The organism is Helicobacter salomonis, from assembly GCF_017979425.1.
GTDB lineage: Bacteria > Campylobacterota > Campylobacteria > Campylobacterales > Helicobacteraceae > Helicobacter > Helicobacter salomonis.
Window position 1 is genome coordinate 1 of record NZ_JAERIS010000006.1, and the last position, 57,671, is coordinate 57,671.

The 57,671-nt window shown below is 46.4% G+C and carries 51 protein-coding genes, 1 tRNA gene and 1 other RNA gene (1 of these 53 running past the window's edge); 23 read left to right on the forward strand and 30 right to left on the reverse strand.

Annotation, left to right across the window (positions count from 1 at the left end; translation table 11 throughout):
• Positions 1–243 precede the first annotated feature (243 nt).
• Genes KCO92_RS07565 through KCO92_RS07395 form a run of 3 tightly spaced genes read left to right on the forward strand, consistent with a single transcriptional unit; the run spans position 244 to position 1,299 of the window.
• The gene (locus KCO92_RS07565; RefSeq protein WP_281728032.1) at positions 244–963 is read left to right on the forward strand and encodes a protein phosphatase 2C domain-containing protein; all 720 of its coding nucleotides are present in this window, start codon (positions 244–246) and stop codon (positions 961–963) included.
• Positions 933–1,166 carry a PP2C family serine/threonine-protein phosphatase gene (locus KCO92_RS07570; RefSeq protein ID WP_324726185.1) on the forward strand — a complete coding sequence of 78 codons (234 nt, stop codon included), beginning with the start codon at positions 933–935 and terminating at the stop codon, positions 1,164–1,166. The genes KCO92_RS07565 and KCO92_RS07570 overlap by 31 nt, the downstream gene beginning before the upstream one ends.
• On the forward strand, positions 1,096–1,299 hold the full coding sequence (locus tag KCO92_RS07395; RefSeq protein WP_233710465.1) for a hypothetical protein: 204 nt from the start codon (positions 1,096–1,098) through the stop codon (positions 1,297–1,299). Before KCO92_RS07570 ends, KCO92_RS07395 begins: the two co-directional genes overlap by 71 nt.
• On the opposite strand, the gene mfd is transcribed toward KCO92_RS07395, so the two are convergent.
• From mfd to edd, 15 genes are read right to left on the reverse strand one after another with little or no spacing between them, the layout of a single operon-like run.
• The gene (mfd, locus tag KCO92_RS02265; protein ID WP_104695535.1) at positions 1,296–4,262 is read right to left on the reverse strand and encodes a transcription-repair coupling factor; all 2,967 of its coding nucleotides are present in this window, start codon (positions 4,260–4,262) and stop codon (positions 1,296–1,298) included. The genes KCO92_RS07395 and mfd overlap by 4 nt on opposite strands.
• Positions 4,263–4,664, reverse strand: a complete 402-nt coding sequence (locus KCO92_RS02270) for a bactofilin family protein (RefSeq protein ID WP_104695536.1) — start codon at positions 4,662–4,664, stop codon at positions 4,263–4,265. It abuts the gene before it with no gap.
• Positions 4,577–5,518, reverse strand: a complete 942-nt coding sequence (locus KCO92_RS02275) for a M23 family metallopeptidase (RefSeq protein WP_104695537.1) — start codon at positions 5,516–5,518, stop codon at positions 4,577–4,579. The genes KCO92_RS02270 and KCO92_RS02275 overlap by 88 nt, the downstream gene beginning before the upstream one ends.
• Positions 5,505–6,431, reverse strand: coding sequence for a M23 family metallopeptidase (locus KCO92_RS02280; protein WP_104695538.1), 927 nt, complete (start codon positions 6,429–6,431; stop codon positions 5,505–5,507). The genes KCO92_RS02275 and KCO92_RS02280 overlap by 14 nt, the downstream gene beginning before the upstream one ends.
• Positions 6,421–7,605: a folylpolyglutamate synthase/dihydrofolate synthase family protein gene (locus tag KCO92_RS02285; protein ID WP_104695539.1), complete on the reverse strand. Its 1,185-nt coding sequence runs from the start codon at positions 7,603–7,605 to the stop codon at positions 6,421–6,423. Before KCO92_RS02285 ends, KCO92_RS02280 begins: the two co-directional genes overlap by 11 nt.
• Positions 7,602–8,105: an LPS assembly lipoprotein LptE gene (gene lptE / locus KCO92_RS02290; protein ID WP_104695540.1), complete on the reverse strand. Its 504-nt coding sequence runs from the start codon at positions 8,103–8,105 to the stop codon at positions 7,602–7,604. Before lptE ends, KCO92_RS02285 begins: the two co-directional genes overlap by 4 nt.
• Complete coding sequence (gene leuS / locus KCO92_RS02295) at positions 8,102–10,516, reverse strand: leucine--tRNA ligase (protein WP_104695541.1); 2,415 nt, start codon at positions 10,514–10,516, stop codon at positions 8,102–8,104. Before leuS ends, lptE begins: the two co-directional genes overlap by 4 nt.
• On the reverse strand, positions 10,516–10,857 hold the full coding sequence (locus tag KCO92_RS02300) for a DUF6394 family protein (protein WP_104695542.1): 342 nt from the start codon (positions 10,855–10,857) through the stop codon (positions 10,516–10,518). Before KCO92_RS02300 ends, leuS begins: the two co-directional genes overlap by 1 nt.
• Before the next feature lie 13 nt (positions 10,858–10,870).
• Complete coding sequence (gene secF / locus KCO92_RS02305) at positions 10,871–11,842, reverse strand: protein translocase subunit SecF (RefSeq protein WP_104695543.1); 972 nt, start codon at positions 11,840–11,842, stop codon at positions 10,871–10,873.
• Complete coding sequence (secD, locus tag KCO92_RS02310; RefSeq protein WP_199766046.1) at positions 11,829–13,454, reverse strand: protein translocase subunit SecD; 1,626 nt, start codon at positions 13,452–13,454, stop codon at positions 11,829–11,831. The genes secF and secD overlap by 14 nt, the downstream gene beginning before the upstream one ends.
• Before the next feature lie 3 nt (positions 13,455–13,457).
• The gene (gene yajC, locus KCO92_RS02315; RefSeq protein ID WP_104695544.1) at positions 13,458–13,772 is read right to left on the reverse strand and encodes a preprotein translocase subunit YajC; all 315 of its coding nucleotides are present in this window, start codon (positions 13,770–13,772) and stop codon (positions 13,458–13,460) included.
• 46 nt (positions 13,773–13,818) lie between these two features.
• Positions 13,819–15,141 (reverse strand): sodium/proton antiporter NhaA, encoded by a 1,323-nt coding sequence (gene nhaA, locus KCO92_RS02320; protein ID WP_104695545.1) that lies wholly within the window; start codon positions 15,139–15,141, stop codon positions 13,819–13,821.
• Positions 15,142–15,149: 8 nt separating this feature from the next.
• Positions 15,150–17,933, reverse strand: a complete 2,784-nt coding sequence (locus KCO92_RS02325) for a RecB-like helicase (RefSeq protein WP_158653559.1) — start codon at positions 17,931–17,933, stop codon at positions 15,150–15,152.
• 7 nt (positions 17,934–17,940) lie between these two features.
• Positions 17,941–18,570 carry a bifunctional 4-hydroxy-2-oxoglutarate aldolase/2-dehydro-3-deoxy-phosphogluconate aldolase gene (locus KCO92_RS02330; protein WP_104695547.1) on the reverse strand — a complete coding sequence of 210 codons (630 nt, stop codon included), beginning with the start codon at positions 18,568–18,570 and terminating at the stop codon, positions 17,941–17,943.
• 10 nt (positions 18,571–18,580) lie between these two features.
• Positions 18,581–20,371 carry a phosphogluconate dehydratase gene (edd, locus tag KCO92_RS02335; protein ID WP_104695548.1) on the reverse strand — a complete coding sequence of 597 codons (1,791 nt, stop codon included), beginning with the start codon at positions 20,369–20,371 and terminating at the stop codon, positions 18,581–18,583.
• A gap of 91 nt (positions 20,372–20,462) precedes the next feature.
• Here edd and zwf point away from each other — a divergent pair, with 91 nt between their 5' ends.
• Genes zwf through KCO92_RS02365 form a run of 6 tightly spaced genes read left to right on the forward strand, consistent with a single transcriptional unit; the run spans position 20,463 to position 27,076 of the window.
• Positions 20,463–21,794 carry a glucose-6-phosphate dehydrogenase gene (gene zwf, locus KCO92_RS02340; protein ID WP_104695549.1) on the forward strand — a complete coding sequence of 444 codons (1,332 nt, stop codon included), beginning with the start codon at positions 20,463–20,465 and terminating at the stop codon, positions 21,792–21,794.
• Positions 21,791–22,495, forward strand: coding sequence for a 6-phosphogluconolactonase (gene pgl / locus KCO92_RS02345; protein ID WP_233710462.1), 705 nt, complete (start codon positions 21,791–21,793; stop codon positions 22,493–22,495). The genes zwf and pgl (KCO92_RS02345) overlap by 4 nt, the downstream gene beginning before the upstream one ends.
• A gap of 26 nt (positions 22,496–22,521) precedes the next feature.
• Positions 22,522–23,244: a 6-phosphogluconolactonase gene (pgl, locus tag KCO92_RS02350; protein ID WP_104695550.1), complete on the forward strand. Its 723-nt coding sequence runs from the start codon at positions 22,522–22,524 to the stop codon at positions 23,242–23,244.
• Positions 23,225–24,211, forward strand: a complete 987-nt coding sequence (locus KCO92_RS02355) for a glucokinase (protein ID WP_199766045.1) — start codon at positions 23,225–23,227, stop codon at positions 24,209–24,211. Before pgl (KCO92_RS02350) ends, KCO92_RS02355 begins: the two co-directional genes overlap by 20 nt.
• Positions 24,208–25,872, forward strand: a complete 1,665-nt coding sequence (gene pgi / locus KCO92_RS02360; RefSeq protein WP_104695552.1) for a glucose-6-phosphate isomerase — start codon at positions 24,208–24,210, stop codon at positions 25,870–25,872. Before KCO92_RS02355 ends, pgi begins: the two co-directional genes overlap by 4 nt.
• Complete coding sequence (locus KCO92_RS02365) at positions 25,856–27,076, forward strand: sugar MFS transporter (RefSeq protein WP_104695553.1); 1,221 nt, start codon at positions 25,856–25,858, stop codon at positions 27,074–27,076. Before pgi ends, KCO92_RS02365 begins: the two co-directional genes overlap by 17 nt.
• Positions 27,077–27,380: 304 nt before the next feature.
• Here the strand turns inward: KCO92_RS02365 and ligA are convergent, their stop codons facing one another.
• A complete protein-coding gene (gene ligA / locus KCO92_RS02370) occupies positions 27,381–29,621 on the reverse strand; it encodes an NAD-dependent DNA ligase LigA (protein ID WP_104695554.1) in 2,241 nt (746 codons plus the stop codon).
• A 63-nt stretch (positions 29,622–29,684) separates the two neighbouring features.
• Between ligA and KCO92_RS02375 the strand changes: the two genes are divergently transcribed.
• From KCO92_RS02375 to ppa, 4 genes are read left to right on the forward strand one after another with little or no spacing between them, the layout of a single operon-like run.
• Positions 29,685–30,635: a chemotaxis protein gene (locus tag KCO92_RS02375; RefSeq protein WP_104695584.1), complete on the forward strand. Its 951-nt coding sequence runs from the start codon at positions 29,685–29,687 to the stop codon at positions 30,633–30,635.
• Between the two features lie 14 nt (positions 30,636–30,649).
• A complete protein-coding gene (aspS, locus tag KCO92_RS02380; RefSeq protein ID WP_104695555.1) occupies positions 30,650–32,404 on the forward strand; it encodes an aspartate--tRNA ligase in 1,755 nt (584 codons plus the stop codon).
• Positions 32,401–32,973, forward strand: coding sequence for an adenylate kinase (locus tag KCO92_RS02385; RefSeq protein WP_104695556.1), 573 nt, complete (start codon positions 32,401–32,403; stop codon positions 32,971–32,973). The genes aspS and KCO92_RS02385 overlap by 4 nt, the downstream gene beginning before the upstream one ends.
• Positions 32,974–32,981: 8 nt before the next feature.
• Positions 32,982–33,512 carry an inorganic diphosphatase gene (ppa, locus tag KCO92_RS02390; protein ID WP_104695557.1) on the forward strand — a complete coding sequence of 177 codons (531 nt, stop codon included), beginning with the start codon at positions 32,982–32,984 and terminating at the stop codon, positions 33,510–33,512.
• Positions 33,513–33,582: 70 nt separating this feature from the next.
• On the opposite strand, the gene KCO92_RS02395 is transcribed toward ppa, so the two are convergent.
• From KCO92_RS02395 to rnpB, 3 genes are all read right to left on the reverse strand, one after another.
• Positions 33,583–33,909 (reverse strand): hypothetical protein, encoded by a 327-nt coding sequence (locus KCO92_RS02395; protein ID WP_104695558.1) that lies wholly within the window; start codon positions 33,907–33,909, stop codon positions 33,583–33,585.
• A 2-nt stretch (positions 33,910–33,911) separates the two neighbouring features.
• Positions 33,912–34,778: a 16S rRNA (cytosine(1402)-N(4))-methyltransferase RsmH gene (gene rsmH, locus KCO92_RS02400; RefSeq protein ID WP_104695559.1), complete on the reverse strand. Its 867-nt coding sequence runs from the start codon at positions 34,776–34,778 to the stop codon at positions 33,912–33,914.
• A 13-nt stretch (positions 34,779–34,791) separates the two neighbouring features.
• Positions 34,792–35,112, reverse strand: an RNA gene (gene rnpB / locus KCO92_RS02405) — RNase P RNA component class A.
• Between the two features lie 322 nt (positions 35,113–35,434).
• Between rnpB and KCO92_RS02410 the strand changes: the two genes are divergently transcribed.
• A complete protein-coding gene (locus tag KCO92_RS02410) occupies positions 35,435–36,721 on the forward strand; it encodes a hypothetical protein (protein ID WP_104695560.1) in 1,287 nt (428 codons plus the stop codon).
• Here KCO92_RS02410 and gltX read toward each other — a convergent pair.
• The gene (gene gltX / locus KCO92_RS02415; RefSeq protein ID WP_104695561.1) at positions 36,718–38,091 is read right to left on the reverse strand and encodes a glutamate--tRNA ligase; all 1,374 of its coding nucleotides are present in this window, start codon (positions 38,089–38,091) and stop codon (positions 36,718–36,720) included. The two genes, KCO92_RS02410 and gltX, sit on opposite strands and share 4 nt — an antisense overlap.
• A 68-nt stretch (positions 38,092–38,159) precedes the next feature.
• Between gltX and KCO92_RS02420 the strand changes: the two genes are divergently transcribed.
• The 4 genes from KCO92_RS02420 to carA all read left to right on the forward strand — a co-directional run bounded on the left by KCO92_RS02420 (position 38,160) and on the right by carA (position 42,047).
• On the forward strand, positions 38,160–38,963 hold the full coding sequence (locus KCO92_RS02420) for a 3'-5' exonuclease (RefSeq protein WP_104695562.1): 804 nt from the start codon (positions 38,160–38,162) through the stop codon (positions 38,961–38,963).
• Between the two features lie 66 nt (positions 38,964–39,029).
• Positions 39,030–40,064, forward strand: coding sequence for a type IV secretion system protein (locus tag KCO92_RS02425; RefSeq protein ID WP_233710463.1), 1,035 nt, complete (start codon positions 39,030–39,032; stop codon positions 40,062–40,064).
• A 286-nt stretch (positions 40,065–40,350) separates the two neighbouring features.
• The gene (locus KCO92_RS02430; protein WP_104695564.1) at positions 40,351–40,902 is read left to right on the forward strand and encodes a DUF507 family protein; all 552 of its coding nucleotides are present in this window, start codon (positions 40,351–40,353) and stop codon (positions 40,900–40,902) included.
• Positions 40,902–42,047, forward strand: a complete 1,146-nt coding sequence (carA, locus tag KCO92_RS02435; protein ID WP_104695565.1) for a glutamine-hydrolyzing carbamoyl-phosphate synthase small subunit — start codon at positions 40,902–40,904, stop codon at positions 42,045–42,047. The genes KCO92_RS02430 and carA overlap by 1 nt, the downstream gene beginning before the upstream one ends.
• 195 nt (positions 42,048–42,242) lie before the next feature.
• Here the strand turns inward: carA and KCO92_RS02440 are convergent, their stop codons facing one another.
• The 3 genes from KCO92_RS02440 to rpsT all read right to left on the reverse strand — a co-directional run bounded on the left by KCO92_RS02440 (position 42,243) and on the right by rpsT (position 44,863).
• Positions 42,243–43,247 carry a formamidase gene (locus KCO92_RS02440; protein ID WP_104695566.1) on the reverse strand — a complete coding sequence of 335 codons (1,005 nt, stop codon included), beginning with the start codon at positions 43,245–43,247 and terminating at the stop codon, positions 42,243–42,245.
• Positions 43,248–43,513: 266 nt separating this feature from the next.
• Complete coding sequence (gene prfA / locus KCO92_RS02445; protein ID WP_104695567.1) at positions 43,514–44,584, reverse strand: peptide chain release factor 1; 1,071 nt, start codon at positions 44,582–44,584, stop codon at positions 43,514–43,516.
• A gap of 3 nt (positions 44,585–44,587) precedes the next feature.
• Complete coding sequence (gene rpsT, locus KCO92_RS02450; protein ID WP_104695568.1) at positions 44,588–44,863, reverse strand: 30S ribosomal protein S20; 276 nt, start codon at positions 44,861–44,863, stop codon at positions 44,588–44,590.
• A gap of 80 nt (positions 44,864–44,943) precedes the next feature.
• Between rpsT and glmM the strand changes: the two genes are divergently transcribed.
• From glmM to KCO92_RS02470, 4 genes are all read left to right on the forward strand, one after another.
• A complete protein-coding gene (gene glmM, locus KCO92_RS02455) occupies positions 44,944–46,278 on the forward strand; it encodes a phosphoglucosamine mutase (RefSeq protein WP_104695569.1) in 1,335 nt (444 codons plus the stop codon).
• 5 nt (positions 46,279–46,283) lie between these two features.
• Positions 46,284–46,769 (forward strand): signal peptidase II, encoded by a 486-nt coding sequence (gene lspA, locus KCO92_RS02460; protein WP_104695586.1) that lies wholly within the window; start codon positions 46,284–46,286, stop codon positions 46,767–46,769.
• A gap of 37 nt (positions 46,770–46,806) precedes the next feature.
• A tRNA-Val gene (locus KCO92_RS02465) sits at positions 46,807–46,881 on the forward strand.
• A gap of 203 nt (positions 46,882–47,084) precedes the next feature.
• Positions 47,085–48,878, forward strand: coding sequence for an ATP-binding cassette domain-containing protein (locus KCO92_RS02470; protein ID WP_199766170.1), 1,794 nt, complete (start codon positions 47,085–47,087; stop codon positions 48,876–48,878).
• Between the two features lie 245 nt (positions 48,879–49,123).
• Here KCO92_RS02470 and KCO92_RS02475 read toward each other — a convergent pair whose 3' ends face one another.
• The 7 genes from KCO92_RS02475 to KCO92_RS02505 form a co-directional block, all read right to left on the reverse strand.
• A complete protein-coding gene (locus KCO92_RS02475) occupies positions 49,124–49,522 on the reverse strand; it encodes a pirin family protein (protein WP_104695570.1) in 399 nt (132 codons plus the stop codon).
• 110 nt (positions 49,523–49,632) lie between these two features.
• Positions 49,633–50,979: a short-chain fatty acid transporter gene (locus KCO92_RS02480; protein ID WP_104695571.1), complete on the reverse strand. Its 1,347-nt coding sequence runs from the start codon at positions 50,977–50,979 to the stop codon at positions 49,633–49,635.
• Positions 50,980–51,043: 64 nt separating this feature from the next.
• Positions 51,044–51,421 carry a hypothetical protein gene (locus KCO92_RS02485; RefSeq protein WP_210647445.1) on the reverse strand — a complete coding sequence of 126 codons (378 nt, stop codon included), beginning with the start codon at positions 51,419–51,421 and terminating at the stop codon, positions 51,044–51,046.
• 166 nt (positions 51,422–51,587) lie between these two features.
• Complete coding sequence (locus KCO92_RS02490; protein ID WP_104695573.1) at positions 51,588–54,704, reverse strand: efflux RND transporter permease subunit; 3,117 nt, start codon at positions 54,702–54,704, stop codon at positions 51,588–51,590.
• Positions 54,704–55,648 carry an efflux RND transporter periplasmic adaptor subunit gene (locus KCO92_RS02495; RefSeq protein WP_104695574.1) on the reverse strand — a complete coding sequence of 315 codons (945 nt, stop codon included), beginning with the start codon at positions 55,646–55,648 and terminating at the stop codon, positions 54,704–54,706. The genes KCO92_RS02490 and KCO92_RS02495 overlap by 1 nt, the downstream gene beginning before the upstream one ends.
• Complete coding sequence (crdB, locus tag KCO92_RS02500; RefSeq protein ID WP_199766171.1) at positions 55,645–56,898, reverse strand: copper resistance outer membrane protein CrdB; 1,254 nt, start codon at positions 56,896–56,898, stop codon at positions 55,645–55,647. The genes KCO92_RS02495 and crdB overlap by 4 nt, the downstream gene beginning before the upstream one ends.
• Complete coding sequence (locus KCO92_RS02505) at positions 56,895–57,272, reverse strand: FixH family protein (protein WP_104695575.1); 378 nt, start codon at positions 57,270–57,272, stop codon at positions 56,895–56,897. The genes crdB and KCO92_RS02505 overlap by 4 nt, the downstream gene beginning before the upstream one ends.
• A 112-nt stretch (positions 57,273–57,384) precedes the next feature.
• Here KCO92_RS02505 and fumC point away from each other — a divergent pair, with 112 nt between their 5' ends.
• A protein-coding gene (gene fumC, locus KCO92_RS02510; protein WP_104695576.1) for a class II fumarate hydratase crosses the window boundary here: on the forward strand, positions 57,385–57,671 show its 5' portion. The gene runs 1,105 nt beyond the window's last position; the window shows 287 of its 1,392 coding nt (coding positions 1–287); its start codon is at positions 57,385–57,387; the stop codon falls past the right edge of the window.

A 57,671-nucleotide genomic window follows, 5' to 3' on the forward strand; every position in this document is an offset into this window, starting at 1 on the left:
AAGGAAAAAACGCGTCGCGTTTTCTGGGTAGGGATTATCCGAAGTTACGCTTGTTTCAAGCAAGCAGAACGCTTGTCCCGCTAAGGGGGTTGTAATCAAGTATGGCTACATACTGGATATAGCTAGTTATGGATTGTTGAAACAAGAAGCCCAGTCGTCTTTGGTGGGTGGTTCACAGACTATGAAGACTACGCCACACAGAGCCAAGAGCTCAAGCGCACCTTACAACATTTGAGCTCAAGCTTGCAAGTCCAAGCAGAGCGTGCTGTTGATAAGGTAAGACATGCTATCAAAAATTCTAACCTCAATAACCCTCCATTCACTCCAACACCCCCGACCAAAGATGTTTTAGGCAATCTTGAATACAAGAGCTTTGTAGCACACTTTGCAATCCTAGAAACCCAAGTGCAAAACTTCCAAACTATACAAAAGCGCCAACAAGAGTTAGAGGGTTTTAAAAGCAAAGTCACAGCCCTAGAAAATACCCTGCAAGAGCGATTAGAAGCACTCAACACTTGTTGCACCACCTTGCAAGAGCGCATCCAAGAGTTTCGAGTTCAAGACATTTGGCGCGCTGAGGATTTAAGCGCACTCCACGAACTCCACCTAAGCGCTTGTATGCAAGAGCCAGAAAAAGTTTTTGAAGAAGAAAAGCAACTTGTAGAGCGTTTTAAAAAAGAGTGGCGCTGCTCTGTGTCAGCTAGCCCCCAATTAAAAACCACCTTGCAAGATAGATTACAAAAATTGCAGGAAACAATCCAAAACAAGGCTTGTAATTTGCAGGATCTCGCTTCTACTTTGCTTGCAGTGGCTATTAATGGCGATGAATTTTTATTATTGCACTTAGGCGATGGCATCTGCGGGGTGCTAAAAGATCGCACTTTAGTGGTGGCAAGTCACCCCGATAAAATGGCGAATTTAGCAATGAGACTATCTTCACCACTTCTAAAGATGCCCCTTTAAGCACAAAAGTGTTTAAGGGCAAATTGAGCGATAAGAATTTTACGGGCTTTGTGCTGATGTCTGATGGCGCGGGCGAATCCTTTTACCGCAATAGAGAACGCACCTTAGTAACTATATTGCAAGATTATATGAATGTCGCGCGCACAGGGCATGCGCGATCAAGTGCAGGCTTCCTTAGAAACTTTGCTAGAAACACGGATTAAAGAAAAAACGACCGATGATTGTAGTGTGATCATGTTGGTTAAAGAGAGCGCAGATTCTTTAAGCGAGTCGGAGCAAAAGTTAAAGGTTAAGATAGAAAACTTGATAGACAAGCGGGCAGAGTCTGAGGATTAACACACTAAGGCGCGTTCTAAATATCCTAGCAAGGTTTCTAGTACTTGAGTATCGTCCTTGCTGGGGGCTTGTAAGTGGACAGGTTGGGGGAGGTGTAGCGTGATATGCTGGTGGTGGTGGGTGATCTTGGGGATTTGGAGTTGGTTAGCCAAGATTTTAATACGCATGATTGCCAAGAACTGCGCACTCATCGGGTCTAATGCCCCAAAACGATCTTCAATTTCATGGGCAATTTCTATCACCTGCGCGCTTGTTTGGCAAAGCGACAAACGCCGATACAACTCTAAGCGCAGGGCATCACTAGTGATTAACTCCGCATTTAAAAACCCACTCACGGCCAGTTTGAGCTCTACACTGCCACGCGCCCCCACAGACCCACTCTTTTCCTGCAGTGCATCTTCGAGCATACGCGCATACAACGCATAACCAATGCTCTTAATGTGCCCGCTCTGATGGCTTCCTAGAAGATTTCCCCCACCACGAATTTCTAAGTCATGCAGGGCAATATGCGCCCCGCTCCCCAAACTGGCATTTTTTTCTAAAGCGAGCAGTCGCTTAGTCGCACTCGGACTTAAATTTTGTTTGCCTTCTACCAGAAAGTAACAAAACCCCTCATGCATACCCCTCCCCACACGTCCCCTGAGTTGGTGCAAATCGGCCAACCCAAAGCTATCCGCGTTGTCAATGATGATTGTGTTGGCATTGGGTAGGTGAATCCCCGATTCCACAATACTGGTGCATAGCAAGACCTCAAAACCCCCTTGTGCAAATTCCAAAATCAAACTTTCCGCTTGGAGCGCCGGGGTCTTAGAGTGCAAAATTTCCACTTTAAGATGGGGCAAAAGGTCCTGCAACATTTTTTGGACCATAGGCATGCTTTGGATATGGTTATAAATATAAAACACCTGACCCTTGCGCCGCAGCTCCCTTAAAATGATCTCTTTGAGCAAAGCGGGGGTTTTTTCTTTCACAAAGGTGCGCACGGGAGGTTTGCTCTCTGGAGGAGTGGCCAAATAGCTAATATCCTTGATCTTGGCTAAAGCCATGCTCAGGGTCCGGGGAATGGGGGTAGCAGACATGCTAAGGAGGTGCACATTTTGACTTAAAGCCTTGATCGCCTCCTTTTGCTTGACCCCAAATTTGTGTTCCTCATCTACCACCACCAATCCCAAATTTTTAAACTCTGCTCCTAAGAGCGCATGCGTTCCTACCACCACATCAATACGCCCTTCTTGCAATTCTTTTAAAACACGCGCCTTGTCCTTGCTAAAGCGATCGAGTTTGGCAATGGTGATATTAAAGGGACTTAAGCGGGCTTGCAAGGTAACAAAATGCTGGCTAGATAAAAGTGTAGTGGGCACAAAGAGTGCGCTTTGGCGTTTTGCTAGAGCAAGGGTGTAGATTGCCACAAGAGCGACTTCGGTTTTGCCAAAACCCACATCTCCATTGAGCAAGCGATCCATCACCTGCCCGCTGGCTAGATCGCTCAACACTTCCTCTATGGCGCGATCTTGATCCTCTGTGAGCTTGAAGGGGCGCGCGTTGTGGAAGGCTTTTAGTGGGGTGGTATCGGGCGCAATTTTCACCCCTTCAAGCAACATGCGCTCTGCATGTGCACTGATAATATCCTCAGCCAACCCTAGAAGCTCCGCACGCACTTTGGCCTTGAGTTTGCTAAAACCTCCCTTACCTAATTTATCCAGCGTGGGTGTGTTGGGGGCGATGTAGCGCTCCAATAAGTGCAGGTTTTCCACAGGTACAAAGAGGCGATCGTGGTTTTGATACTCTAGGGCGATAAAGTCGCGCACGCTTCCTAGCACGCTTTGTTGTACCAGTCCCTGAAAAAGACCCACGCCATAGTCCTCATGCACCACAAAATCCCCGCTGTTAAGCTCACTGAGAGCGAAGTTGAGAGGTTTAGCTTTTGGGGGTTTAGGATAAGTGTGTGCAGAGATAAAAATCTCCGTAGGAGTGCTAAAATGCAACACGCAATCTGAAATATAGGGTTTAACATGCGCCTCTAGGGGAGGTAAACTCTCATGGGCTCGGTGTAAGAGTGTGATGCTGTGCTGGGGGTGCAGGGCACAAAAATCGGAGAGATTTTTTAGAGGTAGGTGCAAATCTTGATACCCGGGGGGATGCCTAAGTTGGGGTAGGGCTAGGATTTTTTCTAATTGCGGTATGTGCTCCAAACAGGCATATTCTTGGGCTTCTTGATAAGCCTCTGCACTCAAGAGGGCACTATCTTCCTCCCAAAGCCACATCCCCCAATCTTGTAACGCCCAAAAACCTAGAGAGGCAATATCAGGCACTAAACTATCTGTTTTTAAACTCTCTAGGCGTGTTAGAAGGGTAGCGTGTTGCTCTGGAGTGAGGCTGAAGAGCGCGGGGGGAATTTCTAGGCACTCTAAGAGTTGGGGATCGCTTAACTGGGTGGTTAGATCGAAGGTTTTAATGTCCTCGCATTCCTCTCCAAAAAAGCTCAAGCGGTGGGGTTTGGGAGATCCGGGAGTGAAAATGTCCATAATATCCCCGCGCATACTCACCTCACCGGGCAACTCCACCATGTCTACAAATTCATAACCATAGGCGCGTAGGCGTGCTTGCAGCGCGTCTAAGGGAGTAGCTTCTAGGGCTTGGATAGTGAAACTTTGGCATAAAAAAGACTTGGGCAGAGGGTGCAGAATCGCGCTTAGAGGAGCGATGAGCAAGCAATCTTTCTTAGCTTCTTTGGCTTGGTAAAACAAGCGCAACTGGTTTAAGAGCGCGCTTAACTCTGCGCTAAAGGCGCGCATGTCATCCAAGTAGTGAGCCCTAAGTTCGGGGAAGATGAAGAGGACTTTTTGAGGAGCAAAGAAACGCACCACTTGGGAAGCTTGACGTGCTTGCGCGTCGTCTTGCACGATGAGAATTGTGCTCTCAAACCCTTTTGAAAGCGCGCTATGAAAGCTAGCTTGGATCAATCAGGCCTTCTTTTCTAAGAGATTGGTTTTATTGTCCAAAAGAGGGTGGGCGTTGTCCTTGGGGCGGCTTTCCCCCACTAAAATTCCCTTACGCTCGATAACCAGCTCAGAGCTGATAATCTTACCATCCACAAAGCCCAAAGGCATGATTTCGATCACATCGGCCTGTGCATTTCCATTGAATTTGCCACTGACAACCAATCTAGGTGCAAAAATATCTCCCACCACGACCCCATTTTTGCCGATGACAACAGTGTTACTAGAATGGATCGTCCCTTCCACTTCACCATCAATGTGCAGATGGCAGTCCATGTTCAAAGTTCCCTGGAATTTGCTTCCTTGGGCGATGATGGTGGCAGACCCGTTAGCAGCTTGTTTATGGTCGTTAGTAAAGATGGCCATGCAATATTCCTCTCTTGTGTGAAGATAAAGTCGAAGTTTTTCATATTCCATTTAATGAAAAAAATGGGATTGATGGGCTTGTCCATGAAACGCACTTCGTAATGAAGATGCGGTCCCGTGCTCATGCCAGAGCTTCCACTATAACCGATGAGTTGCCCTTTTTTGACGAATTCTCCATCTTTAACCACGATTTTATGCAAGTGAGCATAGTAGGTCTTAAAGCCAAAGGGATGATAAAGTTTGATGAGTCGCCCATAACCCCCATTCCAGCCATTGTGAGCCATGCCCACCACTCCATTAGCTGTGGCATAGACAGGAGTGTCCACAGGGGTGCTCAAGTCCACACCTGTATGGTTTTGCATGCGGTGTAAGATGGGGTGGTAGCGCTGTTGGAATTCGCTAGAAATCCTGCGATAGGATTCCAGAGGGTTGTCATTGGGAATGAAACGCATAATGAAACTCTTCTGTGCACCCGTGATACTGGCCATATTTAAACGAGCGCTTAAGGGGGTCTGATCTTCTTGGGTGTCATTTTCTATGCCCACAAGATTTTCTAAATCATTGACCCGCTCACCTGCTAAGAGTAAATCTTCCACATACCCACGCATTTCTTGATTTAAACGCGCATGGATTTGTGAACTCTTTTCAAATTCAGCCCGTAAGATTGTAATCTGTTTCTTATTTTGAGTGATTTGAGTCTCAAAAAGATAGAGCACAGCAATCAAAAATAAGAGGACACTGAGCACGAACAAGAGCATATAGTAGGCAATTTGTTTGTAAAGAGTGTGTACATTGAGGGATTTGCTTCCATCGGGGTAGGTGAAGACTAAAATCAGACGCCTATTGAGCCACATTGGGAACACCTTTGGCAGAGTAAGAGCGGGGAGTGTAATTCTGAGTTTTGGTAATGTCCTCAATGCTATAAAAGAGGTTCTTCCAGTTAATGGGCGACTCCTCTTGGAAAATCACTTCAAACTTATCTAAACTCCATGCAAGATAAGCGGGCATGTCTACCACCTGCCCTAAGAAACGAATCTCGTAGTGAAGACCTTTGGAATAGGCACTTTTACCATCGCCACTATAGCCCACTAAATCCCCTTTTTGCACAAAACTATTGGGTTTCATTACGATTTCGCTTAAGTGTGCATAAATGGAGCTAAATCCAAAGGCATGTTCTAGGCGCACCAAATTCCCATACCCCTGCTTGCTCAAAAGCACCACATCCACCACCCCACTAGCACTCGCATAAACAGGAGTTCTAGGGGGAGTGCTAAAATCGTAGCCCGCATGTGCCTGTAGTCTGTTGGGAATGGGAGCTGTGAAGCTCTTCTGCGTATAAGTTGCCAAAGGCACACCATTAGGGATGAGAGTTAGAGCTAAGTTTTTACTGGATAGGGGGAGTGATTCCAAGTTGATGTGGCCATAGGCCTGCGCGTTGAGCGTATCGCCTTTATCAATTTTGAGAATGTTTTCCAAAGTCTTGATTTGCTGACTCACCAAGGCGATTTCTTGGGTTTTATACTGGATATTTTGTTTGAGAGTGTTATTTTTTTGGTAAAGCTCTTTGTAGTTAGCCTCTGTAATGCGTTTCTCTAAAGTCACCTGACCCAGTTTTTGTACCAAATAACCTAATCCTATTCCTCCAGCTACCACGCATAAAAGCACGACACAAGCCGTAATTAAACAATATCGCTTCACATTCTTAGAGAGTCTAAGCTGCTTGGAACCGCTTTCATCAATGATGGTTAACACAAGCTTATCCCGCATCATACTCCCTTAAAAATGTTCCCACAACACTGAAAGAACCTCCCACGACCCAAAGATTTTCTTCTTTGAGAGCGTAGAATTTTTTCCATGAAAAGATTTCCCACGCTAGATGTAATTTCTCTAGTAAATCTTCCAATTTCTCCAGCTCCATGATCTGGATATCTTCAACCTTGAAGACCCACACGCGCGCAATGACAGATCGCAAACACTCCAAAATACTCCGCACATCCTTCCTAGCGTAGCTATTATAAACTAAGTGGATTTTTTGATCTTTAAAATTCTGTTGCAAGGCCTCTTTTAATGCTTTTGCGCCACCCACATTGTGCACTACATCCAAGATTAAATTAGACTCCAGGATTTCAAAGCGTCCGCGTAAATCTAGGGGTGGGATAGTAGCAGGGTTATGGGGAAGTTGAAGTACTTCTAGGCTATCCAATGCAGTTTGAAGGTTTTGGGCTAGAAAGAGCGGATAGGCGTAGTGATTGGCGTAGATACAAGCGGTGGGAGAGGGGGGATTGACTAAAAAGAGGGGCAAGCTGTGGCTCATTGCCATTTCTTGTGCCTGCATTTGGACGCTGGGGTCTTGAGGAGCTAAGATGATGGGAGTGTTAGGCTCCAAACTTCCCATAGCTGCCAATTTGGTATGGGCTATTTCTGAAAGTGTGCTACCCAAGCGATCGGTGTGATCCAGGCTAATGGGTGTGCAGACCAATGCACAACGCGCGTGCAAATGCGTAGTGCTGTCCAACGCGCCTCCAAGTCCGGCTTCTGCCACCATCAAATCGCAGTCTTGAGCTAACACGACCGCTAAGAGAGTGGCGTATTCAAAATAACTAATGTGAGAATCTAAACGCAATTTATGCAAATACTTATGCAAATGGGCATGCGCTTCTTGCAGGGCATTTTCAGAAATAATAGAGCCTTGTGTATAAAAGCGCTCACGAAAACTTAACAGATGAGGGGAAGTGAAATGTAGCACTTTTAGGCCCGCTTGCTCCAGAAGCAAAGTGATAAAACGCCCTGTGCTCCCCTTGCCATTTGTGCCGATAATCTGAATTTTAGGTGTATTATCGCTAAAGCGTTCCAAAAAGCGTGCATAGACTTTAGGAAAACGCGTTGGATCGAAAGGAGCGTATTCCTGTGCTAGGGAGGTGAGAAACGCGCTTAAATTCATTTGTTGAGCTTGCCCTCATAGGCAATTTGAGCCACAAATTGGGTTAGAGTTTGGTTCAAGGCTTGCGCGATCGCATAGAGACGATTTTTATAAGTAGTCAAAGGATTTTGCAAAGAAACTGCATAATTATAATAGCCCGTATCTTTGAATGTTTTCACCGCGCCTTTTTTATTGTCATAGGTGTAATCCACATAGGCAGTCGCACGATAGAAGGTAGTAAAACCCTCTTGGTTCTGACTGATGGAAGTGTCAATCACACGGGTGATTTCTATGGTGATGATAGAATCGGCCTGTGCTTCGCTGGTGAGGGTGTTTTGGAAGCGTTGCACAATGATCCGATTGAGCATATCCTTAAATTGCACGGAGTTACGCGGGTTGGGTAAATTCACAATCAGGCGCACGAAGATACCCTGCCCTAGTGCATTCTGCGCGAAGGTGGCAATGGGCTTATAGCCACAGCCACCTAAAACAAACCCTAACGCCATAACCAAAGCCCTCATCGCAACACAAAATTTACCAACTTATCGGGTACAATCACTTCCTTAAGAATTTGTTTACCCTCTAACCATTTTTGCACCTGCTCTTTGGCTTGGGCCACAAGGGCATCGCGATCTAAATCCTTATCCACAACCACACTCGCGCGTTTTTTACCATTGATGCTAATAGCAATCTCAATCTTTTCTTGTTCTAAAGCTTGTGAATCTACTTCTTGGGATTTGAAATTTTGGCATTTAAAGAGTCGCTGGGCGACTTCTGAGCACACATGGGGAATGATGGGCTCTAAGATGTGGGTTAAAATGTAGTAGGCTTCGCTCCAAAGGGCAGGGTTAGTGGTTTTTTCTAACGCATTGAGGGCTTCCATACATGCAGCAATAAGGGTGTTAAAGGGGTAACCGGGTTGTTTTTTCTCAAAGATGGCATGGCATTTTTGCAAAGCTAAATGCACTTTTTGGCGTGCCTGCTTTTCTGCGGGGTTGAGATTTTCTAACTTGGGGGGGTGATCGCAGGGTGAAGCTAAAAAGGATTTCTCATAAAAGCGTTTGAGAAAGCGGGCTGCACCCTCTAGGGCTTTGTCATTCCAATCGAGTTCTTTACTAGGCGGAGCGACAAAGTGGATGTAAAGCCGCGCGATGTCTGCGCCATACTTTTCTAAAATCTCTTGGGGGCTCACCACATTCCCCTTAGATTTACTCATTTTAGCTCCATTTTTAAGCACCATGCCCTGTGTGGTTAGACATGTAAAGGGTTCATCTAGGCGCAAATAGCCCAAATCGCGCAAGACCTTAGTAAAAAAGCGCGCATACAGCAGGTGCAAGATCGCATGCTCCACCCCGCCGATGTATTCATCTACACCCAGCCAGTAGGCGAGTGCTTGGGGTTCAAAGGCTTGCGTGTCCCAGAGTTCTTTAGGCGTGGCGTAGCGCAAGAAATACCAGCTGGATTGGAAAAAGGTATCCATGGTGTCGCTCTCTCTTTGAGCGGGGCGATCGCACATAGGGCATGAACATGCCTTGAAAGTTAAGTGCTTTTCTAAGGGATTGCCTTCTCCATCAATCTGCACATCTTCAGGGAGTAAGATAGGCAGGTTTTCTAGCTTTTCTGGCACAAGACCGCAGTGTTCGCAGCGCACCATTGGGATGAGCGCACCCCAGTAGCGTTGGCGACTAATGCCCCAATCCTGCAGGCGATAATGGGTGATGCGCTGCCCCAAATCCTGTCCTTCAAAAAGATCGCTTAATTTTTCGCGCGCTTGAGCGGGGGTGAGTCCGTTGTAGGTATCGCTGTGTTCTAAAACTCCCTCTTCGTTGATGACTTGTTTGATAGGGATATTTAAAAGCGTGGCGAATTCGTGGTCGCGGCTATCATGAGCAGGCACACCCATGAGCGCCCCGCTTCCATAACTCTCTAGCACGAAATTAGCCACATAAATAGGGATGGGCTCTTGGCTTAAGGGGTGCAGGGCTTGCAAGGGCAATAACACCCCCTTTTTCTCTAAAGCGCGTGCGCGCGCAGAAGTGTTTTGCATCTCTACAATGGCTTGCTGACTGGCAGGGTCTACATGTTTTCCTTTTAAAAGCGCGCCCACAATGGGATGCCCGGGGGCTAGGGCGATAAAGGTAACCCCATAAATGGTGTCAATACGGGTGGTGAAGACCTCGATTTGGTGGTATTGGTCTTTTAAGAGAGCAATGCTCTTAGGGGCTAGATTGAAGTGGAAAGCAAGACCTTGGGATTTGCCAATCCAGTTTTCCTGCATGCGCAAGACTTGGCTGGGCCAATACCCCTCTAGGGTTTTGAGTTCTGCTAAGAGTTCTTCGGCGTATTTTGTGATTTTTAAGTAGTATTGGGGCATCTGCTTTTGCACCACAGGAGTATCACAGCGCCAGCATCTCCCCTCGATAACCTGCTCGTTAGCTAGAACGGTTTTATCCTTAGGACACCAATTTAGCCACGCCTCTTTTTGATAGACCAAACCTTTTTTATACATTTCGATAAAAAAGCCCTGCTCAATCTTAGTGTAATGGGGATCGCAGGTGGCGAACTCTCGTGCTTGAGAAAAGGAAAAGCCCAATGCCTGAAATTCCTCGCGCATTTTAGCGATATTCTCATAAGTCCATTTCTTAGGGTGCACACCATATTGAATGGCTGCATTTTCTGCGGGCATACCAAAGGCGTCAAAGCCCATCGGGTGCAAAACATTATAACCCACTTGGCGGTAATAACGCGCGAGTGCGTCCCCGATGGCGTAATTGCGCACATGTCCCATGTGAATCGCCCCGCTGGGATAGGGGAACATGCTTAAAATATACTTTTTGGGTTTTGTTAAATCCTTAAGGGGCTCAAACACCCCGCTCCGAGTCCAAATTGCCTGCCATTTTTGCTCTATGCTGTGTGCGTTGTAGTGTTGCATTAATACTCCGTATCCATGTTTTTAGTGCCATCGATGATAATCAAAATTAAACAAAAAACATTGCTCAAAAGTGCGCCAACCATGAGGGTGTAGGTGAAAATAGAATTATTGAGAATTTGCAAAAAGATAAAGGCGGGGATGAGGTGCAAAAGGGCAGAAATCGATCCTCCTAAGAGTTCGGAGGCGAATTGTTTTTGCACTCCAATTTTAAGCGTAGTGGTGATGAGATTGAGTGCGAGGGCAACAAATAAGACAACCACATTGGGTTCGTACAAAAAACCCGCTACTGAAGTGGTGCTCCCCAAGCTAAAGATCACAAAGGCGACACGACCCCAGTCCATGTTTCTCCTTTAGCTAGACACGCCCGTGCTCGTAAAGTTGGCGCAGGCGTTCCTTTTCCTGTTTGCGTTTGAGTTTTTTGAGTTCTTTGTCATGGTACTTGCCTAGATCAAAGCCTAGCAACACGGCGAGTTTAGGCGCAATAAAAATTGAGCTATAAGTCCCTACAATCGTGCCCACCAACATGGGTAGAGAAAAGCCCACTAAGATTTTAGAGCCAAAGAAGTAAAGCACTACCAAGACGAAAAACACCGTGAGCGAAGTTAATAGGGTGCGGCTTAGGGTGTTGGAAATCGCTTGGTTGATGAGAGTATTCAAGTCCTGCTGTTTGCGTGCGAGCATGCCCTCACGGATTCGATCAAAAATAATGATCGTATCGTTGATCGAATAACCTAACAAAGTCAAGAGCGCGGCGATCACCTCTAAATTGAGATCAATATTAAACACAATGACACTCACCGCTGTTACCAGAGTGTCATGGGCTAAAGCCAGCACACCCGCTAGGGCAAAACGCCACTCATAGCGAAAACTCACATAGATCATCATCGCAATGATGGCTAGAACTAGCGATAAGACTCCCTTTTCTTTGAGCTCACTTCCCACTCTAGGCCCTACGCTGTCTAACTTGCGGATTTCGAACTTGCCTAAAGGATTGAGTAATTGGCTAATTTGCACGCCTAAATCTTGTTGAGTGCCCTGCTGGGTGGCTAAAAGAGGGATTTTAATCACCATTTCTTCAGGCGCACCAAATTCGCTCACCTGCACGCCCTTAAACTGGGTAGCCACCACCTCGCGCACCTTAGCCACGCTGACTACCTTTTCAAAGCGCACCTGCACCACACTCCCCCCAGAAAAATCCACCCCTAAATTAAACCCCTTGAAGAAGATCAAAAACACACAGACGAGCACGAGCACGCCCGAAAGAGGCAGGGTAAAACGGGCATAGCCCATAAAATCCAAAACCCGAACCCGCTTAAAGAGTTCCATGTGTAACCTTTTTAGAAGGTTTAGAATGGGTATTTAAGCTAATCCCAAACCAAAAATAAAGCCCCTTCTTTTTGGAAAGTTTGTGGGCAATGGCTTGGTAAAAGCCCTGTGTGCCAATGATGGCGGTTAAAATAGAGGCTAGAATCCCAATGCCTGTGGTGAGCGCAAAGCCCTTAATCGAGCCCGTGCCATATGCATAGAGTAAAAAGGAAGCGATTAAAGAGGTGAGATTGGAGTCAAAAATCGCCCTTGAAGCGTTGGCATAACCTGAATGCAAGGCCTGCACCACGCTTTCATTGCCCCTAAGCCCTTCGCGGATTCGCTCATTGATGATGATATTAGCGTCCACTGCCATACCCACAGTGAGCACAATCCCTGCCATGCCTGGCAGAGTCAAGGTTGCCCCAAAGAGCGCCATCACGGCGATAATCAAAAACAAATTCACCACCAACGCCACGCTGGCAATCACCCCTGCCATCGCATAGTAGAAAATCATAAAGGCGATGACTAGAATAAACGCCCCTGCTAGGGCAATCAGAGAAGTGCGGATGCTATCTGCTCCTAAACTCGGTCCAATAATGCGCTTTTCTAGCACACTGATGGGCGCGCGCAAAGACCCGCTTCTAAGCGTGATAGCCAAGTCACTGGCCTGCTCCACGCTAAAGCTCCCACTAATCTGCCCGCTTCCCCCCCCAATGCGCTCACGGATATAGGGAGCAGAATAGACCTTATTGTCTAAGACCACCGCCATGCGTTTGCCCACATTGCTCCCTGAAAAATCCCCAAAGATTTTAGCTCCCCTTGAATCTAAACTAAAACTCACCACGGGTTGGTTGTTGTTATCATAGGCTACTTGTGCGTCGGTGAGCATTTCTCCATCTAAAATAGGGATTGCCCTCAAGAGCAATTTACCCTGCCCCCCACTCTGGGGCGCATAGGGCAAGGCCACATCACCTAGTTTATGGATTTCCTCTGGGCTGAGTTCAGCTAGATAGGGGTTCTTTTCCTCATCAACTGCCATCATCTGTAAATGGGCAGATTTGGTGATCAAGTCTTTAGCCCGCTGTTCTTCAGCCAAGGTCTTAATCCCGGGTAATTGCACCAGGATCGCGTCCCTACCCTGCTGGAGCACAGTGGGTTCGGCTAATCCGAATTGATCAAGGCGGTTTCTAATCGTGCTAATGACTTGCAAAAGAGTTTGATACTGAAAATCTTGAGCCTTTTCAGCGCTCAAAGAAAGAGTATAATGTTCTTGAGCGTGATCGACCTGTACGCCCTCCTTGCTAAAATCCTCCAAAATTTTGTTTAAGGCTTTGGCTTCATCGGGGTCTAGTAGATCAAACTCCACCCCTCGCAGAGAGGATTGCAGGTCTTTCACCAAGATATTCTGTGCCTTAAAGGCGTAGTCTAACGAGGTAGCCATAGAAGTGTACTTATTCTTGAGCGCCTCTTCGATCTGCACCCCTAGCAATAAGCTCAACCCCCCCCTTAGGTCTAAACCTAGAGTGATCTTAGGTCCCTTAGTTTGTAACAGGCTAGGCAAAGAAAGTCCCACGCCAAAGACAAGCGCGATCACAAAGATCAGCAAACGCGCATTAAACACCCGCCCCAAAGACTACTGTGCCTCTTTCTTCAAAGAAACAGAGTTATTTGCGCTTTCTTCATCCAACTTATAAGCCACATAATTTTTTGCTAACTTGACTTCTAACCCCTCATTCAAACGCACTTTAAAGAAATTGGCCTCAGGTTTGATCACCTCACAGATGAGCCCTCCCTGAGAGACAATTTTATCTCCCTTTTGCAAGCCCTCCAACATTTCCTTATGTTTCTTAGCCTGCACGCGTTGAGGGCGAATAATGAGGAAGTAAAAAATCGCAAAGAGCACCAAGAGGGGTAAAATGGAGGTCAGGATTTCCTTAGTTTGGTTCATAAAACTTCCTTTTTGAGATTCAAAACTTCGATTATAGTAACTTTACTTAAGGCTTGGCTTTAAGATTTATTCTTTTATGTGCGGCAACTAGATAGAGGGTGCCCAGTATACCTGAGATCAGCGAGGCTAATAAAATGGCAATCTTAGAGACTTCCATTGCATCCTTGCTGTCAAAGGCTAGATTAGCCATAAACATGGACATGGTAAATCCGATGCCCGCGAGCATGCCCGCTCCTAGAATCTGTCCCCAGCTCACCCCATCGGGGCGTTTAGCAATTTTAAGCTTTTCTGCCAAAAAAGTGATCCCCAAAATACCAATAGGTTTTCCTACCACCAGCCCTAAGATCACGCCCCATAAAATTTCATCGACCTTAAAATTCAAGTCTTGATTAATAGCTACCCCCGCATTAGCTAGCGCAAACAGAGGCATGATGAAATACGCGCTATAAGGGTGCAGGGCGTGTTCCAAGCGCTCTAAAGGGCTTTGTAAATTTCTCGTGGCGTCTTGCAAGGTGTAGAGAATGTCGCGCTGGTCCTGGTCTAGGGGTTTATTGGTGCTGTGCGTCTTGGGGTTAAACGCGTTTTTAAAGCTCTCCATCATCGCGCCAAAACTGTGCAAAACCTGTTTGCGCTGTGTGATCTTAATGGGAATGGTGAAGGCGAGAGCTACACCCGCAATGGTAGCATGGATTCCGCTATTATATGTGGTGATCCACAATCCTACCCCCAAGAGTAAGTAAATCCACAAATAGCGCACCCCCAGTACATTTAACAAGATTAACGCCAATAAAATTCCCCCCGATCCAGCCAACCATGTCATGTATAAATTAGAGCTATAAAAGATCGCAATCACGATAATTGCGCCTAAGTCATCCGCCACAGCTAGGGTAACTAAAAAAACTTTAAGCGCGGGGGGCACGCGTTTACCCAAGAGCAAAATCACCCCTAAGGCAAAGGCGATATCCGTAGCCATAGGAATCCCAAAGCCATGCGCACTGGCTGTATTAGCATTCAAGCTATGATAAATTAGCCCAGGGACAATCATACCTCCTAAAGCCGCGATCACGGGAAAGGCTGCCTTGGCAAATCCACAAAGCTCCCCATAGAGTACCTCGCGCTTGATCTCCAAGCCTACCAGGAGAAAAAACAAGGCCATGAGCACATCATCAATCCACTGATGGATGGAAAAACCAAAGAAAAATTCTCCTACATTAAAGCCTACTTTGGTGTGCCATAGCTCAAAATAATAGGTAGACAAGAAAGAATTAGCATAAATCATTGCCCACACGGCACTAATGAAGAGAAAAATCCCTCCAAAGGATTCACTCTTGATAAAGTCTAAAAAAAGATTCTTGCGCGGTTGAGTCATCGCTGTCCTTATAGAGAGATGGGGCGCACCTGTACACCTGATTCAAGGGTATAGATGAGTGCCCCACTTACACGGTATTGGGCGTAAATGCGCCCCACACTCTCCTGGTAGCCTAAGACTTGTTGCTGGTGCATATGGGAGTAGGTAGACCCGCTTTTATAGTCTAAAATCCACACATGTTTTTCTTGAGGATTACAGATGAGCATGTCCATACGCAACACGCTTTGATCGATTTTAAAAGAGAGTTCTACACTGAGTGCTCCGCGCTTTAAGAGTGCGTTAAAGGATTGTTCTTGTTGCAGGGCTTGCAAACGCTTGAGCACTTGGGAGGCTTCCACTCTCATAAAAGCAAAATGGTGTTGCAAGTAGGGTTGCAGCTGCACTAAGGCAATTCCATAGCCGTAATGGAGCTCTAGTGCCTTGTGCAAAGCTTGACCAAAACGCATGGCTAAATGCGCATCAGAAGAGCTGGGGGTTTGCTTTTGCAAGTGATCACTCTGTCTGCCAAAGGCATGTTGATTTTCCAAAAGTGCGGGCGTGCTAGACTTGAGCTGGGGTGATGGAGTGTGGGTTTGGGGCGCAATAGAACCCACTTGCCTCTCTTCCCAATTGAAGACACTCTTTTGTTGGTCTTGGATTACGATCAAGCTATGTTTGGCGCGTGTGCAGGCCACATAGAGGATATTTTGTTCCTCTCGGGTATTGCGCGCTTTGAGAGTATCTAAGGCTTTTGCATAATCTGAATCAAAGTGTTCTCTACCTTTTTGTCGATAAAAAGGTCTAAGACGCTTTTGATCGTAGAGGGTGAAAAACTTAGAGTTGTCCGCTCTTTTACCTCCAAAAGGCTCGACGACAAGCACATGTCCAAATTCCATGCCCTTGGACTTGTGAATGGTCATGATCTTGATCCCCTGCAATGCCGTATGGTTAAAGCCCGGCACCTCCTTTTCTAGCATTGTGATGAATTGCTCTATATCATACTGATTGAGTGAAAGTTCTAGCAGGTGACGCGCCGGATCGCTATAAAGTTTAAAGGTACGCATAATAGCTAATAGATAGGCACTAAGATTAGAGTCAAAAGAGGGGAGTTGTAGAGGTGTGTGCAGAGGTAGCCCTAAGAGTTTAGCCATGCAGGTGCTATGGTAGGGTTTATTCTGCTGGGGCGCTAGAGCATGCTTGAGGGCGTGCAGGAGAATTTTTACCTCTCTTTGGGCTAATAGACGCGCGTCTGTCTCGCTTATAAAAGCTACGCCCTGCAAAGGAGGTCGGGAGCTTTGGAGCATGAAATCTCTAATAGCGATCGCATCTTGGTTTTTGAAACACAGAATAGCGATTTCTTGGGGGGGAACTTTAGCCTCTAATAGGACGCATACCTCAGCACAGAGGGTTTCTAAGAGATCGTGCGTTTTACATACCTTGAGGAAACCCTCTTGGGCATTGGGGTGTGCTTTTTGCGCGCTGTATTGTTCCTTAAATTTTTCAGAAAAAGTGGCGTTGACAAAGTCCAGCACGGCTTTATCACTGCGGTAATTAGTATCTAGCTCCTTGCTTGCAAATTCCGCACACGCATGCACAAACAGATCGCTATAACTCCCCCTAAAGCCATAAATGCTCTGCTTGACATCGCCTACGAAAAACACGCTCCGATCTGCCAAATTCTGCCCCCTGCCCGCCTTGATCTCTGCAATCAGGGGTTCTAAAATTTGGTATTGCAACACGCTGGTGTCTTGAAACTCATCCACTAGAATATGACTAATGCGCCCATCAAGACGAAAATAGAAAAAATCCCTATCTACTAGATTTCCTGCCAAGAGGGCATGCGTTTTCAGGGCGATGGTGTTAAAGTCTAATTGTGTGGAGCTGTGCGTGTGGGTCGCATAGAGGTCTAAAAAATAGGCAACTTCTTGCAAGATCAAAACCTCTTGCAATTGGTAGTAAGAGATAATTTTCTCCTTAAGGGTTTCAAAATCAGGGTTGAGGTCCTCAAGCCCATACTTTTTAAAATAACAATAGTTTGCGCCTTCAACAATGGGCTTGGGAGAAGAGAGTAAAGCTTGCAGATTCGCACACTTGAGCGCGTCTTTACCCTTTTGAGTGGGGACTCGTTGCTGGATTTGTGCTTGGAGCGCGCGCACACACTCTAAGATTTCCTCTTCTAAGGCGGATAAATTGGGTGTGCTAGTCTGTGAAACTTGCATCTGCACGCCACTATAATAGAGGTCTAAAATAGACTTTAGGGCTTCTGTGGCACTGAAACTTTTACTAAAATCCAAAACATGCGCACAAAAACGCTTCAAACTCTCCCTATCTCTAGGTTTAAGGGCTTGGATAAAACTTAAAAGTTTCTCTTGAGGGTCTAAATCGCTCAACGCAAATTGCGCGCTCACTTCCACAAAATGGCTAAATTTGCGCAAAATCCTTTGGAAAAAGGCATCAATGGTCATGATCTGGGGCTTGTCCTGCATGAATTGTGCATGAATAGCAGGAATGCGAGGCGCGATAACACTTGGATCAAGCCCATAAGTGTCCTGCAAAGCCTGTACAAGGGCGGGGTTTTTAAATTCCATAGTATGGTCGCTTGCTACATTTGCACGCAATTCTTCAAGGGCTCTAAGCACGCGCAGCTGCATTTCAGCAGCGGCTTTGTTCGTGAAAGTGATCGCCAAAATCTCATGCGCGCGCACTCCTTGTAAAAGAAGAGCCACATAGCGCAACACCAACGCAAAAGTTTTCCCGCTTCCTGCCGAAGCCCGCAACACTAGATGGGGGTCTGTGTTCATGGATGTTTTCATGCCGTCATTATAGCAAACTCGCTTGCGCCACACTCTCTTTGGCAATTTGGGTGATTTGATCCCATTGGGCATGGGCTAGCAACTCTTTGGGAGTAAGCCATGAGCCCCCCACACAAGAAACATTATCTAGGGCTAGATAATTGTGCATATTCTCTAAACTGATTCCCCCAGTGGGGCAGAATTGCACTCCCTCAAAAGGCGCACTAAAGGATTTGAGCAATTTCACCCCCCCCACCGCTTCAGCTGGGAAGAGTTTTAACGCCTCAAAGCCATATTCTAAGGCTAACATCAATTCCCCCGCACTGGCTACCCCCGGAATAAGGGGAATATCCACACTCTTGGCTTCTTGTGCAAACTTGGCATTAATCCCCGGGCTGATAGCAAAGCGCGCCCCTGCCTTTTTGACTTGCTCTAACATGGAAACATTTAGGATTGTGCCCGCGCCCACAATTGCCTCGGGGACTTCTTGGGCAATGCGCGCGATCCCCTCCAGCGCGCCCTGTGTGCGCAAAGTGATCTCTAAAATCTTAATCCCCCCTTTTAGAAGGGCTCGGGCTAGAGGCACGCCCTGCTTGGGGTCTTCAAGGGTGATCACAGGGATAAGTGGACCGGTATTTAAAATCTCTTTAGCTTGCATGGTATTCTCCTTAATTTCCAAAACTAGTTGCCCCAGTTTCTGCACTGGTGGCTACACTTCTAAAGCCGGCAAAGAGCTCGCGTCCACTGCCAAAATGATCGCGTGAAGTGGGTTTAGGCGTCCTTGCCTGCCACTCTGTAGGTTCTACAAGAGCCTCTAAAATCCCCTCTTTAGCATCTAAGAGCACCTCATCGCCCTCTTGCAAGAGGGCGATCGCCCCGCCCAGAAGAGCTTCAGGGCTTAGATGAATAGCCGCGGGCACTTTGCCCGATGCTCCACTCATACGCCCATCGGTGATCAACGCCACCTTAAAGCCCTGATCTTGGAGTGTGCCTAAAATGGGGGTGAGTTTGTGTAGCTCGGGCATGCCATTGGCACGCGGACCCTGGTAGGGTAACACCGCGATAAAATCACGATTCAAATCCCCCTGTTTAAAGCGATCTGAAAACTCTTGTTGAGAGTGGAATACAAGGGCAGGAGCTTGGATTCTTTGGTGTTCTGGAGCAACTGCGGAGATTTTGATCACTGCGCGTCCTAAATTCCCCTTGAGTGTCCTTAGTCCTCCATCTACACTAAAGGGCTCTTTTACAGGGCGCACAATATTGGTATCTAAACTCTCTAACACGCCCTCTTTGTAAGTGAGTTTGTCCTCTAGCAAATAAGGGTTTTGGGTGTAGGCGTGCAAGCCCTCTCCCATGATCGTTTCACAATCCTCATGCAAGAGTCCCGCACTCAAGAGTTCGCGCACCACAAAGGCTAACCCTCCGGCTGCCTCAAATTGGTTCACATCGGCTTTACCATTGGGATAGACACGCGCTAAAAGGGGAGTCATCTGAGAAATCGCGTCAAAATCATCCCAATTAATGATAATCCCTGCGGCCTTGGCAATCGCTACAAGATGGATAGTGTGATTAGTTGAGCCTCCTGTCGCCATCAAGCCCACCATCGCGTTCACAATATTCTTTTCACTTAGCAACACCCCAATGGGTTTAACCTCTTGGGTAGCCATATGCGTAGCAGCTGCTTTAACTAATGCTTGCCTTAAGGAGGTAGTAGGATTGATAAAGGCAGAATTTGGTAGGTGCAAGCCCATGAGCTCCACCATCATTTGGTTAGAGTTAGCCGTACCATAGAAAGTACAAGTGCCCACAGAATGGTAAGATTGCATCTCACTTTCTAAAAGCGCATCCCTAGAGATTTTGCCCTGAGCAAAGAGTTCGCGCGTTTTAGACTTTTGTGCGTTAGAAATCCCACTACTCATCGGCCCTGAGGGCACAAAAATGCTAGGCAAATGCCCAAACTGAAGCGCACCAATGAGCAAGCCGGGCACAATTTTATCACACACTCCTAAGTAAAACGCTCCATCAAAGACATTATGAGAAAGGGCAACCGCAGTGCTCATCGCGATCACATCGCGCGAAAAGAGGCTAAGTTCCATGCCCTCATACCCTTGCGTGATCCCATCACACATGGCGGGTACTCCTCCAGCAAATTGTGCACTCAAACCATACCTAACTAGCTCTTCTTTAATGAGATCGGGGTAGGTTTTAAAAGGCTGGTGAGCAGATAGCATGTCATTGTAGGCCGAAACAATGGCGAAATTGCGCCTTTGGGTGTCTTTGATAGTGTCCTTAAGATGAGCGGGTAGGCTGGCATAAGTGTGCGCTAAGTTCGCACAACCCAAATCTTTGCGTGCAATTTTGCCTTGATGTTGCGTAACGCGTTCTAAATAAGCTTGACGGGTGGGCTTGCTACGCTCCATGATAAGTTTTGTAACATGCTCGAGAGCTTTTAGTGCCATAGATGATCCTTGTATGTCTTGTGTATGTCCAAAGTATGCTATCTTTTTGGTAAAAATATCCCATGTCCTAAATGGGCTTAGAAGGATTTTAATGCGTGAGGGTCATTTTATTTTACTAGGCGCAACGGGGGATTTAGCTTTGCGTAAGATTTTCCCCGCCCTCTATAGAGCTTATAAGGATCAGTTATTAGTCCCTAGTATTTTAGCTACGGGGCGTTCGCGCCTTAGTCGCGAGGAATTTCTACATTTATTAGACACCAAGACAAAGCCTCATCTCAAAAATCTTGATTTGGTATTGTGGGAAAATTTTACCCAGCATATTGAATATGTACCGATGGACTTAACCCAAGCCCAGGATTTTAAAGCTCTCACGCAAAAGCCCCTTCACCCCAATACGCTCATTTATTTTTCCATCGCTCCAGAGTTTTTTGCGATCGCTTGCGCGCATTTGGCGCAGGTGGGACTGAACGCCCCCCAAGTTAAGATTGTGTTAGAAAAGCCCTTAGGGGTGGATCTGCACTCCGCGCGCGCGATTCACAAGAGTATTGCCCAGCACTACCAGGAAAGCCAAATTTATCGCATCGATCACTATTTGGGTAAGCAGAGCGTGCAAAATCTCTTGGGTCTGCGCGTCTCTAATCCCTGGCTTCAAGCCCTTTGCAATCATGGTCATGTTGATCATGTGCAAATTAGCGTGTGCGAAACCTTGGGGGTGGAGAGTCGAGGGGGCTTTTACGACCCCATGGGGGCACTGCGTGACATGCTTCAAAACCACATGCTCCAAATGCTCGCCCTACTCACCATGCCCCCACCCTCAAACTTAGATGCCTCCTCCATCCGCAAAGCTAAACTCTCTTTACTCCAAAGTCTCAAACCCTTAGATGACCAAGCGGTGCGCCACCAAGTAGTGCGCGCTCAATACAGCGCAAATGATGCACTAGTGGGCTATAGGCAAGAATCCCATGTCAATCCACAAAGCCAAACTGAAACCTTTGTCGCGCTCAAACTAGAAATTGATCGCCCCGAATGGGTGGATGTGCCCTTTTATCTGCGCACAGGCAAGCGCATGGGGGGTTCTTTCGTGCAAGTGGTAGTTGGTTTTAAAGGGGACAACTCTCTAGTCTTTAACATCCAACCCAACCCAACTATTTCGCTGAGTCTGCATGCCAATGCTCCCATCGTATTGCAAAGTGCACTAGAGGGTGGCATGGACGCTTACCAACGCCTCATCTTAGATGCCTTTGACTCCAACCAAAGTTCGTTCAACCACCAAGACGAGTTAGAGGCTGCTTGGGTGTGGCTTGATCCCATCTTGCAAGCATGGCAGGCCAATGAAACCCCCTTGTATTTCTACCCAGCGGGGAGTTTTGGTCCCAAAGAGGCTTTTGATCTGCTGGAGAAGGAGGGGCGTGCGTGGTTTTGAATTTTTTAGAACTTACTAATATGGGTACTCCTCAAGGATACCTAGATAGTTTTGGATGCCATGCTAGTGCCTTCACAGATGATCTAGATTATCTTTACGCCACAGACGATCACCAAATCCATATCGCCTTTTCGGGAGGCAAAAGCCCGATCCCCTTTTTAGAGTATTTGGCAGGTCTCACTTGGTGGGATGAATACACTCTTGGTTTAGTCGACGATCGCATTGTCCCCCCTGATCACGAGGATAGCAATGCGCGTTTGATCCATAGGCATTTTTTAGATAAGGTGCGCTCTAAATTTAACATTGATGTGCCCTTTACCCCCTTGGTTACAGATGCCAGCCTCCCTCCCGAGATGATCTTACAAAAGGCCCTGGAGAGTTACAAACAACCCGATTTAGCCCTGCTTGGTATGGGCTTGGACGGACACACCGCCTCGCTTTTCCCCGATGCACCTGAATACGAGCATGCCCTAAGCACCGCAGAGCCTCTTGTGCTCACCACGCCTCAAAATGCCCCCCACAAGCGTATTAGCATGAGTTTGCGCGCTTTAGAGAGTTGTAAAGAAACTTGGTTACTCATCTCTGGAGAGGAGAAACGCAGGGTTTTTGATGAGGCTGCCAAGGGGATCAACCCCCAACTTCCCATTTCCTACATCTTGCATTCTGAAAAGGTGAGTTGTAATGTCTTCTATACCCCATAAAACCTGCATTTGCCCAGAGAGTTATGATGATTGCGCTTTTTGAAGAACTTCCCGCCCAAAGACCTCAAGGGTCTGAGGATAGCTATATTAAGAGTGTAGCTTTCGGGATTTCAGGTTTTGCAAGCGATTGGCTCACCTTCCCCCCCATTCGACAAGATCATGTGCGCATGGCTTTTTCTGGGGACAAAACACTCACCCCTTTATTAAAAGCACTAGCAGAGATCAACTCTTGGTGGGAGGGCTTTTCTATCTGTCTTGCAGATGAATGCGTGGTAGATAGAGATCATGAAGAGAGCGGTGCTAGATTGATTGAAGAGCATTTTTTAAAGAGGTGTAGGGCTCGATTCTGCGTGCCTCTGCCCTTTACCCCCCTTGTGTGCGATGCAACCCTGCCTTTAGAGACCATCTTCCAAGAAGCACTTTCTCAATACCAACAACCCGATTTAGCACTGCTTGGCATGGGTGCTGATGGGCACATCGCCTCGCTTTTCCCCGATGCGCCTGAGTATGAGCATGCTATGAGCACCACCCAGCCCCTCGTGCTCACCACATCCAAAAACGACCCTTTTAAACGCTTGGGCATGTCTTTGAGCGCGCTTGAAAATTGTAAAAGCGTTTTTTTGTTCACCACTGGAGAAGAGAAAGGGGCTATGTTCGATCTAGCTAAAAAGCAGATCAACCCCCAACTTCCCATTTCTTATATCTTACATTCTGAAAAGGTTGAGTGCTTTGTCTTCTACATCCGATAAAACTTACCCCCGCCTGCTTGCCGACATTGGAGGCACGAACGCACGCTTTGGACTGGAGGTTGCTCCAGACAAGATTGAATGCATTGAAGTGTTACCTTGTCAAGATTATAACACCGTTGTTGACGCAATCAAAGCGTATTTGACTAAAGTCAATAATCCCCCTGTGAAATACGCCGCAATCGCCATCGCTAACCCCGTCATGGGCGATTGGGTGCAAATGACTAACCATCACTGGGCGTTCTCCATTGAAACCACGCGCCAAGCTCTCAAGCTAGAGGTGCTTATTTTGATCAATGACTTTACCGCCCAAGCCCATGCTATCTCTAAGATAGACCCTGAAGAGTTGCTACAGGTGGGGGGGAATGTGTGTGGAATTGATGCGCCTAAAGTAGTGCTAGGACCGGGCACAGGTTTAGGGGTGAGTGCGCTCATTCCCTGCTGTGATGGTTCTTACACGGCTCTAGCCGGGGAAGGGGGGCATGTAAGCTTTGCGCCCTTTGATGATACCGAGATTATGATTTGGCATTATGCGCGTAAAAAATATGGACATGTGTCTGCTGAACGCTTTTTAAGCGGGGCAGGCTTAGTGCTCATCCATGCCGCTCTAGCTGATCGAGAGGGCGTTAAAGTCAATCATATGACCCCTGAGCTCATCAGTCAACAGGCACTCAGCGGTAAATCCCCTCTATGTCGTCTTACTTTGGATATTTTTTGCACTATCTTAGGCACTGTGGCCTCCAACATGGCCTTGATTTTAGGTGCGCGTGGAGGAGTGTATCTGTGTGGAGGTATTATCCCGCGCTTTATTGACTATTTCAAAACCTCTCCCTTTCGCTTGCGCTTTGAAAATAAGGGGCGTTTTGCGGCGTATTTGGCGGCTATTCCCGTTTATGTGGTGTTGGCTAAACATCCGGGTATCAAGGGTGTAGCTGTGGCATTAGACAATCATTTAAAGGTTAAAGCATGAGTTTAACAGCCCTGAGCACTTTTAAAGCACTAAGCGCGCATTTTGAGAATGTCAAAGAAATGCATATGAAGGACATGTTCGCCAACGATCCTGAACGCGCCACGCGCTATTTTCTCAAAGTGGGCAGTCTCTGTTTGGATTATTCTAAAAACCGCATCAATGATGAAACTTTGAAGCTTTTGAGAGATTTAGCTCAAGAGTGTGCTTTAGAGCGCAAGATTGAGGCGATGTTTTCGGGGGAAAAGATCAACGCTACAGAGGGACGCGCAGTGTTGCATACAGCCCTACGCAACCAGTCTCAAGAAAAAGTGAGGGTGGATGGGGAGGATGTGATGCCTAAAGTGCGCGATGTGCTTGCGCGTATGGCAGATTTTAGCGACGCTTTGCGCTGTGGGCGTTGGTTGGGCTATACCAACCAAATCATCACTGATGTGGTGAACATTGGTATCGGGGGCTCGGACTTGGGGGCGCTCATGGTGTGCAAGGCCTTAAAGCGTTATGCTCACCCTAGACTTAACATGTATTTTGTCTCCAATGTGGATGGGATTCAGATTCAAAGTGTTTTGGATAAAATCCACCCTGAGACTACGCTGTTTATTGTCGCTTCTAAGACCTTTTCCACTCAAGAAACCTTGACAAATGCCCTGAGTGCGCGCGCGTGGTTTCTAGCCCATGCCCATGATGAAGTCCACATCGCCAAACATTTTGTGGCCGTTTCAACTAATAAGCAAGCCGTGCAAGACTTTGGAATCGACACCAAAAACATGTTTGAGTTTTGGAATTGGGTAGGCGGGCGCTATAGTCTGTGGTCAGCCATTGGACTCTCTATCATGATCTATTTGGGTAAGGAGAATTTTCAAGAACTGCTAGAAGGCGCATTTGAGATGGATACGCATTTCAGGAGCACCCCCTTTGAGCACAATATGCCCGTAATTTTGGCTTTGCTAGGGGTTTGGTATGTGAACTTCTTTGATGCAGGTAGTCACTTAATCGCTCCCTACGATCAGTATTTGCGCTATCTTCCTCGATTTATCCAACAATTAGACATGGAGAGCAATGGCAAGCGCACCACACTTAAGGGCGAGGTGGTCAATTACGATACAGGGCCCATTATTTGGGGAGATTTGGGCATTAACTCCCAACACGCCTTTTTTCAATTATTGCATCAGGGCACGCATTTAACCCCTATTGATTTTATCGCTTCTTTGAGCAAAGAGGGTAATTTACCCGGCCACCATGAAATTTTGCTGAGTAATGTCTTTGCCCAGGCAGAGGCCTTTATGAAGGGCAAGGATTACCAAGAAGCCTATGCACAGCTCATAGAAAAGGGTGTGCCTCCTGAACAGGCCTGCGTCATTGCGCCTCACCGAGTTTTTTCAGGCAATCGCCCCAGCAATGTACTCTTGCTAGATGCCATCACTCCTAACAGCATTGGGAATTTGGTTGCCCTTTATGAGCATAAAATTTTTGTGCAGGGAGCCATTTGGGATATTAATAGCTTTGATCAATGGGGTGTGGAATTAGGTAAAGAGCTAGCTAAGGATATTTTGGTCCAGCTGCGAGAGGGGAACGCGCAGAGCTTCCATGATAGCTCGACACAACACTTAATCAACCTCTATAAAATCTACAACAAAGGAGTTTTACATGCAGACCAAGAGTAATAATTTCGCCCTGGCTACCCTGACGGCATTGTTTTTTATGATGGGTTTCATTACAGTGCTCAATGACATTTTGATTCCCCATCTTAGGAAGATATTCGATCTCAACTATTTTGAAGCTGCATTGGTACAATTTTGTTTTTTTGGAGCTTATTTTATCACGGGGGGATTTTTTGGAAAATTGCTCGATAAGATCGGCTATCCAGCTGGGGTAGTAGGGGGGTTTTTACTCACTGCTTTGGGCTGTGTGCTTTTCTACCCCGCCGCTTCTACGGCTTCCTATCCTATCTTTCTGGGCGCGCTCTTTGTCTTAGCCAGTGGAGTCGTGCTCTTGCAAACAGCGGGCAACCCCTTTGTTACTTTGCTATCGCCAGGTAAGGAAGCGAGTGCGCTCACGCTAGTGCAGGCTTTCAACTCGTTAGGCACATTCTTAGGACCACACTTTGGTGCCCTGCTCATCATTGCGGACACAGCAGAAATGGTCGATAAGGTTAAAGGTGCGCAATCTGTGCAAATTCCTTATCTGATGATTGCGGGCGTGGCCGTTCTGCTCGCTGTGGTGATTTATCTACTCAAATTGCCCGATGTGCGTGAACGCGCTGAACAAATCAGCGAAGAAAACCACGATGGTAAACAGAGCATGTTTGAGTATTCTCATTTAGTGCTTGGAGCTTTGGCGATTTTCTTTTATGTGGGTGCGGAAGTGTCCATTGGATCGTTCTTGGTCCTCACTATGGAAAAAGTTGCCAGCATGGATGCCAAGACCAGTGCGCACTACATCAGCTTCTATTGGGGTGGGGCGATGGTGGGGCGCTTCATCGGGAGCGCGATTATGTCTAAAATTGCGCCCAATAAATGTTTAGCCTTTAATGCAATCACTAATGTGGTGTTGCTTATCTTGGCGATTGTTTTTGATAGCCATGTAACGATTTATTTCTTACTTGCCATCGGACTCTTCAACTCCATCATGTTCCCCACTATTTTCTCCTTAGCGACTAAAAATCTAGGCAAGTTTACCAGCCAAGCTTCTGGACTTATCTGTATTGCCATTGTCGGGGGCGCACTCGTGCCTCCCGTGCAAGGGATTGTCGCCGACTACATGGGGCTTATCACCTCTTATCTCGTTCCCATGGTTTGCTATTTCTATATCGTTTTCTTTGCCATTCAAGGCTATAAAGTGATCACAGACAAGGAAGAGATGGTATAACCATAGATCTCACAGGCATAACAGCCCTTTTACAGGAGTCTATAAGGCTAGCACCAGCATGGCTGTGCTAATATTTGTGCAATCAAGGGGTAATACCCTTGGGGTTGGGGCATCAACCTTTGGAATAGGGAACGTAAGACTCCAAACGGAGCTGTCCTGCTTGAAGCCGCGATCTCCACTAAAGTTAGAATCCCCTAACTTTAGTTATGGGAGAGTATGTCAAAGGAGTCTGTAAAAGCCACCCCTCCTTGGGTGGGTAAGTAGGATGCACAGGTTCTGCGATCTGTAGGATTTGACGGGTGTTCTAATCAATTCCCAGTATCTGCCGTAATTGTGCCTCCTCTATGATGGCAATACCCTGTATCCGTGCTTGTTCTAACTTGCTTCCCGGATTAGCACCACACAATAAGAAATCAGTCTTACTGCTCAAATGGTTTTTGACCTGCGCGCCTAACTCTTCTAATTGTTGAGTCAGCTTTTGCCTAGAGATTGCAAAGCTCCCTGTGATGACGATGATCTTGCTCTTGAAGAAATGATTTGGAGAATCTTGAGAGATGGGGGCGGTGGGCTGGATGATCTGCATTAAATGCGCGATGAGTTCTTGATTAGCCTGCACAAACTCCCAGAAAGATTGCGCGCTTTTATAATCCCCTTTTTGATCCTCTTTGACTCCTTGAAACACCTGCTGGAAGGCGCGTTGATACCCTTGGTAATCTTGCTTAAAAACTTCCAAGCCTAGAACATCTGCGAGCTTTTTACTCGCTCCTTTACCGATATTGCCAATGCCTAAAGCGCTGATCAAGCGCCATAGGGGAGTGTGCCTGGTTTTGGCAATGGCATTTAAGAGATTTTGAGCACGCTTTTGCTTCCAGCCCTCCAGTTTGAGCAAATCTTCTAGTTGCAAAGTATAGAGGTCGCTAATTTGACTAATTAATTTAGCCTCTAGCAATTGTTTAACCACTTTATCTCCCAACCCGGCGATCTCTAAGCCTTGTTTGGAGGCAAAATAGACCAAGCTGGCATGCAATTTTGCACTGCAAGAGGGGTTAGCACAGCAGAGCGCGCGCGGGTAAGTTGAGAGGTCTAAATTGCAACGGTAGCAATAAGGTCTGTATTCTAAAGCCCCAAGACATACAGAGCAGACAAGCGGAAAGGCAGAATGTGCGCAATTAGGGCATGCACGCGCGCGTGAGCTGATAGGGTGATCGCACTTGGGGCAGGTATGGTGGCGGTGCATAAAAAGCGCACATGTAGGGCAGAAATTAGGCTTATCCTTTAAGAGTAGAGATAAATGGCATTGGGGACAGATATTAAGAGGTTGTTGTTCTAAAACACTTTGGCATGCTGGGCAGTGGCTGGGGGGAATGATGGGTTTTTGACTGCCATCACGCAGATGGGTTAAGGGTTTGATCACTTGGGGGATTACATCTCCACTTCTGAGCACTACCACCATATCATTCAGCTGAAGGTCTTTTTGTTGGATATCTGTATAGCTATTCAAAGTAGCGCGCGCAATCTGTGCCCCGTCTAAATTCACGGGCTCTAAACACGCCACAGGTGTGATCGCTCCGCTACGCCCCACCTGCGCGATAACCTCTAACAAGCGGGTGTGTTTTTCATTGGCTGGGAACTTATAGGCAATAGCAAAGCGCGGGGCTTTGAGAGTGAAGCCTAAATCGTTTTGCATATCAAAATCATCTACTACCACTACCATGCCATCCATCGCCATTTTGGCATGCTTTCTTTGGGCATATAATTCCATGTAGACTTTTTGGATGTCCTCTATACTCTCACAAAGGCTAAAGGGCATGGGCAAGAAGTGATTTTCTAACAAAAGATCTATCATAGCTTTAAAACTAGATAAAGTGGGGGTGCAACGCCCTAAACCCCAGGGGGTGAAACTCAGCTTGCGCCTGGCACTCACGCGCGCATCAAGTTGGCGCAAACTCCCTGCAGCAGCGTTGCGCGCATTAGCAAAGAGGGGCTGATTTTGCGCAAGTCTTTCTTGGTTGAGCTTTTCAAAATCGCTATGTTCGATCCCCACCTCTCCGCGAATCTCTAGGGGGTTTGTGTGAGTAATGCGCAAAGGAATGGAGGGAATGGTTTTAGCGATGTGGGTAACTAATTCCCCCTCTACACCATTGCCCCTTGTGGCAGCACTGATTAACTTGCCTTGATCATAAAAGAGATTGAGAGACACTCCATCAAGCTTAGGCGAACAGGTGAAGCGGGCATGCGGATAAACCTTGAGAATGCGTGTGATCCAAGTTTGCAAACCCTCTGCATCGAAGACATTGTCTAAACTCCACATACGCTCTAGGTGTGTATGTTTGGGCAAATAAGAGAGCAGGGCATCGCCCACGCGTTGGGTGGGAGAGTGTTCCAAAATCTGCTCGGGGTGGGTGCGTTCATAATCCTTGATCTGCTGGTAGAGTGCGTCATACTCAAAATCGCTAATGAGCGGATCGTCTAACACATAGTAATGGTGGGCGTATTTGCAGGCGCGCTCTACACAAGCTTGATAGTCTTGAAAAGTTTGTATCATTGTCCAGTCTTTGCTATAATGGCGGGCATTGTAGCGGAGTTTAGGTTAAGAGAAAGGATGAGCTTGATTGGCGATGTAGATTCTAGCATTTCTTTGCACCTGAATAACGAGGCGCAGTTCCTATGTTTTACACTCAGCGATGATAGCGGTAATAATGCTGAGCTCTATGGGATCAATATTTTTAAAATCCGTGAGATCATTTATTATGATGGAGATGTGACCGAAACTGTGGGGGGCAATGAGAGCATGATGTTAGGATTTTTGACTATTCGGGGGGAGTCCGTGCCTCTCATCGATGTAAAGCGCTGGCTTCATTATGAGCCTAGCGATCCTGATCGCGATCTCAGTGGCGTGTCTGTGCAAAGCAAGGAAAATTTGGTGATTGTGTGCGAGTTTTCCAGCTGTGTAGTGGGATTGAAAATCTTCGCCATTAAGCGCATTGTGCACAAGAGTTGGGGAGATATAAGCGTGGGGGACAAACAGGGCTTTGGAGCGGGGGGTAAGGTGAGCGCGATCACGCGCTTTGAGCAGGATAGAGTGATTCAGATTTTAGATGTGGAGCGTATGCTGGTAGATACTTTTCCAGACTTACAGGAACTCAATCGACTCAAGGCGCAGTTTGTGGAGGCCATCAAGAGCGATAAGCTGATCTTAATTGCCGAGGATTCCCAAGTGGCGATGAAAAACCTAGAGCGAATCGTGGGGAATTTAAATCTCAGATACGAGGCTTTCCCTAATGGCGAGGCGTTGCTCAAACGGCTTTTTGCAGACAAGATGATCGAGCATGTGGGGGCGATCATCACCGATTTAGAAATGCCCATGGTGTCTGGGTTTGAAGTGCTCAAGCGAATCAAAGAGGACGCACGCACCAAGCACTTGCCCGTCATTATCAATTCTTCTATGAGTAGCGAGTCGAATAAACAGCTTGCTGATTCTCTGCATGCCGATGGGTTTGTTATCAAATCCCACCCGGATGAAATCCGCGAACTCTTGCACGCATATTTACAAGTCTGAATAAAAGGAAATTGATGTTAAGGACACATTTATGTGCCCAAGTGGGCGAAGCGCTGCTGGGACAACGCGTAGAGCTGTGCGGGTGGTGTCATAATTACCGCGATCATGGGGGGGTGATCTTCATCGATCTACGTGATAAAAGCGGGTTAGTGCAATTGGTGTGCGATCCGCAATCTGCGGCTTACGAAGTGGCTAATTTAGTGCGCCATGAGTTTGTGCTCATTGCTAAGGGTGTGGTGCGCGCGCGTGCGCAAGGGCTGGAAAATCCCAAACTCAAAACGGGCAAAATTGAGGTGGTGCTAGAGAGCTTGCATATTGAAAATAAAAGCCTCACTCCTCCTATTGCTATAGGGGATTCAAGTGTGAATGAGGATTTACGCCTGCAATACCGCTTTTTAGATTTACGCTCCCCTAAAAGTTATGAGATTTTTAAAATGCGTAGCCGTGTGGCTAAAGCCGTGCGCGATTGCTTAGACTCTTTGGACTTCTTAGAGATGGAAACCCCTATGCTAGCCAAAACCACCCCAGAGGGGGCTAGAGATTTTCTTATCCCTAGTCGCGTGCATGATGGCGCATTTTTTGCCCTGCCTCAAAGCCCCCAGCTCTTCAAACAGCTTTTAATGGTCGCGGGCATGGACCGCTACTATCAAATAGCCAAGTGCTTTAGAGATGAGGATTTGCGCGCGGATCGCCAGCCTGAGTTTACCCAAGTGGATGTGGAAATGAGTTTTTGCACCCAAGAGGATGTCCTAGAAGTGGCCGAAACTCTATTACAAGCTGTCTTTAAAAGCGTGGGAGTGGAGGTTGCTACTCCTTTTGCGCGCCTGGATTACATGGAGGCAATGGAAAAATACGGGAGTGATAAGCCCGATTTACGCTTTGAGCTGCCCTTAGTAGAAGTGGGTGATCTCTTTGTGCAGAGTAGTAATGAGATTTTTAAAAGCATTGCTAACGATCCTAAAAAGAATCGCTTTAAAGCCCTGCGCGTGCCCGGGGGGGATAGCTTTTGTAGTCGTAAGTATTTGGGCGAGGCGGAAAGTTTTGTGCGTAGCTTTGGGGCACAGGGGTTAGCCTATTTACAAATCAAGCCTGAGGGGGCTAAGGGACCCTTAGTGAAATTCTTAAGTGAAGCACACTTGCAAGAGCTCTTAGCGCGCACACGGGTACAGGTGGGGGATATTCTCTTTTTTGGCGCGGGGGCTAAAAAGGTCGTTTGGGATTACATGGGGCGTCTGCGCTTGAAACTCGCTCAAGATTTAGGACTGATTAATGCAGATGCCTTTAATCTCTTATGGGTGGTGGATTTCCCTATGTTTGAGAGCGCAGAGGGCAAACTCAGCGCAGCACATCATCCCTTTACCATGCCCAAAGACCTAGATAATGAGGATTTAGAGGAGATGCGCTCGATTGCCTATGACATCGTGCTCAATGGGGTTGAATTGGGCGGGGGGAGTGTGCGCATCCATAAAGAGGAAGTGCAGGCCAAAGTGTTCGAGCTACTGGGCATTAGCCAGCAGGAAGCCCAAGAAAAATTTGGCTTCTTTTTAGAGGCATTGCAATATGGTGCACCCCCCCATGCGGGCTTTGCTCTAGGGTTAGATCGCCTTGTGATGTTGCTTGCCAAAGTGCCCAGTATCCGTGATGTGATCGCCTTTCCCAAAACTCAAAAAGCCACCTGCCTACTCAGCCAAGCCCCCAGCGAGGCTTCTGAGGAGCAGTTAAGAGAATTGCATATCCGCTTAAGAAACCCTAAAAGGAAACACCCATGAAACACCTATTTTTGATCATCGGCGCGCCCGGGAGTGGTAAAACCACAGACGCACAGCTTATTGCACAGCGCAATAGTGCTAATATGGTGCACTATTCTACCGGCGACCTCTTGCGCGCAGAAATTGCTAAGGGAAGTGAGCGCGGGCTACGCATCGCTGAGTTCACCAACAAGGGCGATCTCGTGCCCTTAGATATTGTGATTGATACGATCATCAGCGCGATTAAAAGCGCGCCTAAGGATGTGGTGATCATTGATGGCTATCCGCGCAGTGTGGAGCAAATGCAAGCCCTAGATCGCATGCTCAAAGCACAAGAGGAAGTGCGCTTAAAGGGCGTGGTGGAGGTCAAGGTGAGCGAGCCGGTAGCTAGGGAACGCGTTTTGGGGCGCTCAAGGGGAGATGATGATAATTTAGAGGTCTTTAACAAGCGCATGCAGGTGTATACTCAACCCCTAGAGAGTATCTTAGAGTTTTATAAAGCCCTTGAGGTGCACCAAGAAATCAATGGTGAACGAGGCATCGAAGAAATTGTGAACGATGTTGAAAGCTACATTAAAAATAATCTATAAGGACACACATGCAAATCCAGTACATTAAAATCGGCAAAAATCCCGATGCGATCAATGCGATCATTGAAATTCCCTATGGCTCGCATGTCAAATACGAGGTAGACAAGGACAGCGGCGCAGTGGTGGTCGATCGCGTGCTCTACCCCTCTATGGTTTACCCTGCCAACTACGGCTTTGTGCCCCATACTTTGGGGGGCGATGGCGACCCAGCCGATATTTTGGTGCTCAATGAAGACCCTCTGCAAGCGGGGAGCGTGATCAAATGCCGCCTAATCGGAGTGCTGTTCATGGAAGATGAGGGCGGAGTGGATGAAAAACTCTTAGCCCTCCCCGTAGAGAAAATCGATCCGCGCTATGCTAAAATCCAAAGCCTAGAGGATTTACCCCCCATCACCCTAGAGAAGATCAAACATTTCTTTGAAACTTACAAAGATTTGGAAAAAGACAAATGGGTCAAGGTGAAGGGCTTTGGCAACAAAGCCCAAGCCCAAGAGGTGCTGGAACAAGCCATAGATCATTGTCAAAAGTCAAAAAAGTAAATCATGCCTCCCAGGGGGAGGGCCAGCATTACTTCATCTACGCTCTCAGATCTCAGCCTTAGGCGACTGATTAGGGCATATTCTCTATAGTGTATTTGTAGCGCTGTTTCTCCAACTCAAGCTGGAGTTGCCGTTTCTCTTCTTGAAGTAAGTTTTCTTGACCTTTGAGTTTTTGGATGGCGCGACTGGTGTAGTAAATGTTATTGGTCAAATATATTTTGGGGGTCAAGAGCACCAAAGAGAGTATCAAGCCCATCACACTCAAGAATAACCACGCCACAGAGATACCCTGTCTTTCTGTGGCCTCCTCGCTAAAAAGCGCGTCTCTCTCCTTTGCGCTGGTGCGCAAACGGCGCTCTTCTAAATGCTCTTCTTCTATAGCAAGTGTGTGTGACATATTCAACCTTGAAAATGAAAAATGCGCATTTTAGCACTCCGCGACCGGGGATTTTGCTGTAACTCCAACATGCTTGGAGTGATAGGTTTCTTGGTGAGGCATTGCCCATAAGACTTAGCGAATTCTTTAAAAGCATGTTTGACCTGTCTATCTTCCAGAGAATGGAAAGAGATAATAGTCAATAAGGCGTGTTTTAAATTTTTGGCGTAATTTAAAAGCGCGCGCAAGTTGCCCATTTCATCATTGACCTCCATGCGGATGGCTTGAAACACTAGGGTTGCAGGGTGGTGTTTATGGCGCTTGAGGTGTGTACTCAAAAAACTTGCCAAGTCTTTGGCATCTTGAAATACGCGTTGGTGTCGCCTTTGAACAATGAGAGAGGCAATTTTTTTAGCACCTCGCACTTCCCCCCTCTCTAGCACACGCTCTAACTCATAAAGGCTGTAACGATTGACCACTTTATACGCATCTAGGGACGCATCAATGTCCATGCGCATATCCAAGGTGGAGGAATCAAAACCAAAGCCTCTTGTGCTGGTATCTAGTTGCAAAGAGCTTACCCCCAAGTCCGCTAATACCCCATCACAACGCTCCCATATTCCCTCTTGGACTAGCTGAGAAACGACATCTTGGTAAGTGCCATGGTAGTAAGTAAAACGGGGCATATAGGTTTCCAGTCGTTGCTTGGCCAAGGTACTGGCCTCTCTGTCGCGATCAATCCCAATAATGCGTAGATGGGGATAGGCTTGCAATAACGCTAGAGCATGTCCACCCAAACCCAAAGTGCAATCGATCAAAATAGGGTTTTGAATGTAAGAGAGAGGTGTGTAAGCCTCGATCACTTCTTGAAGTAAAACACTTTGATGCATGCAGTCCTTTACTTTGGTGGCATGGGCATAAGCCGAGTTCTGTCGTGGGTGGTTATTTATCTAGGATGGGTTTTGCAACCCACCTCATGCGAAGTGCTACGCTTAAGACTCTACCACGCACTTCTTGCTACGGATTGGGTTTACCTAGCCAGCCCCAATTGCTTGGGGTGCGGTGGGCTCTTACCCCGCCTTTTCACCCTTACTCTAGTCGAGCGGTTTATTTCTGTGGCACTTTCCCTTAGCTTACGCTAGCCATTCGTTAAATGGAATCCCGTCTTATGTAGCTCGGACTTTCCTCTCTAAAAAACTTTTAGAGCAACCACCGCCCATGCGGGCGCGATTCTAACTAAAATTAGCTTAATCTACTCGTTAATAGAGATTTAATAGCTATATTGGTTTTGAGTTTAGATTTCCAAATTAATCCAGGGGTGTTTCTGGCTTTAAGATGGTCTTCTCCACTTGTGCCTTTTCGGGCTAATTTTAAGCCCATATACAGAGAATTTAAGGCAGAATGCCTGCGCAGAGTTGGCTGTGGTGTGTTTTTTATCCCTTGCTGCCCGGGCTGGTATGATTGTCTTGGGTGTGTCTATTTCTAATCAAATTCAACCCTAGCACACGGGGGGTTGGTTGAATATCCCTTATTCTGAGGTTTTTTAATGCGGAGTGCGTTATCTTGTGCTTTAATGTTGTGGGGAACTGTTACGACAGGAGGGGTTGCGGCCAGCTTTGCCTACGATTTGAAATTTGTAAGCTTTACCTATAATTTGGCTGGAGAAAACAACCCCTACTGGAATAGTGTGCTCAATATGAAAAATCGCCTCATGCCCGAGATTGGAGTCCAATTTAGCAAGAGTCAATCGCTTATGTTTGGTGGGTGGTTTATCCAGAATCTCCACACACATTATAGTTATTTCCCCTATTCTTGGGGAGTTACGATGTATTATAGCGCGGTGGGAAAAAATTTTAGGGCTTATGTGGGGATCATCCCTAGAACTTACTCTATCTCTTCCTATCCCCTGGCCGCCTTTAAAAAACTCTTTTGGTTTAAAGACCCTACAGCTAGGGGGGCAATGTTGCAATACAAACCTCCTTATGACCCTAATCGCTGGTGGAATGGGTGGGGAGAATTCATCATCGATTGGTATGGGGGGCGTAACTGGAATAATGGTCCGGCTAATAAAAACTATGACATGAATCAAATGCTCTACTTTGGTTCCACAGAGTGGTCGTTTTTAAAGGGCTATCTTGGCTTTGGAGGTAGGGTTGTGGCTTTCCATAATACCAGCTCTTATAGCATGGGTAGCAAATATCCCTTTGATGGGCATTCTTATATGAATCAAAACGATGAAACCCCACTCTGGCCCAATGGCTATCCCTATTTTAGCGGAGAATCTCAGGGGGGTGTGCCGGGGAAATATGCTAACCCCACCGTGCTCGATCGCATTTATTACCAAGCTTATATCAAAACAGATCTAAAACAACTCATGCCTTACATGGATAAGATTTATTTTCAATTTGGCACGATGTCTGAACAGGAGCATTATTGTGTGCGCTCAGGAGTGAAGTGTGGTCCTAGCCAGTGGTATAATAGTTTGGGTGGGCAGTTTGACTTTGTGGCGCAATACAAGGGCTTTGGATTTTATGAAAAATACTACTTTTCCGACAAGCCTCAGATGAAATTTTATGCCACCTATGGACGCGCGCTCTACACCGGTCTACCCTGGTACCATGCTCCCAATTTCCAACGGCTTGCACTTTATTATGTCTATAAAAATAGATTCATCAGCTTGCGTGCGGACGCATTTTTTAACTTCATGGGTGGGGGCGATGGGCACAGCCTGAATGGCACGGGGGGTAAGTGGTACACTACCTTTCAGCAATTCGTGACCCTTTCTATTGATACAAGGGAGCTCGTGGACTTTGTGCGTAGCCACCACCACTAGGTGCGCTCCAAGAAAGTCTGTAGGCGTTCTAAAACTTGATCTCCCAAGACAAATAGCGCTTCCTTAAGGTCAATTCCCCCCTTTTTTCCCAAGAGCGCAACGCGCAAGACTGGCATGAAAGTCCCGGGTTTGAGCGCATGTGCTGCTAAAAAGGTGTGCAAGAGAGTTTGGACATTCTCTAAGCTGTCTAACGATGCTTCTTTCAAATCGTGCATAAAGGCTTTTAGTAGGGTTCTAGCCTCAGGGTTTTTAAGGGGTTCATAAGCAGTTGGGGGGTCTAACACCTCATGCACCCCTAAACTCAAACTTTGAAGTGTGGCGCACCGCTCTTTGAGTGCACTTAATAAAATGTCTTTCTGGACGGGTTTTAAACGACCAAAGCTAGGGGGCATATCAAAATCAACTAAGAGAGTTTGCAGGGTGTCGTTGGAGATGGTTTTGAGGTAGTGGGCATTGAGCCAGTCTAATTTATGAGGGCTAAAGCAACTGGGCGCGCTATTGAGCTCTTTAGGACTGAAGTGTTGCAGCAATTCCTCTAAGCTAAAAATCTCCTGATCACCATAGCTCCAACCCAAGCGCACCAAGAAGTTGAGCAAAGCCTCTTTAAGATAACCTAAATTCTTATAATCCATCACCCCCATCGCTCCATCGCGCTTACTCAGCTTGCGCCCTTGCTCGTTTAAAATCATGGGGACATGGTAAAAATTAGGCAATCCAAAGCCTAGTGCTTGATAGATGAGGATTTGTTTAGGGGTGTTGCTCAGGTGATCGTCTCCGCGAATAATATCGGTAATTCCCATCAGTGCGTCATCAACACTCACCACAAAATTATAAGTAGGTGTGCCATCTGCGCGTGCGATGATAAAATCATCTAATTCTTTGGCCTGTACCACTACCGCGCCCTTAACTCCATCTTCAAAGGCAATTTCTCCTTCTAAAGGGACTTTAAGGCGCACCACGGGGGTAACCCCTTGTGGGGGCGTGCCTTTAAAATCTCTGTAACGGCGATCGTAACGGGGGGTTTCTCCTCGTACGCGCTGGGATTCTCTTAAAGCTTCTAACTCTTCTTTACTCATGTAGCAGCGATATGCCTTGTCCGCCTCTAAGAGTTGTTGGATATAGCTTTGATATAGTTTTAAGCGTTGGGATTGGTAGAGAATTTCGCTATCAAAATCTAAGCCCACCCACTCAAAGGCCTGTAAAATCGCTTCCGTGGCTTCTTGGCTATTGCGTGCTAAATCTGTGTCCTCAATGCGCAAGTAAAATTTTCCCCCCGCTCCTTTGGCATAGAGATAATTAAAAAGAGCTGTTCTCAATCCCCCGATATGTAAGTGCCCTGTGGGCGAAGGTGCAAAACGCGTCACAACCATGCTCAATCCTTTAAGCGCAAAAGTCCTAAAATACGCATTCTAATACAAGCTAACTTAAAAGGGTGCGCATGCTCTGTGTCCTAGATATTGAAACCGTGCCAGATATTGAGCTCATTAGTCGCGATTTAGACCCCGATTGGGCACTAAGCCCATTGGACCTTTGCACCAAGGCGTTTGCCATGCAAAAAGCCAAGAGTGGGAGCGAGTTTTTACCTCTATATTGGCATAAAGTGGTGTCCATTGCTGCCGTGTTAGCCGATGCGCAGGGGCATTTTATCAAAGTGGGCAATTTTGGCAGACAAGAAGGGCAAAAGGAGGACGAAAAGCACTTAGTCGCGGATTTTCTAAGCTTTTTTAATCACAAAAAACCCATGTTAGTCAGCTTTAATGGGCGTAACTTTGACTTGCCTGTGTTGATGCTCAAAGCTCTAGCCTATAACCTGGACGCACGCACCTTTTACAGCCAAGAAAATAAGTGGGAGAATTACCGCTACCGCTACAACGAAGCATTCCACATAGACTTACTCGATAGCCTCTCTCATTTTAACACCCAAGCGAGACTTAAGCTCGATGGGGTATGCGCTATGGCGGGCTTACCGGGCAAATTTGACCTGAGTGGAGGACATGTGCACGAAATTTATTATGGCCAAGAGAGTGATCGTTTGGATCGCATCGATAACTATTGTCAGGGAGATGTGCTCAACACCTATTGGCTGTATTTAAAATACATTCTCTCCAAAGGCATGCTAGCCAAAGAACACTACCTCAATATTCTTGTGGACTTTAAAAACAAACTCCCCCAAGATAAACCTTACAGCGCCGTTTTTGCGCAAGCACTGGAGCGTGAAGTTCAGGCAGAAATGCAGGATTGACACGATGCAAAGCAGTGCGTCAGTCCTGATTGGCTATCATGCCTATACTTCGCATCGAGGTTAGCTGTGGATTTTTATCAGACTCTCTTGCAGTTTTTCATGGATCCTACGCAGGTGCTTTTAAGCAATGTGGGAGATGAGATTTTAGAGAGTTTAAAACTCCCGTTTTTGGGCAATGCTCTAGTGAGTTTAGCGCTAATGGCGTGGGGATATCAGCGCGTGCGTTTGGGAGATATGTTTAGCTCCAAGACACTCTTTTCTCTAGCGGGCTTTGCAGGCTTCTTTACACTGTTTAACTACGCTTGGAAACATTCTCAGGACTTCTATACGAAGCTCAAAATCCTTGTGTTTTATGGTTCAGATGTCTTAATGGGTATCGTTCGCTCAAGTTTGCAAAATTCTAGCTTAGGGCTCGAAAATCTATCTTTAGATTTTGCCTTCCTTACTAACCAAGCCTTCCACACCTTGGGCTTACTCCTTCAGACAATGGATGCATCTACTCTGCAAGTGCATGAAATGCTTGTTCTAGGCGTGCTACTCTCCCAAGGAGCTCTGCTCACCTTATTGCTCGCTTTAGCTCTGATGGTTGCCATTGAAATCTATCTTTGGTTGGCTTTAGGCATCTTGGTATTACCCTTAGGCTTTTTTGCCAACACACGACCAATGCTCTGGCTCTACTTAAAAAAGTGCGTTGCCCTGAGTTTCTACCAGCCCATTGTGGTCTTGCTTGCCTGCTATAATGCACGAGTATTACAAACTTTAATCCCCGCGCTCAACACTCCACAAGCCTATGAAACTTATGTGCTGGTCATCATTAGTGCGCTTTTAGAGCTCTTTTTAATCCAACGGGTGCCCCACTTTATTCAGTCTTTGTTTCATACTCAAGGCGGTGTCAAAGACATGGTACATTTGGTGGGCTTAGGTAGGGCGAGCTTCTTGCAAAATGTGCAGACAATCTACCACTCCGGTGTGTCTAACACAGCTCAACACAGCCACGCCACCGCGTACATGCCTCAAGAGATGTCCTTACATGTCCAGACGCTCTCAGACTCCAAGCCTCACATCGATACCACCACTTTTAGGAGCACTAATGGGTCTTAAATGGATGTTCAACTTAGCTTTGCTTCTTAGTCTTGGGGCTTGCACCAGTCAGGTTTACGAAATGCAAAAAAGCCCGTGCGCGCTCATGAGCTCCCAAGTAGAAGTAGCATCATAGAATTGACATATTCTCCATAGCTTCATGCTTGGGCTTTAGCGTGCGAGTGCTCAGGTCTACCTGCGTTTAGCAGGTGGGCTATGGGCGAACACGCAGAAACCTTGTCAGCCCTCTCAGTGTTCTTTGAGCAAAGATCAACTAGAATAGTGGCTATTTTTGAGGACGGCGCAGATGAGATTGAAACCTAACCATATTGGCTACATTGTGCATAAAATTGCCCAAGATTTGGTGCGCTCACCCTTGTTAGAACTTAGAGGCACTTTGGACGAATTGACTCGGATTATCCAGCATGTTTTACAAGAAAATGTCGCGCAGGAGGCGCGCTTGGACGAACAGGCGCGCGAGCTCTTAGAAGATCATTTAGATGAAATTGAATTTATGCGCATTGATGAACGGCATTTATTTTGGATGATTAAAAAAGAGCTTGCCTCTAAAATAGAATTTGTCCTACTGTGGGAAGATCGCTGCAATGCGCTCTCGCATGCGATTTTAGATAATATTTTAGATGCGGATATTGTCATGTTTTCCGTTTCTGAAAATCTAATTCGTAATCTCATCTTTAAATCCATGGATACTTACGCAAAGCTCTACGAGAGCATTGAGCTAGAGGTGGCCGAAAAAATCAAGCATTATAAACGCAAGTTGCCTGTGGGGAGCGATGCGTACGAGTTGGTTTTTGAGCGCATGTATGAGGAAGAATTACGCCGTAAGGGTTTTTTATAGTGGCATCCATCTTATTTGAAAATGGGGTATTCTTAGAAGCGCGGAGTTTTGGAGCGTCAGGTGTGCGTGTGGGCGAAGCGGTCTTTAACACCGCTATGAGTGGTTATGAAGAGATTATTAGCGATCCGAGTTATTATGGGCAGTTTGTGATCTTTAGCACGCCAGAGGTGGGGGTTGTGGGGGTGAATGGACAGGATCGCGAATCGACAAGTTATTGCTCTGGAATCCTGGTACGCCACACCCCTACCCGTTATTCTAATTTTAGAGCGCGAGAGGGTTTAGGAGCGTGGCTACAAAGACAGGGCGTACTAGGGATCTGCGGCGTGGACACGCGCGCACTGGTAGGGATGTTGCGCGATGAGGGTGCAATGCAGGTGGTAATTTCTACCACTTTCATGGAAAAAGATGCACTTGCCAAAATTTTGCGCAATACTCCTCCTCTACGCGAAATGAATGTAATTCCCATGGTTTCCAATAAGGCCACCCCTCCCACACACGGCTCTTATGACTTCAACACTCTAGCATACCGCCCCCTAGCACACACACAACACACTATCGGGGTGTTAGATTTTGGGGTCAAGCAAAGTATTTTAAATCATTTAGGCGCAGTGGGTTTAGGGGTGCGCCTCTATAGGCATGAGAGTCGGGCACACGCCCTCATTGAAGCCTATAAGCGAGGGGAAATTGGGGGGGTTCTACTCTCCAATGGGCCGGGCGACCCGCTCAAACTCAAAAATGAGATTAAGGAAATCCAGGCCCTCATTGAGGCGCGCATTCCTTTGTGTGGGATTTGTTTGGGACATCAACTCCTGAGCCTGGCTTATGGTTATTCCACTTATAAACTCAAATTTGGTCACCATGGGAGCAATCACCCCGTGCTTCACCGCGCCACGGGACGCATAGAGATTAGCGCGCAGAACCACAATTATTGTGTGCCTGAGGACATTGAGCACGTGGCTACTATTACCCATATCAATCTCTTTGATGGTACGATCGAGGGGCTGGCCTATCGCGATCACCCTATTCTCTCTGTGCAACACCATCCTGAGGCTAGCCCTGGACCTGAAGATGGACTCTATATCTTTCAAGAGTTTGCCCGTTTAGTGCGCTCGCCAAACACTGCCCTGCTGCCACAAACTACTTGAGGTCAGACACACAAAGTAGGCCGAGGAGCCGATCGATCAGCGAAAAACCCCTATAACGACACTAGCCCTACTCATAGCCGTCAGGAGACCTGAGTTTTTTTGCGGATTTTGCATGGGGCTCCAACGCCCCCATTTCGTCAGAGCGACAACCACTAGCAACAGAGCTACCAGCGGCGCTCAGAACCGCCCTACAAGTTACTTCCCAAAACGCCCGCCAGTGGTAGGATAACCATAGATCGATCCATCTTTGATTTTCATGTGATCTTCCCATGGCAATTTGTATTTACCAGCGGCCAAGTCTTTAATATAGGTCAAGCCCGCATCAGATTCTCCTCCAGGTTTAGCAACATAACCGCGGTGACCCAAGTTGTAAATATTGTTTTCCAAGCCCCAGCTCAAGCGCGCATTATCGGCCATTTTGGGGTAAATCTCACCTGTGACGATTTCCCAAGGATTGCGATGTCCTTGCACGAGAGTGGTCCCATCGAAATTACAAATCTGCCCTTCTCCAAAATAGTAAAAGACATTGTCATAGCCAGCTAAATTCACGCTCACGGTATACATCAGGTTATGCCATGCATTTGAACGGTTAGTAAGAATCCATTGATCATTAACTTGAGTACTATAACCTGAAATGCGAATGTAAACATTGCATCCCTTGTATGCTGCTTCTCTAGCTAGCTCTGGAATCATGCCATCATGGCAGATACACACAGCCAATTTAGAGCCTCCAGGTCCATCACACACAGGCATGCCTAGATCGCCAGGATACCAAGGTTCGATGGGGTTCCATGGGAAGAGTTTACGATATTTTAGGACAATTTCTCCCTGTGGATTGATGATAATAGCGGTATTGTAAGGATTTTTGTTAGGATCAGGATTTCTTTCCATGACAGAAAACACGCCAAACACACCTGCTTCTTTACACGCTTTGGCATACATCTCGGTTTCTTTGCCAGGCACATCGAGCAAGAACTCCTCGCTTAACCATTTAGCGGTATTCAGTCCTTGCGTGCTGTATTCAGGGAAAATAATGAGCTCTACACCAGGATAACCCGCTTTTGTGGCATGCAAGGTCCTAATAATGCTTTCAATGTTCCTATCAATATCAGCCCGACTATTGACAACGGGGACAGGAAACTGAACCGCCGCAACTAAAAAACCCTCAATGGGTTTACCCATACTTCCAATGCTACCCATAAAAACTCCTATCGTATGAATTTAGCAACTCGCATTGCTAAGAGAGTATTAAAAAACAGTTTGAATGGAAAGTAAATGAGATCAGAGGTCGTTGAGATACTTAATCAGCCTGCGATCACCATTATAGGAAAAGAGCGAGGAGCTCTCTGGTAGACCCTCATTTTTTAAAGTTTCAAAAAGAGAGAATGCGCACGACAGCAGGGTTTCACTTCGCTTACTGTCCACGATAAACCCCATGATATGATGTTATCCCTTCGCGGGGCTTTTTATAGGTTCGAAGGCTGTGCGCTCACCACTGCTTGGGCATGTGCGATCAAGGGTTCGATCACGGGGTCTAAATTGCCCGAGAGCATGATCTCCTCTAGACTATAAAGGGTTAGATTAATGCGGTGATCACTCAAGCGGTTTTGCGGATAGTTATAGGTGCGGATGCGCTCGCTACGATCCCCACTGCCCACCTGCATTTTACGCTCCTCTGAGTGGGCTTGTTGTTGTTCTTCTATTTGCTTTTCATACAAACGGGCTTTTAAAATCTTTAAAGCCTTGTCCTTGTTTTTATGTTGGGATTTTTCATCCTGCATAGAAACACTGATTCCGCTGGGCACATGCGTGATACGCACAGCGGAGTCGGTGGTGTTCACGCACTGCCCGCCATGTCCGCCCGCCCTAAAAACCTCAATGCGTAAATCATTGGGGTTAATATTGATCTCCACATCATCGGCTTCAGGCATGATTGCCACGGTGATGGCTGAGGTGTGGATACGCCCTTGCGATTCGGTCTCTGGCACGCGTTGCACGCGGTGCGTGCCTGCCTCAAATTTGAGGCGCGAATACACCCCCTGCCCTTTGATCAAAGCGATCATCTCCTTATAGCCCCCCACGCTATTCTCGCTGGAGCTCACAATTTCTACTTTCCAGCGTTTTAAATCTGCGTAACGGCAGTAGGCTTTAAAGAGATCGCCCACAAAGATACCTGCCTCGTCGCCTCCCGTGCCCGCACGCAATTCCAAATAGATATTTTTGTTGTCATTAGGGTCTTTGGGGATGAGCAAAATCTTAATGCGCTCCTCTAGGACTTTGCTTTGCTCCTCTAAGAGTTTGAGCTCTTCTTTGGCTAATTCGCCTAGCTCCTTGTCCTCTAATAAGGCTTTGTTTTCTTGGATCGAATCAAGCACACCTAAATACTCTTTTGCTTGTGTGGCAAGCTCTTCTAAGCTAGCTTGTTCTTTACTCAGCTCGGTTAGGCGCTTGACATCGCTTAAGACTTCAGGTTGGGTGAGAGAGAGGGAGAGCGCGTCATAACGCGCCACGACCTCTTTTAGTTTAGCAGATAGCACGATTTAAGCGTTGGCTAGAGCGATCTTCTTCACACTCGCGTTCAAGCGCGACACCTTCCTAGACGCGGTGTTCTTCTTTAAAACACCCTTACTCACGAATTTATGCAATTCTTTATTCGCTACTTTAAGGGTTTCTTGGGCTTTAGGGAGGTCATTATGCGCCACCGCTTCGCGCACCGCCTTCACAATGTTTTTCAAACGGGTTTTATAAAAGCGGTTGCGCTCGGTGCGCTTGAGGGTTTGGCGGATGCGCTTCTCTGCCGATTTGTGGTTAGCCATGCACTTAATCCTTTTATCAAAAATAGTATGTTAGAATTGTAGCTTTATCTTAATTAAAGACAACTAAATTTGGGGCGCGCATGATTTTTGGCACGGATGGGGTCAGGGGCAGGGCGGGCGTAGAGATCACGCCTATGTTTGTGATGCAACTGGGCATCGCCGCGGGGCTCTATTTTCGTAAACAAGCCATCAGCAATAAAATCTTAGTGGGCAAGGACACGCGCCGTAGCGGTTACATGATTGAAAACGCCTTAGTGAGCGCACTCACTTCTGTAGGCTATGATGTGATTCAAATTGGTCCTATGCCAACACCCGCCATTGCCTTTTTAACTGAAAATATGCGCTGTGATGCGGGGGTGATGATTAGTGCCAGTCATAACCCTTTTGAGGACAATGGGATCAAGTTTTTCGATCGCTTTGGCTACAAGCTCCAAAGGGAGAGTGAATTACAGATTGAAAAAATCTTTGCTGATAGTAAGCGCGTGGAGCAGAGTTGCCAGTCTGGACTAGATATTGGGAGTGCTAAACGCATTGATGATGTAATTGGGCGCTACATCGTGCATTTGAAAAATTCCTTCCCTAAACATCTCAATTTGCAGGGCATGCGCGTGGTGATTGACACGGCTAATGGGGCGGGCTACAAGGTTGCTCCTGTGGTCTTTAGTGAGTTGGGTGCAGATGTGATTGTGATCAATGATGAGCCCAATGGGAGCAATATCAACGCGCAATGTGGCGCGCTCTATCCTTTAGAGCTGAGCCAAGAAGTCAAACGCTACCGCGCGGATTTGGGTATTGCCTTAGATGGAGATGCCGATCGGCTAGTGGTTGTGGATAATACCGGCGTGGTAGTGCCCGGGGATAAACTCATTGGCGCGCTCGCCCTTTACAACCACAAGCGCAATGCGTTAAGCAACGCTAGCATTGTAGCCACCACAATGAGCAATCTCTCTTTAGAAGAATATCTCAAGCAGCATCATATCGGGGTGGTGTTTTGCGATGTGGGGGATAAATGCGTGAGCGCAGCAATGCAACAACATAGCTTGAGTTTTGGAGCAGAGCAGAGCGGGCATCTCATCTTTGGGGATTATTCTAAAACCGGAGATGGGATTATGGGCGCACTGCAGGTAGCCGCCATGGTGGTAGAGAGCAAACAGCCCAGTAGCAAGGTTCTCAACCCTTTTAATCTCTACCCTCAAGTACTCGAAAATGTGCGTGTGAAAGAGAAAAAGCCCTTAGATAAATTGCCCGGGTTTGAGCAGAAATTGCAGGCTTTAGAAAAGGCGCATATCCGCCATCTAATTCGCTACTCGGGCACAGAAAATCTCTTGCGCATTCTCTTAGAGGGCAAGGAGCGCACTCTGTTAGAAAATAAAGCTAAGGAGCTCAAAGCCTTTTTACAAGAGCAACTGTTTTGAGTGTTATGCCTTTTAAGCGCGCGTTGTTCTGGCTTGTAGGGGTGGGGTTATTAGCTGTACTGTGCGATCAAGCCATCAAGCAATGGATTTTACAAGGATTTAGAGCAGAGGGACCGGTGATCTCTATCGTGCTTGCTTATAATAAGGGTGTGGCTTTTTCTATGCTGGAGTTTTTAGGACCTTGGCTCAAGTATTTGCAAACCCTTTTAATTGTAGGGATGGCAGTTATGATTTTATCCCAACGCGACCTTTTGATCCAAACTTATCTTGCTTTTGGGTTGATTTTGGGAGGTGGGAGTTCTAATCTGCTGGATCGCTTCGTGCATGGGCATGTGATCGATTATGTCTATTGGCATTATAAATTTGATTTTGCGGTGTTTAATTTAGCCGATGTGCTCATTGATATAGGCGTGGGCTTACTCTTGCTGGATGCACTCAGACAAAAGTTAAGCAAGAACAAAAGCCTTAAGGCAAAAGACCAACACAATTAGGTATAATGGTGGTTTTTAGCAACTCCTAGTAAATTGTGGTCGCGTAGCTCAGTGGTAGAGCACTACCTTGACATGGTAGGGGTCGCTGGTTCAAGTCCAGTCGGGACCACCATTTTTTTGCCGTGTTTTTTTATCTTCATGAACTACCTGCGCGTTAAGCCCACGATTTTAGGGATTGTTTAGCATGTATGCTATGATGCCCACCATCGTAGCGTATTTGCGCTTTCGGTGGACAGAGTCACTTAAGCAATCCCAGTTATCCTCAGCAAGTAGGCATGCCGCATAAGTTTCAAAATTCGGCTAAAATCGCGAGCAATGTATAGGATAGATCACTCAACCCCTTTGCGCACTTTTCTAATGCTCTATCGGAGTGCTCCAAGACGCATTTTCTATGCGTTGGGTTTGGTTTTACTGCTTGGCGTATTTCCCTCCTTAAGTGTGGCAATCACCATTAAGCTGATTAATCTCATCGCCTTCATGCTACAACACCACAACCTAGAATACAAACCCCTGCTCACAATTTTATCCCTGGGAGCTTTGGTTTTATTTGGATCCCATGTGATCTCTCAAGTCTTAGCCCATTTGCAAACCCTGATTGCTGAAGAGTTTTCCATGCATATCTTGAGCAAGCTAGCTGATAAATTAGAGACGACCGATGATCTGAGTTTCTTAGAGGATAAAGAGCGCAGTGTGCAAATCAACATCCTTAAAAATGGCTTGCATGTCCGACCGCTTAACTATGTCAATAACTTATTTTTTAATTTACAACGCCTTATTGGTTTGTTGTCCTTATTTGTGGTGATTGGCTCTATCAATATCTATATACCCTTTGTGATGCTCGTGGCAAGTATCCCTAGCCTCTTGTTTTCTAATCACATCGCTAAGAAACACAGCAAAGAGCTAGATGCCTTACAAGATCAAAAAGAAGCCTTACAAAATTACTTACAGCATGGCCTAGATAGTACTAAAAATAAAGATAATCTTTTGTTTAATTTCATCTCCGCTTTTAAGGCAGATTTCACATTTAAAAAGGTCGAGTATCTCAAATCTTTTACACACATCAACCAACAACAATTAATCCGTAGTTTGTTTTTGAATATCCTAGTGGCTCTATTCAATGCAAGTTTGTTATTTTTGATGATTGTTGTCTTGTTAGTTCAGAGTGTGGGGGTGGGGGCAGTTGCTGGATATATCCAAGCCTTTAACATGGCTAATCAACAATTAGACGATTTAGCTCTCTTTGGAAGGTGGTTTTTTATCCTCAACACCTATTTTGAAAACTATTTTAGACTCTTAGATGCGCAAAATCAGGCGGGAAATAAGCAAGTCTTAGAGGGGGCGATCACGCATATCCGCTTTAAAGATGTGTGCTTTGCTTATCAACATAAACAAGTCTTACATAATCTCAACTGCACCTTTAGCGCGCACAAAATCTACGCGATCGTGGGTAAGAACGCGAGTGGTAAAAGCACACTTATTAAATTATTGATGGGTTTTTATACGCCCAGCTCGGGAGAGATTATCATTAATCATCAGTACTCTCTCAAAGATTTAGACCTCAAGAGTTACCGCCGACAACTGAGTGCTATTTTCCAAGATTTTTCCTTCTATGCGGGCTATAGCCTCGAACATAACCTGTTCATGCAAACCCAGCCTAGCCTAGCCCAGCTAGCATACCAAGAGCGCGCTCTGGCCCTCTTGGAACCCACCAAAAAACTCTTGGCAAAATTTGGGAAAGAGATCTTTGGTGTCCAATACAATGGGCAGGATTTTTCAGGTGGGCAGAAACAAAGCCTAGCCACTCTAAGAGCTTTTTTAAAACTAAGCCCTTGCATTATCTTAGATGAACCCTCTAGCGCGATCGACCCCATCGCCCAAAAAGACTTTTTAGATTTCATCTTTGCCATGCTGGAGGACAAAATGGCAATTCTCATCACCCACCATATCATCAGTGCCAAAAATGCCCATGAAATCCTCGTCTTAGAGGAGGGACGCGTGGTGCAACAGGGCGACTTTGACACTCTGCTGGCTCAACAAGGCTTATTTGCTAAACTATATGCGGAAAGTTTGAGAGGATTGAACACCCTCCCTAAAGAAAAGGTTTTTTAGCTAAAGTGCCCTAACAGGCACCAACATAAATTCACTGACTTTAGAGCTTGGATACGCAGGCTTACCCCTCTTTTTGGAAACTTGCTAATTCTTCTTGCATGATGTCTTGATCATTGAGGCGCAATTGTCCCTCTAAGACAAGCAATGATCAATGATGGCCTTTTGGGAGGCTAGCATCAAAGATGGCTTCAGAAGAAAAAGTGGTGTCCCAAAGACTGATGGGGCTGAAGGTGTGCGCAGGGCCTTTAGCTCCTTGATAATCTCCAGCAATCACCCTTAAATGACCGTATTTTTCTACAATAGACACGCTGGGAATGTCTTTTGCACTGATGGCTTGGTAATTTGGTGGGGTTTTTATGGACTTTAGGGAAGTTGACCCAAAGTTGTACAATTTGAGAACCCTCGGTTTGACTAAACTCTTTGGAATGAAATTCTTCATGTGGAATGCCTGCTCCTGTGCTCATCCACTGCACATCTTTCGCTTTAATCACCCCCCCCGCCTCCATACGAATCGCGATGTGCGACTTCTCCTTGATAGATGATGGTAATAGTTTGAAACCCTCAATATGAATGTGCACCCACACCTCTGGGTTGCCCCAATCGGGGTTCAAAATAGCTGAACATAGAGCTAACATGAAGGCCATCTCCAACCCAATGTTTAGACAGAGCTTTAGAAATTTTTTCGATCCGTATCATCGATACTCCTTATAAAAATTCCCCCTAGTGTTCCACAAAAATATCAAAATTTGGAGTGCTAGACTAACAATAAAAAGCCCATTCCAATCACAAATCCGGTAAAAATCAGTGTGATCACACAATAACCCATGATATCCTTAGCCCCTAAACCAGCGATGGCCAAAGCTGGCAATGCCCAAAAGGGTTGGATCATGTTTGTCCAAGCATCGCCCCAAGCAATAGCCATAGCTGTAACGGCTGGTTTGACCCCCAATTCTAAACCTGCAGGAATCATAATGGGAGCTTGTACTGCCCATTGCCCGCCCCCTGAAGGCACAAAAACATTGATCAATCCTGCGCTCCAAAAGGTGAATAAGGCAAAGGTGTGTGGTGTGGCGATATTGATAAAAAACTCAGAGAGCAAGCCAGCCAAACTCACCCCATTTCCAGCACTCCCCACCATCATTCCCATAATCCCCGCGTAAAAGGGAAATTGAATCAAAATCCCTGCGGCATTTTTGGTTGCCTCATTGATAGCACGAATATAAGCGATGGGGGTTTTATGTAGCAAGAGTCCAGCAAAAAGAAAGATCATATTGAGAATATTTAAACTCAAGCCTCCCCCCCGCACAAAATGCGCCACAATATAGGCAAAACCCAATAGAGCAAGCAAAATGCTTAAAAGTTTGCTTTGCTCTAAATGGCTGGCTAAGGTGGAGGGGCTTTTGATGGGATCAGGGTGTGCATTTTCTAAAAGTTTAGGGTTAACTTCTATAATGTCTTGAGCTTTGGGGTGGATGGAAGCCAACAAAAAAGGCACGCCACAAAAAATAATCCCCACAATCATCAGATTAAAGGGGGCAAAAATCGTAGAAGTAGTGGGGATGCTTGTTTGCAAAATACCCGCTGTACTCTTGCTCAAGGCTTCTCCACCGCTAGCCAGAGTTAAGGGAATCGATCCAGAAAGTCCACCATGCCACACCACAAAGCCTGAATAGGCACTCGCCATTAAGAGGCGGTAATCTATGCCCCGCACCTTCTTGGCGATCTCTTTGGCAAAAATGGCTGAAACAACTAATCCAAACCCCCAGTTGATCAAACTTGCCAACATTCCTAACACGCTCACCAAAACAATAGCACTAAAAGGACTTTTAGGAATTTGGGCTAATTTTTGCAAGCCCCAAGAGATCGCTTTTGCCTGTGCTAGCACTTGCCCTAAAATAAGCACTAAGGCCATTTGCATAGAAAAGGCGAGCAGCTTCCATGCTCCATTGCCCCAATTTTGTACAATCTGCAGGATAGATTGTCCTGTAGCAACCCACACTGCAACAAACACTACAAAAGTTAAAAGGGCTACCAAAACAAAGGAATCGGGCAGCCAGCGCGAGGCTAAAGACACACAAATACGCGTAAAAGCCCTTAACATACTCTACTCCCTTCCACTTTCAAAAATTTATCTCTATTTTAACCCACAAGCCGGTTTGACAATTCTACGCTTTGGATTTAAAACCTATTTTTTTTAATGAGTTGGGTAAAATCGTGTAGATAGCTACAAAGCGCACGGGTAAAGATCGCGCTTTGTAATATTCCCCCCTGTTTAAGACTCTCCGGCAGAAATCCCACTCGTCTTTAGCGGGTGGGATGAATACCACTAATTTGTGGTATAGTATCCCCATACATTCGTATCTAGCGCAGGAAGTGTGCAAAGTTACGCCTTTGGAGATACGATGTGTGAGACCTGTAGGGAATGCGTTGGAGCTCAAACTCTGTAAAATCCCTACTATAGGGCACAGAGTGAAAACCAAACTCTCCCTACGGGCAACATCGGCCAAGGAAGCCCAAATGTCTTTAGCATTTGGGTGCTTCACCAATCCAGTATGTTACACTCGCAACCTCATGTAAGGATGCACACGGACACTTTCAGTATTCATATCATTTCCCTCCAAAATAGCCCGCACCGTGCATATTCTCAAGCAATGGTGGAGAATCCACTCCTCCAGCACACCATACTCTAAACAAAACAACAAATCTTCGTTAAGCTTCCATAACCTTTGTGCTAGTGTGAGATTTTAATGAGGCACTTTTAATCACAAAATACGCGCTGGGGATGATAAAGAGAGTGAGCACTACGCTACTGATCATTCCGCCCAACATGGGCGCGGCGATGGCGTGCATGATCTCAGAGCCTACGCCATGGGAATACATAATAGGGATGAGAGAGACCAAAATACTAAAAAAAGTCATCAATTTGGGGCGCACGCGCTGCACCGCCCCGTGCATGATCGCCTCTCTGAGTCTAGCGCGGGTGTGCTCACCCTCTTTTAAGAAATGTTGATAAGCGTCCTCTAAATAGATAATCATCACAATCGCCGTTTCAGAGGCGACACCCAAGAGGGCTAAAAAGCCCACCAACGCGGCGATACTCAAATTAAGCCCCATGATCTGCATGAACACCAACCCCCCCAAAAAGGCAAAGGGGAGGGTAAGAAAGCAGAGTAAGGAATTAGTAGTATTCTTGAGTGCAAAGACAATGAGAATAAAGATCACAAAGATACTCAAGGGCACGATGTAGCGCAGGGTCGCAAAGGCTTCATCTAAATACTGGCTCTCCCCTGAGAACTCGTAGTAATACCCGCTAGGGAGCTTGAAATTCTCTAAGGCTTTAAGCGCGGCTTGGCGGTAGGTCTCTGAACTCACCCCATTTTTAGGCACAATGTAAATAAAATGCACCCCTAGCCCCTTTTCGCTCTTGAGCACCGCTGGGGCGTTTTCATAGTAAATATTAGCAAAGGTGCGTAGAGGCACAAAACTATAGGGGGTTTTGATATAGAGATTTTCCAAACTCTCGATATTGTTACGCTCTACATCTCTCAAGCGCACGCTAATAGGGTAACTCTCCACTCCATCTAAGAGCGTGCTGATGGTAGAACCTCCCATGCCAAAATTCACCATGTCTAGCACATTCTGCTTAGTGATATTATACTCAGCAAGCTTTTCAGGGCGCAGATCCACATTGAGATAATAGCCATTATTAGACTTCTCTGCAAAGACAGAGAGCGACTCGGGGAGATTTTTGAGTTGTTGCTCCATGCTAATGGCTAGGTTTTGCAAGAGGGCGGGGTCTTTGCCATAGAGTTTAATGCCTAAGGGGGTGCGAATCCCGGTTAAGAGCATGTCAATGCGCCCGCGAATGGGGTAGGTCCAAGAATTGACTAAGCCTTTCACCTGCAGGGCGTGCTCAAGCTTTTCTCTAAGTTGTTTGTAGGTGATTTGCTCCTTCCACTCTGACTTAGGCTTGAGCTCAATATAGGTTTCTAGCATGGAGAGTGCGGCCGGATCGGTGCTGGTATTTGCCCGCCCGGCTTTGCCAAAGACCTGCTTGACCTCATCTAGGCTTTTGATAATGGCGTTAGTTTTTTCTAAATATGTTTTAGCCGTGTCAATGCCTACCGCATTCGTGGTTACAGGCATATACATCACCACACCCTCATTGATGGCCGGGATAAACTCCCAGTTGAGCTTTTTATAGGCAAAATAAAGTCCTCCTAAACCTAGCACGCTTAGGGCTAAAAAGAGAAATCTAAAGCGCAACACAAAGGAGAGACAAGCCCCATAAATAGCAATAAAAAACGCATTGATGGGATTTTTAGACTCCTCGCGGATTTTGCCCTTGATTAAAAAGATCATCAAAATAGGCACGATGCTAATAGAGAGCAGTGCCCCAATCAACATCGCAAAGGTTTTTGTGTAGGCAAGCGGAGAAAAAAGCCGCTCTTCTTGTCCGGTGAGGTTAAAAATGGGCAAGAAAGACACCACGATAATCATCAGGGCAAAGAAGATCGCCGGTCCGACTTGTTGCACGCCCTTAATGATCGCGCTTTGGCGCGCGCGCTCATCTTGCATATTGGTGTGTTGCAAATACTTATGCGCGTTTTCTACCATTACAATCGCCGCATCCACCATCGCCCCAATGGCAATAGCAATCCCCCCCAAACTCATAATACTCGCCTCGATATTGAAAAAGTGCATCAGCAAAAAACTCAAGCACACGCATAAGGGCAGAGTGATGATCACCACTAGCGCGCTTCGTAGGTGCAATAAGAATAACGCGATGATGACTAAAACGATGACACTCTCTTCTATGAGCGTGTGGATGAGATTAGCCACGCCCTTTTCAATGAGTTCGCTGCGATCATAGACGGGCACGATCTGCACATCCGGGTTACTCTCTTGCAAAGTGGCGATCTTTTCTTTAATGCGCCCTAAAATGCTATAGGTGTCGGCATGGTAGCGCACCATCACCACCCCGCCCACCACTTCGTCCGTGCCATTGAGATTTGCCACTGAGCGGCGTGGCTTGGGGGTTAAGTTGAGTGTAGCGATGTCTTTGAGTTTAATGGGAGTGAGATTGGGGGTTTTGAGCACAATCTCCCCCAAATCTTTTAAGCTCTTGGTATAGCCTTGCGCGTGGATGATCTTCTCAAAGCCATTTTCTAAGATCACCCCCCCGCCCATGTCCGCGTTGGATTTTTTAATGGCTTGCACCACATCGGCGACACTTAGATCGTATTTGATCAATGCGTCATTATTCAGCGTAACCTCGTAGTTTTTCTCAAAACCCCCAATGCTGGCGACCTCACTCACCCCATCCACCCCCAACAAGGCGTAGCGAAAATAAAAATCTTGCAAGGTCTTCAGCTCGGCTAGATTCTTAGTTTTACTTTTGAGCGCGTACTGATACGCCCAGCCAATGGAAGTGGCATCGCTACCCATCTCTACCTTGACCTCAGAAGGCAGGCGCACGCGTGCCATCTGCTCAGACACGCGATCGCGCGCAAAGTATAAATCTACCTTATCTTTAAAGATGATGTAAATCAAGCCCGTTTCATAGCTAGAAATCCCACGCACGGTTTCAATATCAGCAATCCCCATAAAATTAGATACCAGCGGATAAACTGCCTGTTCTTGCACCACTTGGGGGCTTTGGTTGGGGTAACTCACCTGCACGACTACCTGCGTGGGGGAGAGATCGGGCAGGGCATCTAGGCGGGTGTTCTTGATCGCCCATAAAGAGAGCAAAAAGAGCAACAACACCGCTAAGATGACAATGAGCTTATTTTTTAAACTCCATGAAATGATCGTATTGATCATCACTCATCCCCATTATTGATCGCATCGGCATCTAAGATAAAGAGCGCGTTTTTAGCCACCTCATCGCCTTGAGAGAGCCCCTCTAAGATGGTGTAACTCCCATCGCTATTGCGCTTGACCTTGACCTCTGTGAGTTCAAACTCTCCATCCTCTTTTTTAAAGACGATGGTTTTATCATTTTTGACCAATACCGCCTCTTTGGGCAAGACTAGACCTTTTTGGGCTTTTTGATACAAAGTTACCTTAGCAAACATGTTAGGAAAAAAGAGATGTTGCGGATTAGCCAGCACAAAGCGCACTTGCAACATTTTGGTTTGGGGGTTGATGAGTGGGTTGATATTATCTAGTTGCAGGCTAAAATCCCCCTTGATGCCCTCTATGTGCGCGCGTGCGCTGTCCATATGGCGCACGAAGTCTAAATCCTCTTGATTGACTTGAGCAACTACATAGAGCGCGCTCAAATCTATAATTTCATAGAGAGTTGCCCCACTTTTGACAAAGCCACCCTCTTGGATATTCTTAGCAAAGATCATCCCATTAAACTGGGAGCGCATGGGAATGCGGTTGTGGATTTTTTTATCTTTGATAATATTGGCGATTTCTCCCTCTCCCACCCCCAGTAAGCGTAATTTTTCTTTAATCTCTTCGACCTGTCGGTTGAAATGCATGGCTGAGAGCAATTCGCTTTGCACCCCTATGAGTGCGGGCGCATACACACTAAAGAGTTTCTGCCCTGCCTTGATGGGCTTATAAGTTTGATTGGCATAGAGTTTTTCAATATAGCCATCAAAGCGTAGAGTGTAGGTGTAACTCTTTTGTTCGTCCGCCTGCAGACTAGCATAATATTGTCTAAAGGGGGCGATCTCTTTAAGGGTCACCTTAATAGTGTCCTGTGCCCCCCATAACATGCCAAGTAGAGCTACACATAATCCAATAACTCTCATGGAAGTCCTTTTAAATTTTCTAAAGCCAAATAGGTCGTATTGAGCTCACTTAGGGTGTCGATCTTAGAGAGCTTGATATTGATCTCATCGTTAAAGGCGTTGTAATAGGTGTTGTAATCCCCGCTAGCAGAGATCAAATTCTTTTCATAGATATGCACAATGCGCCCGCTTGCCTTTAAAATGGTCTCAATGCTGGAGAGATTTTTTTGAAGTTGCGCCATTTTTTTAAACAACTTCTTAGCGCGGTGGCGCACTTGGTTAATAGTGTTGTCAATATTATTCAGCGCGACTAAGTGCTCTTGTTTGCGCTGTTGCAGGGTGTTACTCTGTTTGCCATAAATGGGTAGGGGAATAGCTACCCCAATGGTAAACATGTCAAAAATGCGCTTCCTAAAGAGATAGTTTGCTGTAACATTGATGTCTTCTAAGAAACTCTTTTTGGCTAAAGTGATGTTTTTGCGCGCTTGAGCGTCTTGCAAGCGGGCGATTTTGATGTCGTAATTGCTTGCCATAATATTTTGCAATTCTTGCGTGTTGTTTAAAGCCATGCTCTGGGGTGCTAGAGAGAGTAGATCGCTTTGGCTAAAAGTGAGTTCGCTGATATTGATCTTATTGTCTTCTAGTGCGTCTTGTAAATCGTTTTGTTTGATCTCTAGCTGGGATTTAAGCACTTCAATTTTGGCAATAGCGATTAAATCCGGGTTGCTCGCATGTTGGGCGTTGTAGAGTAGGTTCTCTAGGTTATTTAAGGCTTCTTTTAATAGGGCTAGTTTTTGGGTGTTCTTATAGACCTGGATCGCGTTGGTGAGCACGCCAATAGCGATATCTTGCTTGAGTTTTTGCAGTTCAAAAAGCTTTTTTTGGCGTTCTAAATCTAGCACTTGGGCTTGGGTGTGCCTCTTAGCATTCACATCAAATTTTTGGCTCAAACCAACACTAATACTTTGCATGAAGCTAGAATCGAGGATAAAGAAATTGAACACATCGGCGTTGTTATAGCCCACATACAAAATCGGATTATCCCAGCGCGCGCTGGCTTTAGCTTGGGCGCGCAGGCTCTCAATTTGGGCTTGCAGACTGGCGATTTTAGCGTTTTTGTGCAAAAATTTGTTGTAAATGCTGGGCAAGTCTAGGCGTTTGTTTGGCAGGGGCGCGCTCACACTCACAGACTCTAGGCTAGTTTCTGAGTGCCACGCCTTTAGCCCCCCCAACATAAAAAGCACCCCCCAGATCAAAGCCCTTAACTTCATAGATCGATACTGCCCTTGCCTTTGTAGAGTTTGCCCTCTTTAGTTTTAATGTCTACTCTAATTTGCCAAGTACCCCCCATAGGTAGATTGACCTTGACATCATAAACCCCATCTTTTTCTTTCACTTGGGCATTTTCGTGCATGGCAGGCATACCGGGCATTTCAGGCATGCTAAATTTCACCTTGACATGCGCGCCTTTGAGGGGTTTACCCTTGAGAGTGGGACTTAAAGTAAAATGGTTATCACCACTCACGGGCTTTTGATCGGATTTTAAAAGGGTGTCTACCTCTTTAGCCTTGATCTTTAAATCCCATGCTTGTAAACTCCCCAAACTCAAGGCGCACGCTAACGCCAACACATGCCATTTTTTCATCTAAACTCCTTACAAAATAAGATGGCGTTATGATAGTGTGTTTCTGTGGATCATTTGTGGAAATTAAAGTTAGGCGTGTTAGAATTTTTCATCTTATAACCAAAGGAACGACATGTCTTATCGCACCGAACACGACACTATGGGGGAAGTCAAGGTAGAAGATAGCAAGTATTGGGGCGCGCAAACCCAACGAAGTTTTGAAAACTTTAAAATTGGCACAGAAAAAATGCCCCCCGCGCTCATTAGGGCTTTTGCTAAGTTGAAGCGCTCTGTTGCGGTGGTAAATGCGCAATTGGGCAAATTGGACGCACAAAAATCTCAAGCCATCGTGCAAGCCTGCGATGAGGTGATCGCGGGTAAGTTAGCTGACATGTTCCCCTTAGCCATTTGGCAAACCGG

What these genes read in the sequence shown, in the direction of transcription:
- lspA (WP_104695586.1), top strand. Translation starts at nt 46,284, where the DNA reads ATGCCTTTTAAGCGCGCGTTGTTCTGGCTTGTAGGGGTGGGGTTATTA.
- KCO92_RS02385 (WP_104695556.1), top strand. Translation starts at nt 32,401, where the DNA reads ATGAAACACCTATTTTTGATCATCGGCGCGCCCGGGAGTGGTAAAACC.
- KCO92_RS02470 (WP_199766170.1), top strand. Translation starts at nt 47,085, where the DNA reads ATGTATAGGATAGATCACTCAACCCCTTTGCGCACTTTTCTAATGCTC.
- ligA (WP_104695554.1), bottom strand. Translation starts at nt 29,621, where the DNA reads ATGATACAAACTTTTCAAGACTATCAAGCTTGTGTAGAGCGCGCCTGC.
- KCO92_RS02270 (WP_104695536.1), bottom strand. Translation starts at nt 4,664, where the DNA reads ATGGCCATCTTTACTAACGACCATAAACAAGCTGCTAACGGGTCTGCC.
- ppa (WP_104695557.1), top strand. Translation starts at nt 32,982, where the DNA reads ATGCAAATCCAGTACATTAAAATCGGCAAAAATCCCGATGCGATCAAT.
- rpsT (WP_104695568.1), bottom strand. Translation starts at nt 44,863, where the DNA reads ATGGCTAACCACAAATCGGCAGAGAAGCGCATCCGCCAAACCCTCAAG.
- glmM (WP_104695569.1), top strand. Translation starts at nt 44,944, where the DNA reads ATGATTTTTGGCACGGATGGGGTCAGGGGCAGGGCGGGCGTAGAGATC.
- gltX (WP_104695561.1), bottom strand. Translation starts at nt 38,091, where the DNA reads ATGGTTGTGACGCGTTTTGCACCTTCGCCCACAGGGCACTTACATATC.
- lptE (WP_104695540.1), bottom strand. Translation starts at nt 8,105, where the DNA reads ATGAGGGCTTTGGTTATGGCGTTAGGGTTTGTTTTAGGTGGCTGTGGC.
- KCO92_RS02440 (WP_104695566.1), bottom strand. Translation starts at nt 43,247, where the DNA reads ATGGGTAGCATTGGAAGTATGGGTAAACCCATTGAGGGTTTTTTAGTT.
- nhaA (WP_104695545.1), bottom strand. Translation starts at nt 15,141, where the DNA reads ATGACTCAACCGCGCAAGAATCTTTTTTTAGACTTTATCAAGAGTGAA.
- KCO92_RS02430 (WP_104695564.1), top strand. Translation starts at nt 40,351, where the DNA reads ATGAGATTGAAACCTAACCATATTGGCTACATTGTGCATAAAATTGCC.
- KCO92_RS02480 (WP_104695571.1), bottom strand. Translation starts at nt 50,979, where the DNA reads ATGTTAAGGGCTTTTACGCGTATTTGTGTGTCTTTAGCCTCGCGCTGG.
- KCO92_RS02300 (WP_104695542.1), bottom strand. Translation starts at nt 10,857, where the DNA reads ATGGACTGGGGTCGTGTCGCCTTTGTGATCTTTAGCTTGGGGAGCACC.
- KCO92_RS02410 (WP_104695560.1), top strand. Translation starts at nt 35,435, where the DNA reads ATGCGGAGTGCGTTATCTTGTGCTTTAATGTTGTGGGGAACTGTTACG.
- KCO92_RS02420 (WP_104695562.1), top strand. Translation starts at nt 38,160, where the DNA reads ATGCTCTGTGTCCTAGATATTGAAACCGTGCCAGATATTGAGCTCATT.
- KCO92_RS02275 (WP_104695537.1), bottom strand. Translation starts at nt 5,518, where the DNA reads ATGTGGCTCAATAGGCGTCTGATTTTAGTCTTCACCTACCCCGATGGA.
- KCO92_RS02490 (WP_104695573.1), bottom strand. Translation starts at nt 54,704, where the DNA reads ATGATCAATACGATCATTTCATGGAGTTTAAAAAATAAGCTCATTGTC.
- rsmH (WP_104695559.1), bottom strand. Translation starts at nt 34,778, where the DNA reads ATGCATCAAAGTGTTTTACTTCAAGAAGTGATCGAGGCTTACACACCT.
- zwf (WP_104695549.1), top strand. Translation starts at nt 20,463, where the DNA reads ATGCGTGAGGGTCATTTTATTTTACTAGGCGCAACGGGGGATTTAGCT.
- aspS (WP_104695555.1), top strand. Translation starts at nt 30,650, where the DNA reads ATGTTAAGGACACATTTATGTGCCCAAGTGGGCGAAGCGCTGCTGGGA.
- KCO92_RS02475 (WP_104695570.1), bottom strand. Translation starts at nt 49,522, where the DNA reads ATGGCCTTCATGTTAGCTCTATGTTCAGCTATTTTGAACCCCGATTGG.
- KCO92_RS02280 (WP_104695538.1), bottom strand. Translation starts at nt 6,431, where the DNA reads ATGCGGGATAAGCTTGTGTTAACCATCATTGATGAAAGCGGTTCCAAG.
- KCO92_RS02330 (WP_104695547.1), bottom strand. Translation starts at nt 18,570, where the DNA reads ATGCAAGCTAAAGAGATTTTAAATACCGGTCCACTTATCCCTGTGATC.
- crdB (WP_199766171.1), bottom strand. Translation starts at nt 56,898, where the DNA reads ATGAAGTTAAGGGCTTTGATCTGGGGGGTGCTTTTTATGTTGGGGGGG.
- KCO92_RS02505 (WP_104695575.1), bottom strand. Translation starts at nt 57,272, where the DNA reads ATGAAAAAATGGCATGTGTTGGCGTTAGCGTGCGCCTTGAGTTTGGGG.
- KCO92_RS02325 (WP_158653559.1), bottom strand. Translation starts at nt 17,933, where the DNA reads ATGAAAACATCCATGAACACAGACCCCCATCTAGTGTTGCGGGCTTCG.
- yajC (WP_104695544.1), bottom strand. Translation starts at nt 13,772, where the DNA reads ATGAACCAAACTAAGGAAATCCTGACCTCCATTTTACCCCTCTTGGTG.
- pgi (WP_104695552.1), top strand. Translation starts at nt 24,208, where the DNA reads ATGAGTTTAACAGCCCTGAGCACTTTTAAAGCACTAAGCGCGCATTTT.
- pgl (WP_104695550.1), top strand. Translation starts at nt 22,522, where the DNA reads ATGATTGCGCTTTTTGAAGAACTTCCCGCCCAAAGACCTCAAGGGTCT.
- edd (WP_104695548.1), bottom strand. Translation starts at nt 20,371, where the DNA reads ATGGCACTAAAAGCTCTCGAGCATGTTACAAAACTTATCATGGAGCGT.
- KCO92_RS02395 (WP_104695558.1), bottom strand. Translation starts at nt 33,909, where the DNA reads ATGTCACACACACTTGCTATAGAAGAAGAGCATTTAGAAGAGCGCCGT.
- KCO92_RS02365 (WP_104695553.1), top strand. Translation starts at nt 25,856, where the DNA reads ATGCAGACCAAGAGTAATAATTTCGCCCTGGCTACCCTGACGGCATTG.
- KCO92_RS02495 (WP_104695574.1), bottom strand. Translation starts at nt 55,648, where the DNA reads ATGAGAGTTATTGGATTATGTGTAGCTCTACTTGGCATGTTATGGGGG.
- secF (WP_104695543.1), bottom strand. Translation starts at nt 11,842, where the DNA reads ATGGAACTCTTTAAGCGGGTTCGGGTTTTGGATTTTATGGGCTATGCC.
- KCO92_RS02285 (WP_104695539.1), bottom strand. Translation starts at nt 7,605, where the DNA reads ATGAATTTAAGCGCGTTTCTCACCTCCCTAGCACAGGAATACGCTCCT.
- leuS (WP_104695541.1), bottom strand. Translation starts at nt 10,516, where the DNA reads ATGCAACACTACAACGCACACAGCATAGAGCAAAAATGGCAGGCAATT.
- KCO92_RS07395 (WP_233710465.1), top strand. Translation starts at nt 1,096, where the DNA reads ATGTCGCGCGCACAGGGCATGCGCGATCAAGTGCAGGCTTCCTTAGAA.